At 35.5% G+C, this 57671-nt stretch carries 57 protein-coding genes, 1 tRNA gene and 1 pseudogene (1 of these 59 running past the window's edge); 27 read left to right on the top strand and 32 right to left on the bottom strand.

The window, feature by feature from the left end:
- From PSU83_RS03440 to PSU83_RS03425, 4 genes are all read left to right on the top strand, one after another.
- On the top strand, nt 1–1083 hold the 3' portion of the coding sequence (locus PSU83_RS03440; RefSeq protein WP_300586767.1) for a 1-acyl-sn-glycerol-3-phosphate acyltransferase. 54 nt of this gene lie to the left of the window's left edge; only the last 1083 of its 1137 coding nucleotides appear in the window; the start codon falls outside the window, past its left edge; it ends in the stop codon at nt 1081–1083.
- The gene (locus PSU83_RS03435) at nt 1073–2098 is read left to right on the top strand and encodes an asparaginase (RefSeq protein ID WP_300586746.1); all 1026 of its coding nucleotides are present in this window, start codon (nt 1073–1075) and stop codon (nt 2096–2098) included. Before PSU83_RS03440 ends, PSU83_RS03435 begins: the two co-directional genes overlap by 11 nt.
- 58 nt (nt 2099–2156) lie before the next feature.
- A tRNA-Ser gene (locus tag PSU83_RS03430) sits at nt 2157–2241 on the top strand.
- Nucleotides 2242–2264: 23 nt separating this feature from the next.
- The gene (locus PSU83_RS03425) at nt 2265–2957 is read left to right on the top strand and encodes a porin family protein (protein WP_300586744.1); all 693 of its coding nucleotides are present in this window, start codon (nt 2265–2267) and stop codon (nt 2955–2957) included.
- Here PSU83_RS03425 and PSU83_RS03420 read toward each other — a convergent pair.
- Nucleotides 2952–3557: a hypothetical protein gene (locus tag PSU83_RS03420; protein ID WP_300586742.1), complete on the bottom strand. Its 606-nt coding sequence runs from the start codon at nt 3555–3557 to the stop codon at nt 2952–2954. The two genes, PSU83_RS03425 and PSU83_RS03420, sit on opposite strands and share 6 nt — an antisense overlap.
- A 100-nt stretch (nt 3558–3657) precedes the next feature.
- On the opposite strand from PSU83_RS03420, the pseudogene PSU83_RS03415 reads away from it, so the two are divergent.
- Nucleotides 3658–4197 (top strand): annotated as a pseudogene (locus tag PSU83_RS03415) (ORF6N domain-containing protein).
- Nucleotides 4198–4199: 2 nt separating this feature from the next.
- On the opposite strand, the gene rpoN reads toward PSU83_RS03415, so the two are convergent.
- The 3 genes from rpoN to PSU83_RS03400 form a co-directional block, all read right to left on the bottom strand.
- Nucleotides 4200–5666, bottom strand: a complete 1467-nt coding sequence (gene rpoN, locus PSU83_RS03410) for an RNA polymerase factor sigma-54 (protein ID WP_300586740.1) — start codon at nt 5664–5666, stop codon at nt 4200–4202.
- A gap of 70 nt (nt 5667–5736) precedes the next feature.
- Nucleotides 5737–7170 carry an asparagine--tRNA ligase gene (asnS, locus tag PSU83_RS03405; protein ID WP_300586738.1) on the bottom strand — a complete coding sequence of 478 codons (1434 nt, stop codon included), beginning with the start codon at nt 7168–7170 and terminating at the stop codon, nt 5737–5739.
- Nucleotides 7171–7215: 45 nt separating this feature from the next.
- Entirely contained in the window at nt 7216–9621 is a 2406-nt protein-coding gene (locus PSU83_RS03400) for an efflux RND transporter permease subunit (RefSeq protein ID WP_300586736.1), read from the bottom strand.
- A 151-nt stretch (nt 9622–9772) separates the two neighbouring features.
- Here PSU83_RS03400 and PSU83_RS03395 point away from each other — a divergent pair, with 151 nt between their 5' ends.
- Complete coding sequence (locus PSU83_RS03395; protein ID WP_300586734.1) at nt 9773–10954, top strand: sodium:proton antiporter; 1182 nt, start codon at nt 9773–9775, stop codon at nt 10952–10954.
- Here the strand turns inward: PSU83_RS03395 and PSU83_RS03390 are convergent.
- The 3 genes from PSU83_RS03390 to pyrH form a co-directional block, all read right to left on the bottom strand.
- The gene (locus tag PSU83_RS03390) at nt 10951–13443 is read right to left on the bottom strand and encodes a DUF5686 family protein (RefSeq protein WP_300586731.1); all 2493 of its coding nucleotides are present in this window, start codon (nt 13441–13443) and stop codon (nt 10951–10953) included. The two genes, PSU83_RS03395 and PSU83_RS03390, sit on opposite strands and share 4 nt — an antisense overlap.
- A 92-nt stretch (nt 13444–13535) precedes the next feature.
- Nucleotides 13536–14096: a ribosome recycling factor gene (frr, locus tag PSU83_RS03385; protein ID WP_300586729.1), complete on the bottom strand. Its 561-nt coding sequence runs from the start codon at nt 14094–14096 to the stop codon at nt 13536–13538.
- Between the two features lie 84 nt (nt 14097–14180).
- Nucleotides 14181–14888: a UMP kinase gene (gene pyrH / locus PSU83_RS03380; RefSeq protein WP_300586728.1), complete on the bottom strand. Its 708-nt coding sequence runs from the start codon at nt 14886–14888 to the stop codon at nt 14181–14183.
- A 138-nt stretch (nt 14889–15026) separates the two neighbouring features.
- On the opposite strand from pyrH, the gene PSU83_RS03375 reads away from it, so the two are divergent.
- Nucleotides 15027–15629, top strand: coding sequence for a thioredoxin family protein (locus tag PSU83_RS03375; RefSeq protein ID WP_300586726.1), 603 nt, complete (start codon nt 15027–15029; stop codon nt 15627–15629).
- On the opposite strand, the gene truB is transcribed toward PSU83_RS03375, so the two are convergent.
- From truB to PSU83_RS03355, 4 genes are all read right to left on the bottom strand, one after another.
- A complete protein-coding gene (truB, locus tag PSU83_RS03370) occupies nt 15616–16311 on the bottom strand; it encodes a tRNA pseudouridine(55) synthase TruB (RefSeq protein ID WP_300586723.1) in 696 nt (231 codons plus the stop codon). The genes PSU83_RS03375 and truB overlap by 14 nt on opposite strands.
- Entirely contained in the window at nt 16311–17108 is a 798-nt protein-coding gene (locus tag PSU83_RS03365) for an undecaprenyl-diphosphate phosphatase (RefSeq protein ID WP_300586721.1), read from the bottom strand. The genes truB and PSU83_RS03365 overlap by 1 nt, the downstream gene beginning before the upstream one ends.
- 96 nt (nt 17109–17204) lie before the next feature.
- Nucleotides 17205–17441, bottom strand: coding sequence for a DUF3098 domain-containing protein (locus PSU83_RS03360; RefSeq protein WP_300586718.1), 237 nt, complete (start codon nt 17439–17441; stop codon nt 17205–17207).
- Nucleotides 17442–17488: 47 nt separating this feature from the next.
- A complete protein-coding gene (locus PSU83_RS03355) occupies nt 17489–18364 on the bottom strand; it encodes a permease-like cell division protein FtsX (protein WP_300586715.1) in 876 nt (291 codons plus the stop codon).
- Nucleotides 18365–18684: 320 nt separating this feature from the next.
- On the opposite strand from PSU83_RS03355, the gene PSU83_RS03350 reads away from it, so the two are divergent.
- The 4 genes from PSU83_RS03350 to PSU83_RS03335 all read left to right on the top strand — a co-directional run bounded on the left by PSU83_RS03350 (nt 18685) and on the right by PSU83_RS03335 (nt 23626).
- Nucleotides 18685–21675, top strand: coding sequence for a class I tRNA ligase family protein (locus PSU83_RS03350; protein ID WP_300586714.1), 2991 nt, complete (start codon nt 18685–18687; stop codon nt 21673–21675).
- 210 nt (nt 21676–21885) lie between these two features.
- Nucleotides 21886–22071 carry a hypothetical protein gene (locus PSU83_RS03345; RefSeq protein ID WP_300586712.1) on the top strand — a complete coding sequence of 62 codons (186 nt, stop codon included), beginning with the start codon at nt 21886–21888 and terminating at the stop codon, nt 22069–22071.
- Nucleotides 22072–22143: 72 nt separating this feature from the next.
- Nucleotides 22144–22839 carry a zinc metallopeptidase gene (locus PSU83_RS03340; protein WP_300586711.1) on the top strand — a complete coding sequence of 232 codons (696 nt, stop codon included), beginning with the start codon at nt 22144–22146 and terminating at the stop codon, nt 22837–22839.
- A 175-nt stretch (nt 22840–23014) separates the two neighbouring features.
- A complete protein-coding gene (locus PSU83_RS03335) occupies nt 23015–23626 on the top strand; it encodes an NUMOD4 domain-containing protein (protein ID WP_300586709.1) in 612 nt (203 codons plus the stop codon).
- 194 nt (nt 23627–23820) lie between these two features.
- Here PSU83_RS03335 and PSU83_RS03330 read toward each other — a convergent pair whose 3' ends face one another.
- The 5 genes from PSU83_RS03330 to PSU83_RS03310 all read right to left on the bottom strand — a co-directional run bounded on the left by PSU83_RS03330 (nt 23821) and on the right by PSU83_RS03310 (nt 27091).
- On the bottom strand, nt 23821–24291 hold the full coding sequence (locus tag PSU83_RS03330) for an Lrp/AsnC ligand binding domain-containing protein (RefSeq protein WP_300586707.1): 471 nt from the start codon (nt 24289–24291) through the stop codon (nt 23821–23823).
- A 107-nt stretch (nt 24292–24398) separates the two neighbouring features.
- Nucleotides 24399–24557: a hypothetical protein gene (locus tag PSU83_RS03325; protein WP_300586705.1), complete on the bottom strand. Its 159-nt coding sequence runs from the start codon at nt 24555–24557 to the stop codon at nt 24399–24401.
- A 7-nt stretch (nt 24558–24564) separates the two neighbouring features.
- Complete coding sequence (locus PSU83_RS03320; RefSeq protein WP_300586704.1) at nt 24565–25938, bottom strand: saccharopine dehydrogenase C-terminal domain-containing protein; 1374 nt, start codon at nt 25936–25938, stop codon at nt 24565–24567.
- A gap of 14 nt (nt 25939–25952) precedes the next feature.
- Nucleotides 25953–26279, bottom strand: coding sequence for a hypothetical protein (locus tag PSU83_RS03315; RefSeq protein WP_300586702.1), 327 nt, complete (start codon nt 26277–26279; stop codon nt 25953–25955).
- 2 nt (nt 26280–26281) lie between these two features.
- Complete coding sequence (locus PSU83_RS03310) at nt 26282–27091, bottom strand: DUF3108 domain-containing protein (protein ID WP_300586701.1); 810 nt, start codon at nt 27089–27091, stop codon at nt 26282–26284.
- A gap of 137 nt (nt 27092–27228) precedes the next feature.
- Here PSU83_RS03310 and PSU83_RS03305 point away from each other — a divergent pair, with 137 nt between their 5' ends.
- Both PSU83_RS03305 and pckA read left to right on the top strand, forming a co-directional pair.
- Complete coding sequence (locus PSU83_RS03305; RefSeq protein WP_300586699.1) at nt 27229–27615, top strand: DUF423 domain-containing protein; 387 nt, start codon at nt 27229–27231, stop codon at nt 27613–27615.
- Between the two features lie 80 nt (nt 27616–27695).
- Nucleotides 27696–29321 (top strand): phosphoenolpyruvate carboxykinase (ATP), encoded by a 1626-nt coding sequence (gene pckA, locus PSU83_RS03300; RefSeq protein WP_300586765.1) that lies wholly within the window; start codon nt 27696–27698, stop codon nt 29319–29321.
- A gap of 77 nt (nt 29322–29398) precedes the next feature.
- On the opposite strand, the gene PSU83_RS03295 is transcribed toward pckA, so the two are convergent.
- The gene (locus PSU83_RS03295; protein WP_300586763.1) at nt 29399–30148 is read right to left on the bottom strand and encodes a uroporphyrinogen-III synthase; all 750 of its coding nucleotides are present in this window, start codon (nt 30146–30148) and stop codon (nt 29399–29401) included.
- Nucleotides 30149–30158: 10 nt separating this feature from the next.
- The gene (locus tag PSU83_RS03290; protein WP_300586697.1) at nt 30159–30836 is read right to left on the bottom strand and encodes a DUF4271 domain-containing protein; all 678 of its coding nucleotides are present in this window, start codon (nt 30834–30836) and stop codon (nt 30159–30161) included.
- A 107-nt stretch (nt 30837–30943) separates the two neighbouring features.
- Between PSU83_RS03290 and PSU83_RS03285 the strand changes: the two genes are divergently transcribed.
- The 3 genes from PSU83_RS03285 to PSU83_RS03275 are packed head-to-tail and all read left to right on the top strand — an operon-like array spanning nt 30944 to nt 33435.
- Nucleotides 30944–31669, top strand: a complete 726-nt coding sequence (locus tag PSU83_RS03285; RefSeq protein ID WP_300586761.1) for a polyprenol monophosphomannose synthase — start codon at nt 30944–30946, stop codon at nt 31667–31669.
- 8 nt (nt 31670–31677) lie between these two features.
- Entirely contained in the window at nt 31678–33018 is a 1341-nt protein-coding gene (locus tag PSU83_RS03280; RefSeq protein ID WP_300586694.1) for a dihydroorotase, read from the top strand.
- Between the two features lie 9 nt (nt 33019–33027).
- On the top strand, nt 33028–33435 hold the full coding sequence (locus PSU83_RS03275; RefSeq protein ID WP_300586692.1) for a DUF4296 domain-containing protein: 408 nt from the start codon (nt 33028–33030) through the stop codon (nt 33433–33435).
- On the opposite strand, the gene PSU83_RS03270 is transcribed toward PSU83_RS03275, so the two are convergent.
- Entirely contained in the window at nt 33436–34431 is a 996-nt protein-coding gene (locus tag PSU83_RS03270; RefSeq protein WP_300586690.1) for an NAD-dependent epimerase/dehydratase family protein, read from the bottom strand.
- Nucleotides 34432–34631: 200 nt separating this feature from the next.
- Between PSU83_RS03270 and tyrS the strand changes: the two genes are divergently transcribed.
- On the top strand, nt 34632–35933 hold the full coding sequence (tyrS, locus tag PSU83_RS03265; RefSeq protein WP_300586688.1) for a tyrosine--tRNA ligase: 1302 nt from the start codon (nt 34632–34634) through the stop codon (nt 35931–35933).
- Between the two features lie 52 nt (nt 35934–35985).
- Here the strand turns inward: tyrS and PSU83_RS03260 are convergent, their stop codons facing one another.
- The 6 genes from PSU83_RS03260 to PSU83_RS03235 form a co-directional block, all read right to left on the bottom strand.
- Nucleotides 35986–36651 carry a hypothetical protein gene (locus PSU83_RS03260; protein WP_300586686.1) on the bottom strand — a complete coding sequence of 222 codons (666 nt, stop codon included), beginning with the start codon at nt 36649–36651 and terminating at the stop codon, nt 35986–35988.
- 39 nt (nt 36652–36690) lie between these two features.
- On the bottom strand, nt 36691–37671 hold the full coding sequence (locus tag PSU83_RS03255; RefSeq protein WP_300586684.1) for an acyl transferase: 981 nt from the start codon (nt 37669–37671) through the stop codon (nt 36691–36693).
- A 96-nt stretch (nt 37672–37767) separates the two neighbouring features.
- Nucleotides 37768–38667, bottom strand: coding sequence for a lamin tail domain-containing protein (locus tag PSU83_RS03250; protein WP_300586683.1), 900 nt, complete (start codon nt 38665–38667; stop codon nt 37768–37770).
- 104 nt (nt 38668–38771) lie between these two features.
- Nucleotides 38772–39083, bottom strand: a complete 312-nt coding sequence (locus PSU83_RS03245; RefSeq protein WP_300586681.1) for a T9SS type A sorting domain-containing protein — start codon at nt 39081–39083, stop codon at nt 38772–38774.
- A 118-nt stretch (nt 39084–39201) separates the two neighbouring features.
- Nucleotides 39202–40395 (bottom strand): hypothetical protein, encoded by a 1194-nt coding sequence (locus PSU83_RS03240; protein WP_300586678.1) that lies wholly within the window; start codon nt 40393–40395, stop codon nt 39202–39204.
- A gap of 201 nt (nt 40396–40596) precedes the next feature.
- Entirely contained in the window at nt 40597–43347 is a 2751-nt protein-coding gene (locus PSU83_RS03235; RefSeq protein ID WP_300586676.1) for a TonB-dependent receptor, read from the bottom strand.
- A 193-nt stretch (nt 43348–43540) separates the two neighbouring features.
- On the opposite strand from PSU83_RS03235, the gene PSU83_RS03230 reads away from it, so the two are divergent.
- Both PSU83_RS03230 and PSU83_RS03225 read left to right on the top strand, forming a co-directional pair.
- Nucleotides 43541–44224 carry a response regulator transcription factor gene (locus tag PSU83_RS03230; RefSeq protein ID WP_300586674.1) on the top strand — a complete coding sequence of 228 codons (684 nt, stop codon included), beginning with the start codon at nt 43541–43543 and terminating at the stop codon, nt 44222–44224.
- Nucleotides 44225–45268, top strand: coding sequence for an ATP-binding protein (locus PSU83_RS03225; protein ID WP_300586672.1), 1044 nt, complete (start codon nt 44225–44227; stop codon nt 45266–45268).
- Here PSU83_RS03225 and PSU83_RS03220 read toward each other — a convergent pair.
- Nucleotides 45242–46306, bottom strand: coding sequence for a glycosyltransferase (locus PSU83_RS03220; RefSeq protein ID WP_300586669.1), 1065 nt, complete (start codon nt 46304–46306; stop codon nt 45242–45244). The genes PSU83_RS03225 and PSU83_RS03220 overlap by 27 nt on opposite strands.
- A gap of 86 nt (nt 46307–46392) precedes the next feature.
- Here PSU83_RS03220 and trmB point away from each other — a divergent pair, with 86 nt between their 5' ends.
- From trmB to PSU83_RS03185, 7 genes are all read left to right on the top strand, one after another.
- On the top strand, nt 46393–47067 hold the full coding sequence (gene trmB, locus PSU83_RS03215; RefSeq protein ID WP_300586667.1) for a tRNA (guanosine(46)-N7)-methyltransferase TrmB: 675 nt from the start codon (nt 46393–46395) through the stop codon (nt 47065–47067).
- A 75-nt stretch (nt 47068–47142) separates the two neighbouring features.
- Nucleotides 47143–47694, top strand: a complete 552-nt coding sequence (locus PSU83_RS03210) for a lysine transporter LysE (protein ID WP_300586665.1) — start codon at nt 47143–47145, stop codon at nt 47692–47694.
- Nucleotides 47691–48014: an MGMT family protein gene (locus PSU83_RS03205; RefSeq protein ID WP_300586758.1), complete on the top strand. Its 324-nt coding sequence runs from the start codon at nt 47691–47693 to the stop codon at nt 48012–48014. The genes PSU83_RS03210 and PSU83_RS03205 overlap by 4 nt, the downstream gene beginning before the upstream one ends.
- Before the next feature lie 166 nt (nt 48015–48180).
- A complete protein-coding gene (locus tag PSU83_RS03200) occupies nt 48181–49314 on the top strand; it encodes an Mrp/NBP35 family ATP-binding protein (protein ID WP_300586663.1) in 1134 nt (377 codons plus the stop codon).
- Nucleotides 49315–49422: 108 nt separating this feature from the next.
- Nucleotides 49423–49662, top strand: a complete 240-nt coding sequence (locus PSU83_RS03195; RefSeq protein ID WP_300586661.1) for a NifU family protein — start codon at nt 49423–49425, stop codon at nt 49660–49662.
- A 199-nt stretch (nt 49663–49861) separates the two neighbouring features.
- Entirely contained in the window at nt 49862–50920 is a 1059-nt protein-coding gene (locus tag PSU83_RS03190; RefSeq protein ID WP_300586756.1) for an NAD(P)/FAD-dependent oxidoreductase, read from the top strand.
- Between the two features lies 1 nt (nt 50921).
- Nucleotides 50922–51254, top strand: coding sequence for a 2Fe-2S iron-sulfur cluster-binding protein (locus PSU83_RS03185; protein ID WP_300586659.1), 333 nt, complete (start codon nt 50922–50924; stop codon nt 51252–51254).
- A 390-nt stretch (nt 51255–51644) separates the two neighbouring features.
- Here PSU83_RS03185 and PSU83_RS03180 read toward each other — a convergent pair whose 3' ends face one another.
- The 3 genes from PSU83_RS03180 to PSU83_RS03170 form a co-directional block, all read right to left on the bottom strand.
- The gene (locus PSU83_RS03180) at nt 51645–52427 is read right to left on the bottom strand and encodes a DUF3050 domain-containing protein (RefSeq protein WP_300586657.1); all 783 of its coding nucleotides are present in this window, start codon (nt 52425–52427) and stop codon (nt 51645–51647) included.
- 114 nt (nt 52428–52541) lie between these two features.
- Nucleotides 52542–53720 carry an acyl-CoA dehydrogenase family protein gene (locus PSU83_RS03175; protein WP_300586655.1) on the bottom strand — a complete coding sequence of 393 codons (1179 nt, stop codon included), beginning with the start codon at nt 53718–53720 and terminating at the stop codon, nt 52542–52544.
- Nucleotides 53721–53948: 228 nt separating this feature from the next.
- Nucleotides 53949–54671, bottom strand: a complete 723-nt coding sequence (locus PSU83_RS03170) for a hypothetical protein (protein ID WP_300586653.1) — start codon at nt 54669–54671, stop codon at nt 53949–53951.
- A gap of 136 nt (nt 54672–54807) precedes the next feature.
- On the opposite strand from PSU83_RS03170, the gene PSU83_RS03165 reads away from it, so the two are divergent.
- The gene (locus PSU83_RS03165) at nt 54808–55626 is read left to right on the top strand and encodes a hypothetical protein (RefSeq protein WP_300586652.1); all 819 of its coding nucleotides are present in this window, start codon (nt 54808–54810) and stop codon (nt 55624–55626) included.
- A 5-nt stretch (nt 55627–55631) separates the two neighbouring features.
- On the opposite strand, the gene PSU83_RS03160 is transcribed toward PSU83_RS03165, so the two are convergent.
- The 3 genes from PSU83_RS03160 to PSU83_RS03150 all read right to left on the bottom strand — a co-directional run.
- Complete coding sequence (locus PSU83_RS03160) at nt 55632–56339, bottom strand: methyltransferase (RefSeq protein ID WP_300586650.1); 708 nt, start codon at nt 56337–56339, stop codon at nt 55632–55634.
- A gap of 162 nt (nt 56340–56501) precedes the next feature.
- On the bottom strand, nt 56502–57026 hold the full coding sequence (gene rimM / locus PSU83_RS03155) for a ribosome maturation factor RimM (RefSeq protein WP_300586647.1): 525 nt from the start codon (nt 57024–57026) through the stop codon (nt 56502–56504).
- 14 nt (nt 57027–57040) lie between these two features.
- A partial coding sequence (locus tag PSU83_RS03150; RefSeq protein ID WP_300586645.1) for a 30S ribosomal protein S16 occupies nt 57041–57671 on the bottom strand: 631 nt, incomplete at its 5' end.

Raw genomic sequence — 57671 nt, 5'->3', positions numbered from 1 at the left:
ATTTGTGCTTCGGTGAATCATCCGATGATGAAAGCAATAATGGATTTTACCTTTCCTGAGGTTGAAGATGAAATTTGGAAAGCACAATTAAAACGAACCCATTCTATTCGCGATTTTCAGTGTAATTTTATATACAAAGCTTTGAAAAAAGTGTTGGAAAAGAGTTCGGATGGCTTATCCACTTCGGGTTTTGAAAAATTACAAAAAAACACTGCTTACCTTTTTATTTCCAATCACAGAGATATTATTTTAGACACTTCTTTGCTAAATGCTTGTTTATTTGAACACGGATTGGTAATGACGGCTTCGGCAATTGGAGATAATTTGGTGAAGCGCGATTTTATGAATACACTAGCAAAACTTAATAGAAATTTTCTAGTACAACGCGGTTTATCCCCAAGAGAATTACTGGAAAGTTCTAAGTTAATGTCGGAATACATTGGGCAATTATTGCTGCGCGAAAATCGTTCAGTTTGGATTGCACAGCGTGAAGGAAGAACTAAAGATGGAAACGATGCCACACATTCTGGGGTATTAAAGATGCTCGCCATGGGTTCTGATGAAAAGAATTTGACGGAGTATTTCAAAAAGATAAAGATTGTTCCCGTTTCTATTTCATACGAATACGATCCAACGGATGCTTTGAAAATGCCACAGTTGATTGCTCAAGCAAACGATCAAATTTACATCAAAGAAAAAAATGAAGATTTCATCACATTACTTAGCGGAATCATTGGGCAAAAGAAACACATTCATATTCATATTGGAGATGTCTTAGACCAAGAATTAGATAAAATTGCTGTCGAATTTGACAATAATAATAAGCAAGTTCAGGCTGTAGCTCAGGCAATAGACGATTCTATTTTACAAAGTTATAAGTTGTGGCCCACTAATTATATTGCTTATGATTTATTGAATAAATCTGATAAATACAGCCATTGTTATACGGAAGATGAAAAATCTTTATTTGAACGCAGACTTGAAATGAGAATAGATGAAAATAATCCACAGATGGTGGAAAGCTTCCTAGCCATGTATGCCAATCCTGTGGTGAATAAATCAAAATACGAGAATGCAGTCTAAGTCCAACATACTTTTAATATATACCGGCGGAACCATTGGTATGATTAAAGATTTTGAAACGGGAGTACTTAAAGCATTCAACTTTAAAAAATTGTTGCAAAAAATTCCGGAGCTCAAACTTCTTGATTGTAATATTGAAACCATTTCTTTTAAAACGCCTATTGATTCCTCGAATATCAATCCGCAAAAATGGGTAGATATTGCAGAAATCATCGAAAAAAATTATGCTAATTTTGACGGATTTGTAGTGCTTCACGGCTCAGATACAATGTCCTATTCAGCATCAGCCTTAAGTTTTATGCTTGAAAATTTGAACAAGCCAGTGGTCTTCACAGGTTCTCAATTACCAATTGGAGATTTAAGAACTGATGCCAAAGAAAACTTGATTACTGCAATTCAAATTGCTTCATTACAGCAAAAAGGGAAATCTGTAATTCACGAAGTGTGTCTTTATTTTGAATATAAATTGTATCGTGGAAACCGCACAACCAAAATAAATGCCGAACATTTTAACGCTTTTGCTTCGCCAAATTATCCGCATTTAGTAGAATCTGGAGTACATCTGAATGTAAATTCGAATATGTTGCTGTCGAGACATTCTAAGAAACTACTTGTCCATAAAGAAATGGATGGCAATGTTATGATCGTGAAAATGTTTCCAGGAATAAACGAATCTGTTTTGTCCGCTATTATTGCTATTCCAAATCTGAAAGGTATACTTCTCGAAACCTATGGCTCTGGTAATGCACCAACCGAAGAATGGTTTATCACTATCTTGAAAAATGCCATCAAAGGTGGTTTACATATTATTAATGTTACTCAATGTTCGGGCGGAAGTGTCAATATGGGACAATACGAAACCAGTTCACAACTCAAAAAAATAGGCATAATTTCTGGAAAAGATATTACTACGGAAGCTGCAATTACCAAATTGATGTATCTGTTAGGACAAAATGTGGCGCCTTCAGTTTTCAAAACTATTTTTGAGACGTCTTTACGCGGTGAAATGCAGTAATAAATTGTCAAACTAACTTTTTTTACTGAAAAAAATTACGGTTATTTGCAACACTATTAGAGAGGTGGCCGAGTGGCTGAAGGCGCACGCTTGGAAAGCGTGTTTATGGTAACATAACGAGGGTTCGAATCCCTTCCTCTCTGCTTTTCTTTCTTAAAATAGCGGTATGCGAGTCTATCTTTTCATCATAACATTTTTTACAGCGCTTGGCACTTTTGCCCAGCAACAAGAAATTGATTTTGATGCTGTGGATTCGTTATATCGTGAAGACCAGTTTTACCTCAACATTACGTATAATGCGCTTCAAAAGCGTCCTTTTGGAATTAACCAGAACAAACTTTCGCCTGGAATAGCTTTTGGTTTTCTGAGAGATATGCCTATTAACAAGAAGAGAACTTTTGCTCTTGCTGCAGGTTTGGGATGTTCCGTATCGGTTTACAATCAAAATTTGAGAATTACAGAAGAAGCCGGAACGTATTCCTATCAAGTTCCAGACGAAAATACTTCATTTGTTAAGAACAAATTATCGCTTTATACGATTGATCTGCCTGTCGAATTTAGATGGCGCAATTCCACTCCGGAAAGTCATATTTTTTGGAGGGTTTATACGGGATTTAAATTCAGCTATGTTTTTTACGACCTATACAAATCAGAAGGTTCAGCGGGAACGGTTGCCATATCCAATAATAAGGATGTTAACCAGTTTCAATATGGAGCATATGTAGCAGCTGGTTGGAATACTTGGAACTTTTATATCTATTACGGACTCAATCCGTTGTTTAAATCTTCTGCGAAAATAGACAATCAGTCGATTGATATGAACACGGCCAACTTTGGTCTGATGTTTTATATATTATAACCAAAAGTAAAATAAAACACATTGTGGAATTGCTCCACAAAAAAAGCCAATTAGTAATTCTTTATTAGAATGGGCTTTCATCACCAGTCGAGAGGAAGCAACTACGCCATTTATGATTACGAAAAAAGCAACAGTATTTATGGTGTTGATTTCGTTATGAATGCTCAATCCAATTATGTAAACTGTAAGCGAACTGATTCCAATCATGTGAATACTCGCTTTGATTTTACCAAACAGAAACACGAAAGCCAATATTGAACTAATTATTCCACCAAAAAAGAACAAATATAAGCTGGGGAAACGTTCAAAAGTGATGCTTTTCTCGATCAGAACAGCAAATAGCATTATTTGTAAAATTAACGGAATTTTGCGTTGTGAAATGTCGGAAAGCATAACGGTTTCTACTTTTCCGAAAGTTCGTAGTAAGCAGAAAAATGCAATCGGCAATAGAATTGTAATGATGATAATTTGTAAAAATAGTATCAGGCACTGCGCCATCGTAAAATAATGCGAATCCCATAAAACGTAAAAAAAAGTTCCAAATAGTGGAATGAAAATCGGATGGAAAGCGTACGAAAAAAAAGGAAGTATTTTTTTCAAAGTGGTTTTTGTTGTTGTAACAAATATAGGAATTCAAGGAAGAAATAGTAAACTATATTTATTAGATTTGTTGTAAGTTTAATATTAAATTTTGTTATTTATGAATAATGAGAATAGTCTTCCTGATGAAATTATTAGCAGTAAAATTTATTTCATCAGACTACAAAAAGTAATGCTTGACGCTGATTTAGCCGAATTATACGGTGTAGAAACCAAGCAACTTAAGCGACAAGTGCGCAGAAATATTTAGAGATTTCCAGAAGATTTTATGTTTGAATTAACGCAACAAGAACATGAGATTTTAAGGAGCCAATTCGGCACCTTAAAGAGAGGTGAGCATTCCAAATATTTACCAATGGCATTTACTGAGCAAGGAGTTGCAATGCTTTCAAGTGTCCTAAATAGTTCAACATCTATAAAAGTGAACATTCAAATAATTAGAGTTTTCACAAAAATCAGAGAAGTCCTTACTGATACTTTGAGTATGAAATTAGAAATTAAAGAAATCAAAAAGAAACTTTCCAACAATACTAAAAACATAGAACTTGTTTTTAATTACCTCGATGAACTAATTGATAAAAAAGACACGACTGAACCAAGAAAGGAAATTGGCTTTAAGCAGAAAACAAATAAGTCGTAATACTAAATCTTCTTCCTCATTCGCGCGACAGGAATATCTAGTAAATCCCTGTATTTGGCAATAGTTCTTCTTGCGATTGGATAGCCTTTTTCTTTTAAAATATCGGCGAGTTGATCATCAGGCAACGGTTTGTGTTTGTCTTCTTCCTCAATAATCGTTTTCAGAATTTTTTTGATTTCCAAAGTAGAAACATCTTCTCCTTGATCATTTTTCATTGATTCTGAGAAGTATTCTTTAATCAATTTGGTACCATAAGGAGTATCTACATATTTGCTATTGGCCACACGCGAAACCGTTGAAATATCCAAACCAACCATGTCGGCTACGTCTTTTAAAATCATAGGTTTCAACTTAGTTTCCTCACCGTCAAGGAAATAGTCTTGCTGAAAGTGCATAATCGCATTCATCGTCACAAAAAGGGTTTCTTGACGTTGACGAATCGCGTCGATAAACCATTTTGCTGAATCCAATTTTTGTTTGATAAACTGTACCGCGTCTTTTTGCGAATTCGATTTATCACGTGAATCTTTATAGGTTTGGAGCATTTCCTGATAATCTTTGGAAACGTGCAATGTTGGCGCATTTCTACCGTTTAGAGTTAGTTCTAGCTCGCCATCCACAATACGGATTGCAAAATCGGGAACGATCTGCTCCACTGCGCGGCTTTGGCTATCGTAAACTCCACCTGGTTTTGGATTCAGTTTTTCTATTTCTTCAACGGCTTTTTTAAGTTGATCTTTCGAAATTTCATAATGAGCCAGAAGTTTTTCGTAATGTTTTTTGGTGAAGGCATCAAATTCATTCTGGATGATATCGATAGCCAAATCAACCGATTCAGTTGGTGTTTTATGTCGGAGTTGTAATAATAAACATTCGTGCAGATTTCGTGCTCCAACGCCAGCCGGATCTAAATCTTGTATTATATGCAGTATTTTTTCAACGGTTTTCTCTTTGGTATAAATCCCTTGAGTAAAGGCCATGTCATCAACAATATCCTGAACATCGCGGCGTAAATATCCATCATCATCAATACTTCCGACAAGGAATTCTGCAATTTCGCGTTCTTCGTCTGTTAAGATAAAAGTATTCAATTGATTGATTAAATCCTGGTGAAAGGTTGTTGGAGCTGCTAAGGGCGAAGAATACTGCTCATCATCGTCGCTGTAATTATTTGCCTGGAGCTTATACTCGGGTGTTTCATCGTTGCTTAAGTATTCGTCAATATTGATTTCGTCAGTATCAATATTCTCGCTGCCTTCGTAATCATCATATTCATCGTTATTGTCAAATTCATCTTTTTCGTAAAGCTCTTCCTCATCTTTGCCGGTTTCCAATGCCGGATTTTCTATCATTTCCTCCTTCAATCGTTGTTCAAATGCCTGCGTAGGCAATTGTATCAACTTCATCAACTGAATTTGCTGAGGTGATAGCTTTTGTGATAATTTTAGATTTAGAAACTGCTTTAACATTTTTGTTTATTTGATTATTCGGTTATTTGGTTATTCGAATCTACAAATAACCAAATCACCAAATTAACTTTTAAAATTCTGCGTTTTGCGGTGTTCGTGGAAAAGGAATTACGTCGCGAATATTAGTCATTCCCGTTACAAATAGTACCAATCTTTCAAATCCCAATCCGAAGCCGGAGTGCGTTGCCGAACCGAATCTTCGCGTGTCTAAATACCACCAAAGTTCTTCTTCGTCAATGCCTAAAACTCTCATTTTTTCAACCAAAACGTCGTAGCGCTCTTCTCTTTGAGATCCTCCAACAATTTCTCCAATTCCAGGGAATAAGATATCCATGGCACGAACTGTTTTTCCGTCTTCGTTCAGACGCATGTAAAATGCTTTAATGTTTGCTGGATAATCAAATAAAATTACGGGACATTTAAAGTGTTTTTCAACCAAATATCTTTCGTGTTCCGACTGTAAATCGGCACCCCATTCGTTGATAATGTATTGGAATTTCTTCTTTTTATTCGGAGTAGAATCTCTTAAAATATCAATAGCTTCAGTATACGAAACACGTTTAAAGTTGTTTTCTAACACAAAGTTTAATTTTTCTAATAAACTCATTTCGCTTCTGTCAGCTTGAGGTTTTGATTTTTCTTCCTCGGTCAAACGTCCTTCCAAAAACTTCAAATCATCCTGACATTTATCCATCGTATATTTAATTACATACTGAATAAAATCTTCGGCCAAATCCATATTATCATCCAAATCATTGAAAGCAACTTCAGGCTCAATCATCCAGAATTCTGCCAAATGACGCGAAGTATTTGAATTTTCAGCTCTAAATGTTGGTCCAAAAGTATAAATCTGACCTAATGCCATCGCAAACGTTTCACCTTCTAATTGCCCAGAAACGGTTAGATTGGTATGTTTCCCGAAAAAATCTTTTTTGTAGTCAATAGTACCTTCTTCATTTTTTGGCAAATTATCTAAGGGCAACGAAGTTACTTGGAACATTTCTCCAGCACCTTCAGCATCAGCACCAGTAACGATTGGCGTATTCACATATACAAAACCTTTTTCTTGAAAATACTGATGCACGGCAAAAGCCAAAACCGAACGCACTCTCATAATTGCTCCGAAAGCATTGGTTCTAACTCTCAAATGTGCATTTTCTCTAAGGAATTCCAAAGAATGTTTCTTTGGTTGCATTGGGAATTTCTCCGCATCTGAATCGCCAAGGATTTCCAATTTGGTAACCTGAATTTCATATTTCTGTCCAGCACCTTTGCTCTCTACCAAAGCGCCGGTTACTGAAATTGCGGCACCAGTAGTGATTCTTTTCAACGTTTCTTCCGCTGTGTTTTCAAAATCAACAACACATTGAATATTATTAATGGTCGAACCATCGTTCAACGCGATAAATTGATTGTTTCTAAAAGTTCTTACCCAACCTTTTGCATTTACTACTGAAATCGTTGTTTCGCTGTTTAGTAAGCTTTTAACTTTTGTATGTTTCATTTTAATTCTTTTTTTCTAGTGCAAATATAATTTAAAACGACAAGATTATAAATTTTCTTCGTTTTCCTGTTGACGATCTAAGATGTCTATTGTGGGTTCTTGAAATTCTTGCTCGTTAGCCAAACGTTTGTTTAAGGTTAAAACCAAACAAGGGAGCAACATTAAATTGGATAACATTCCGAATAATAACGTTATGGCGATTAAGCCTCCAAGCGCGACGGTTCCTCCAAAACTGGATAAAGTAAAGATAGAAAATCCTGAAAACAATACAACCGAAGTGTAAAACATACTCACGCCAGCTTCCTTCAAAGTAGCAAATACGGATTTCTTTATTTTCCAATTGTGATTTTTTAATTCCTGACGGTATTGTGCCAAAAAGTGAATGGTATCATCAACAGAAAGTCCGAAGGCAATACTAAAAATCAAAATAGTGGATGGTTTTAAAGGTATTCCAAAATAGCCCATTAATCCGGCAGTAATCATCAGCGGAAGCAAATTCGGAATCAGAGAAACTATGACCATTTTGAACGAACGGAACATAAAAACCATCAGCATCGAAATGATAAAAATGGCAAATAATAACGAAGTGACCAAATTGTCCAATAAGTATTTAGTTCCTTTTTCAAACACTAATGCCTTTCCTGTCATAGTAACTTTATAACGATCAGCAGGAAAAATTTTATTCGTTTTTTTTAACAATTCATTTTCGACTTTCTCCATGTTTCCCGTACCGATGTCTTTCATGAATGTTGTGATTCGCGCAATACTGCCATCAGTACTAACGTAACTTTTCATGATGTCTTTCTTGGTATTCTTGGTTGCATTTTTAGCATAACTCAAAATAAAAGCTTGCTCTTGTGATGTGGGTAAATCGTAATATTCGGGATTTCCATTATAGAAAGATTGCTTCGAATATTTCACCAAGTTTACAATTGAAATGGGTTTTGAAAGCTCTGGAATAGAATCAATGGTTTTTTGAAGTTCCTCCATTTTTCTCATGGTGGAAAGCTTCATCACGCCTTTTTTTCGCTTGGTATCAATGGTTATTTCCAAAGGCATAACGCCGCCAAATTCTTTTTCAAAGAAAACAATATCTTGAAAGAATCCAGTATTTTTCGGCATATCTTCAGTTAAACTACCTGAAGTTTTTATTTTTAAAGCTCCAAAAAAACTAATAACAAAAAGAGCAACGGCAACCACATATACCTTAGTTCGGTTGTGTTTTACCATCCTCTGAATCCAATTCATGAATTTTTGAGTGTAATTTCGGTTCAGGTGTTCCAAATGTTTGGCTTTAGGAACGGGCTGATAACTGTAGTAAATAGGGATAATGATCAGACACAAAAAGAACAGCGCAACGATGCTTACCGAAGCAACCAAACCAAATTCCTTCAGCAGTTCGCTATTGGTAATCATAAACGTGGCAAAACCTGCCGCGGTTGTTAAATTGGTCATCAACGTTGCCGTTCCAACTCGAGTAATTACACGTTGCAAAGCTTTGGCTTTATTTCCGTGACTCCTATATTCCTGCTGGTATTTATTGGTCAGGAAAATACAATTGGGTATTCCGATTACAATTACTAAAGACGGAATCAATCCGGTTAATATCGTGATCTCAAAACGGAAAAGCCCAATAAATCCGAAAGTCCACATTACGCCAAAAATCACAATCAGAACGGCAATTAATGTAGCTCTGTGGGATCGGAAAAAGAAGAAGAAAATAAAGGATGTAATGAAAAGCGCTGCGCCAATAAAAAGGCTTATTTCGCCCAAAATACTTTTGGCATTCAAGGTTCGAATGTACGGCATTCCCGAAACGTGCAAATCAATTCCGGTTGTCTTTTCAAAAGCTGCCACTTTTGGAATGAATGTATTTAAAATGAAGTCTTTACGTTGGGGCGTATTTACTATTTTTTTATCCAAATAAATCGCGGAGCGAATGGTTCCATCTTTTTTATTGTAGAGTAATCCTTCATAGAAAGGCGTTCTGGTAAAAAGTTCCGTTTTTGTTTTAGATAAATAAGTTGCATCCGTTACTTTTTGTTTGTCAAAAAACGGAATTAACTCAAAGGAATTCAGGCTGTCATTTTTTTGTAATTTGGTAATATTATCAACAGAAACGACCAATTCTACTTCGGGCTGTTGCTTTAAATCTTCCATCAAATGACTCCATTGACTGAAGACTTTTGGAGTGAATAAACGTGAATCTTTGGATCCAATAATAATAAGATTGCCTTCTTCTCCAAATTCTTTCAGAAAAGCATTGTATTCGAGATTTACTTCATGATCATCAGGCAGAAGATTGGCTTCAGTGTAGGTAAAATGGATGTATTTCCATTGGAAAGCCAAAAAAATTGTGATTAGTCCAATTAGACTAAGAATTAGTATTCTATTGCGGAGTACAATTCCGGCCACAAATTCCCAGAATCCTACCTTTATTTTCTTTTTCATTGTAGTTTAAAAACGGTTGCAAAGGTAGTTAAAACGATGCATAAACTTAAAGTTAGATTATAAAGATTTGTAGTAATTTGATAAAAACATTATGGTAAGAAAATAGGAGTTGTTGGAAATAAAATTATATTTGAAAACAAATTGAGAGATTATGTCGGGATCGATTATTATTGTTATTTGCGGATTATTACTTTTGGCTTACATCTTTGACATCACCTCGTCAAAAACGCGAATTCCATCCGTAATTTTGCTTTTGATTTTGGGATGGACCGTGAAACAAATTGCCGATTTATTTCAGATTTCATTTCCAGGTATTGAAGAGCAATTGCCTGCTATCGGTACCATTGGATTAATAATGATTGTTTTAGATGGCTCTTTGGAAATAGAAGTCCACAGATCAAATTTATCTATGATTGGAAAATCGGCGGTGGTAGCTTTACTTCCAATGATTTTGATAAGTTTCGGCTTGGCTCAGGCGATTTATTACTTTGATCCCAATAATACTTTTAAAGATAGTTTAATAAACGCGATTCCGTTTTCTATAATTAGTAGCGCTGTGGCGATTTCCGGATCAAAAAATTTGATTTCTTCTCAAAAGGAATTCATTGTGTATGAAAGTAGTTTATCCGATGTTTTTGGTGTCGTATTTTTCAACTTTGTCGCGCTTCACGAAGAAATTAATACCTCATCGTTCGTTGATTTTTTTATAGATATTTTCCTGATTCTGATTATTTCGTTCTTGGCAACAATCGCGTTGTCCTTTTTATTGAGTAAAATAAGGCACAAAGTAAAATTTGCACCCATTATCATTCTAATCATTATGATTTATCATATTTCTAAGATCTATCATTTACCGGCGTTGGTTTTCATATTATTATTTGGAATTTTTATGGGAAATCTAAATCAAATCAAAAAAATAAAATATTTGGATAAAATTCAATCTGAAACATTAAATAAGGAAGTTACTAAATTTAAGGAACTTACCATTGAGTTTACATTTCTGATAAGAACCTTATTTTTTATATTGTTTGGTTTTATGATAAAAACAAGTGAATTATTAAATGTAAAAGCACTTGTTTGGTCAGTCGGAATAGTTGTTTGTATTTTCATTATACGATTTATAACCTTAAAATTACTAAAGATAAAACTGCATCCCTTAGTGTTTATTTCGCCTCGAGGATTAATTACCGTGTTGTTGTTTTTATCCATTCCGATAGGTCATTCGTCTAAAATAATTAATAATTCTTTGCTGATTCAGGTGATAATCATAACGGCTTTGATCATGATGTTTGGACTGATGTTTACCAATACTAAAACAAAAGCTGAAAATTAAAATCCGAAATCAAAGACAAAGCTCAATTTAACCGCTAAATTATCTTCAAATCGTGGCAATTGGTTAGGGCCATATCGGTAAAATCCGGTGAGTCCAAAACCTCTGTAAATTTGGTTTAGTTCAATTCCCGATTCAAAAAATCCTCTGTCCAATGTCTTGTAGCCAATGCCTATATGACGCTCCGGATGTTGTAGATTTCCCCAAGCCATACGTGTAACTAAAACAAAGGTTGGCTTCACTTTTTTGAACAATTCTACTCTTTTCGAACCGTGCTTTAGCTGAAGCATTACGTATTCGCTCGAAAAGAATTCGTTGAAATACATGGTTTCAAAACTGTTTTTACCCGCAATGGTAATCCTTTGTAAAATGTTGTCTTTCGTCAAATTATTGGGCGAAGTATTGTACAAATGTGTCAATGGTAAAGCACCGAAAGTGTAACCAGACTGAAGTAAAAATGCTGATTTTTGTCCGTTCAAGTATTTTTTTTCATATTCGATTCGCAGGTCAATTTTACCAAAATCAAAATCATTGGCAAAGAAATTAGGTAACGATTTCGTAAATTGAAATGCGAACTTCGGAAATCGTTTTTCGAATTCAATTTTGCCATTTGGCGTTTGCATATAATCACTAAAAGGATTCCATTGCATAGAAACCATTGCTGTTGACATTGTAAAATCAGTATACAACTTGTTGTTGTAATTGAAAGCGTAATTAAATAACGGACTTATTTCACTGTGCGAAATTTGCCATATAGTCTCCGTTTTAGGAATAATTTTGGTCTCAATGTATCCGCGCCAAGTTTTATGATTATAAAATGTACTAATGTTTATCGGACGCGGATCATAAATTTTGAATACCCTTTTATCTGTTGCAAATGCCACACTCGCAATTTCGCGAACGTCATCGGTATACGAGCCACCAATCCATGTGTTTGAAAAATTACCCACTCGGATGGCTGTTCCAACATTGTATTTTAAAGTTTCGTCTTTTAAACCATAAGCCGTATAGCCTTCAAAACGAATTTTTTTAGAAAAACGATCGTTGGTAATACCGCCAATTCCTAAACGAAAACCCTCAAAATTATTATAACTCAAAAGATAACGCATATCAAAATCGAAAATACCAACAGGAACATAACCCGTAAATAGTTTTCTTCCAAGTTTTATTTTACGCTCAATATTCTGTTTGGTAACAACGCTATCCAAAACAAAATAGGTGCGTTCGCTTCTTATGTCTAAGCTGTCCGTTCTGTTTTGAACCCAAAATGCTTCATCTCTTTTAATTGCATTTTCTTTAACCTCAATGATTACCGAAGACTTTTTTATTTTTACATTGTTATTTACAGCCAAATCAAAAACCTGCATTTCTGAGGAAAGATAAGTGTAGTCAGAAGCGTCTTTTTTAGTGCTAGACTCATCTTCATCTTCTGCGGCAAATTCAATTCTTCCACCCAGCATTTTTGTTGGTTCCTTGCTTTTTCCTTTTACGATTTTAAAATTTTTCTTTATTGGAAACCACAGCTTTTCATTATGTAAATAAGTGAATTCGTGAATTCCGGTAATGTCTAAAACACCTCGAATACGCATCACGGCCTTAGCGATTGCATAGTTTTCGTTGTCAATATAGAGCAATCCTTCCAATCCTTTTTTATTCTGATTTTTAAAATAAATCACAACCACTTCCCGATTGCCAATTAATGTTGTGTCGAGGATTTTATACCGGTATTCCTTTAATGCATTATTAGAAATAGGACTTTTGTATTTGGTTTCAAACAATTCGTATTTGTCATTGTACACTGAAAACGACTGCAATCCAAACCCTAAAAGTTCATAGATCGGTTCTTTAAAACCTGCCATTTTCGTACCGAGAATTGTTTCTTTTAATATGGGTTTTTCGAATTGAAATTGTGAAACTTTTTCGGTTAGGAACAAATGTTGTTTATCAATAATCTTCTTGAATTTGTAATCAGAAGAATCAATTTTAGCTATTTTATCTTTCGTAACCGCATTGACAAATAGCGTATCAATTTTTCCAACTATAGAATCAGGATTGGCTGTAACCAATAATTTGTTGTACGACTTAAATTGAAAATAATTCAGTTTTTTTTGTGGATTATTGTCATCTCTTTTCTGAATAACCTTGGTGATTATTGCGTTTGCCGGATTTACATTCGAAATAGTAACTTCGTTCAATTCGTCAACTTTTGGTAAAAGATAAACCGTTAAAAAAGCGTTTACTCCGGATAATGTAATGGTTTTCGCCACATAGCCAACATACGAAATCGTCAAAGTTTGTGGTTCCGATATCAGAATAAAATTGAATTTTCCATCAACATCTGCGATAGTAGAAAAGCCGTTTTCGGTCCTGATGGTGGCAAAAGGAAGTGCTTTTTTATTTTCAGAATCTTTGATAATTCCATTGATTTGAAATTGTGCTTGAAGCGACAGCGTAAAAAAGAATAAGAATAAGAATAATAATAGTCGCTTCATCAGAAAGTAGTTGCACAAAATTTTTAACAAAAATAGGCATAAAAAAATCCGTCCCGAAACATCGAAACGGATTTAATATTGAATTAACAAAGTTACACTTTCATAATTTCGGCTTCTTTCGTTGCCAAATGTTCGTCCACTTTTCGAATAAAACCATCCGTCAGTTTTTGAATATCGTCTTCTGCCGTTTTGCAAACATCTTCTGAAGTTCCATCTTTTTCCAATTTCTTAATATCAGTATTGGCATCTTTACGGGCATTTCGGATTCCGATTTTGGCATCTTCCGCTTCTACTTTCGCTTGCTTAACCAAATCGCGTCTTCTTTCTTCCGTCAAAGCAGGAACACTGATGATAATTACATCACCATTATTCATCGGGTTAAACCCAATATTAGCAATCATTATGGCTTTTTCAATCGGATGAAGCATCGCTTTTTCGTAGGGCTGAATGGTAATTGTTCTCGCATCGGGAACACTCACATTTGAAACTTGCGAAAGCGGTGTTTGCGATCCGTAATAATCAACAAAAACACTTCCCAACATTTGTGGTGTTGCTTTTCCTGCACGAATGTTTAAAAATTCTTTTTCTAAATGCGCAATTGAACCAATCATTGATTCTTTTGTACTGTCTAAAATAAATTCTATTTCTTCCATTTTTATCAGATTTCTAGAGTAGTTAGATATTTAGATTAGTTAGACAATCTAAGAAGTCTACTAATCTAAGTCAGTCTAAAATGTCTATATTTTAACAACGGTTCCAATATTCTCGCCGCTGCATATTTTTAATAAATTTCCTTTGGTATTCATATCAAAAACTACAATCGGTAGTTCATTCTCTTGACTTAAGGTAAATGCTGTAGAATCCATTACGTTCAATCCTTTTTTGATAACATCTTCAAAACTAATACTGTCAAATTTAACCGCATTTGGATTTTTCTCTGGATCCGAATCATAAATTCCATCCACGCGTGTTCCTTTCAAAATGACGTCAGCATGCACTTCAACACCACGAAGTACTGCAGCAGTATCTGTTGTGAAATACGGATTTCCGGTTCCGGCACCAAAAATAACAATTCTTCCTTTTTCCAAGTGACGCACCGCTCTTCTTTTAATATAAGGTTCAGCAATCGCTTCAATTTTTAAAGCCGTTTGCAAACGCGTCAACATTCCTTTATCTTCCAACGCTCCCTGTAAAGCCATGCCGTTAATAATCGTTGCCAACATTCCCATGTAATCGCCTTGAACTCGGTCCATGCCATTACTTGCACCAGCAATTCCTCTAAAAATATTTCCACCACCAATTACGATGGCAATTTCTACACCTTTGTCGTGAATTTCTTTAATTTCATCAGCGTATTCGGCTAGCCGTTTTGGGTCAATTCCATATTGTCTGTCGCCCATTAAAGCTTCGCCGCTTAATTTTAGAAGAATTCTTTTGTATTTCATTTCAATTTTTGATTTGTGATGCAAATATAAACATATTCTGTTTTTGAAACCTAAAGGTTAAAAAAGAAAATTACGTAACTTATATCACGTTATAGCGCAATGCCATTTTGTAACTTTACGCCATCAAAATTAAAATTTATGACACCTATTGTTGAAACAAGCTTAGCGAATAGTCACTCTTATACTGAATATAAAAATGTAGTTTCGGCTTTGCTAAAAGAAGGAAAGGCAACAGGAAATGAACAATCTGAAGATTTAACGCATTATAGCGAATTGAACGAAACCAGAATGAATCGCTTGGATAAGACGATTTTAATTCCTGATGAAAATATTCAAATAGTAAAGCAATTAAAGCGCGACTATATTTGGTTAGTCATTTCTGAAGGTTGGTGTGGCGATGCGGCGCAAATTCTTCCTGTCATTAATAAGATGGCGCAGTATTCAGAAAAAATAGAGTTGAAACTAGTTTTTCGTGACGAAAATGAAGACCTGATCAATCTGTTTTTAACCCATGGAACGAAATCCATTCCGAAATTGATTATTCTCGATAAAAATACGTTGGAAGTTTTAGGTGATTTTGGACCAAGACCAACCCAAGCGCGACAATTAATAATTGATTACAAAGCAAAACACGGAATAGTGGATGAACAAGCGAAAACCGATTTGCAACTATGGTATTTGCACGATAAAGGATTGAGTACGCAAAAAGAGATTTTAGATCTGATGGTTAATTTGGAGTAAGAGCACTTTCAAAATCTTCAGGAGAAACGCCATCGTTTACCGAATAATGCCCAATTTTAGTCCGGCGTAAAACCGATAAATAAGCGCCTGAATGCAGTGCTTTTCCAAAGTCAAAAGCGAGTGAACGAATATACGTTCCTTTACTACAAACCACTCTAAAGTCGATTTCTGGCAACTGAATTCGTGTGATTTCAAATTCGTGAATCGTTGTTTTTCTAAACGCTATTTCTACTTCTTCGCCAGCACGAGCATGTTCATACAACCGTTTTCCGTCTTTTTTGATAGCGGAGAAAACAGGCGGTTTCTGGTCGATTTCACCAAGAAACTGTTTGATAGTTTCCTGAATTAACTCGGAAGAAATATGCTCTGTTGGAAAAGTAGCGTCGATTTCTGTTTCTAAATCGTAAGAAGGCGTAGTGGCTCCAATTGTAAAAGTTCCAGTATATTCTTTGGCTTGAGCCTGAATTTCCGTAATGCGTTTGGTGAATTTTCCAGTACAAACAATAAGTAAACCTGTTGCTAATGGATCTAAAGTTCCGGCATGACCAATTTTGAATTTCTTCGGAAGATCATACTGACGTTTCAAAATGTATTTCAACTTGTTGACCGCCTGAAACGAAGACCATTTCAACGGCTTGTCAATCAAAAGAATTTGACCTTCTAAATAATCTTCCGCAGTCATTAAATGCTTGTTAATTTGAAGATGAAAAAATGAATAATTAGAATGGCCAAACCAGCACCGATTCTGTAATATCCAAACATTTTGAATCCGTGTTTTGATAAGTATCCGATGAACGATTTAATGGCCAGCATCGCTACAATAAAACCCACAACATTCCCAATAATCAACAGGTTAATTTGGTCGTCTGACAATATAAATCCATCTTTATAATAATCATAGCATTTCTTAACCGTCGCGCCAAGCATAGTCGGTACCGCTAAGAAAAATGAAAATTCTGCCGCTGTAGTTCTTGATAATTTTTGTGACATTCCGCCAATTATACTCGCGCCACTACGGGAAACTCCCGGAATCATTGCCAAACATTGGAACAATCCAATTTTTAAGGCGGTTGGATAGGTTATATGCTCTATCGTATCCGTTTCTTCGTTTGCTGTAAACCAATCGTCGACCTTTAGTAAAATGATTCCGCCTAGAACCAATGAAACTGCAACAGTTACAGGATTTTCTAATAAAGCATCAATTTTTTTGCTGAAAAGCAATCCAAAAACAACCGCCGGAATAAAGGCAACCAATAGTTTAAAGTAAAAATCAAACGTCTGAAAAAAGCGTTTGAAATACAAAACTACGACTGAAAGTATTGCGCCAAGCTGAATAACAACCGTGAATAATTTGGTAAAATCGTCATGTGCTATCCCAAAAAAAGAAGAAGCAATAATCATGTGACCAGTCGAAGAAACAGGAAGAAATTCGGTTATTCCTTCAATAATAGCCAATACAATGGCTTGTAAATAATCCATTAATTTAGATTTTTAGATTAGTTAGACCTTTTAGACTTCATAGATTTAAACTTATTTTCTAAAATGTCTAATTGATTCTAAGATGTCTAAGCAAATTTATTTGCTCTTTTTAAAGATGGAATAAATCGTAATTCCGAAACCAATCAAAACTACCGTTGGTGCCAAACGGATTCTTCTCCAACTGAATACATCTTCACTAAAAACTTTCGGATCATCACTTCCACCGCCACTCATTAAGATAAATCCTAAAGCAATAACCGCAATTCCAATAAATAGGATGGTATAGTTTGCTCTTTCAAAAAGAAAATCGGGTTGTTGCTCGTTATTTTTCATAATTATATATTTTCTGTAAGTCTATTATCTATCAGTCTATTATCTTTCTAATAAAGATCATCCGTTCTCAAGTTCAAGAAACGTTGTGTCGCGAAATACGTGCTGATGTAAGTAATCACCACTCCAAGAACCAAAACGCCGCCAAGAACCGCTGCAATCGCAATTTTATCTCCAAGAATTCCAAGATTTGGAAAGTTCACTTCAATATAAGCCAACACACCGATCAACGCCACTATCGCTAAAGCAGAACCAATCAATCCTAAATAAACACTTCGTTCAATAAATGGTTTTCTGATAAACGATTTTGTCGCACCAACCATCTGCATCGTTTTAATGATAAATCGGTTCGCAAAAATGGACAATCGCAATGAACTATTGATAAGTAATACCGAAACAAATGCAAAAACACAGCTGATAATCAAAATCCACATACTAATGTTTTTGATGTTGTCATTCACCAATGTCACCAATTGTTTGTCGTAAACAATATCGGCAATCATTTCGTTCTTACGCAAACGACTTTCTATTTTAGCAATGCCTTCATTCGTAACATAATCGGCTTTCAAGTGAATGTCAAACGAATTTTGTAACGGATTCACGCCTAAAAACTGCATAAAATCTTCGCCAATGACCTTCATGTGTTTCTTCGCTGCATCTTCTTTCGAAACATATTCAAAAGATCGCGCAAAAGCAGCTGTTTTCAATTCGTTGGTAAAAGCGGTAATTGTGGAATCCGCAGCTTCTGTTTTGAAGAAAACAGTCATGGCAATTTCTTCTTTAAAATTATCCGATAATCGCTTGGAATTGATGACAAAAAGACCCAAAATCCCCAATAAAAACAGCACTAAAAAGATGCTAAGTACTACCGAAAAATAAGAGGTAAGAACCCTGCGTTTTTGAAACTTTTCAAATGATGATGACATAATTAGTATTTTGATGTGGTAAAAATAATAAAGAAAATTGTTTTTCTTCTTTATAACGTACAAACTTTTAATTTTATTATATTAAATGTAAATTTGCCGCTTAATTTTTATGACAGCGAATGGCTTGCGCAGTTTCAGTAAACCATTTTCCCGCTTTCCGTTGCAATCTTTTTATTGTTTTGTCCTACTGAGCTTGTCAAAGTACAAAACATTAAAAAGGATTTCCACTACAATCGGGGCTAGAAAAGTAAACGAATTGAATTTTTATAATCATCGGCAACTTTGTAACTCTGCAACTTTGCAACTTTGTAACTTATCAAATGAAGTATTTCCACGAAAAAATAGAAGAAAAATGGCAAAAATATTGGGCTCAAAACCAAACTTTTGCGGCATCAAATACTAGTGACAAACCAAAATATTATGTGCTCGACATGTTTCCGTATCCATCCGGAGCAGGCTTGCACGTGGGACATCCGTTAGGCTATATTGCTTCTGATATTGTTGCGCGTTTCAAACGGCATAAAGGATTTAATGTACTGCATCCGCAAGGCTATGATTCATTTGGACTTCCGGCAGAGCAATACGCCATCCAAACCGGACAACATCCCGAAAAAACAACCCGTGAGAATATTGCGCGCTACCGGGAACAACTAGACAAAATTGGATTTTCATTCGATTGGAGTAGAGAAGTGCGCACTTCAAATCCCGATTATTACAAACACACGCAGTGGATTTTTATCCAATTATTCAATTCGTGGTACAATAAAGATACTGACAAAGCCGAAGACATTTCGACCCTTATTTCAAATTTTGAAATGGGTGGAAATACCAACGTCAACGCGGTTTGTGATGATAATGTTGCGGTTTTCTTTCCGTCCGAATGGCGTGGATTTTCGGAAGAAGAAAAACAAAAAATCCTTTTGCAATACCGATTAACCTATTTGGCAGAAACCGAAGTAAACTGGTGTCCAGCATTGGGAACCGTTTTAGCCAACGATGAGATTGTAAATGGAGTTTCCGAACGTGGCGGACATCCTGTTATTCGTAAAAAAATGACGCAATGGTCGATGCGAATTTCTGCTTATGCCGAAAGATTATTACAAGGTTTAGAAACTATTGATTGGAGCGAATCCATCAAAGAATCACAGCGAAACTGGATTGGAAAGTCAGTAGGCGCTACAGTAGATTTTAATGTTGAGCATTCAAGAGAGCGTATTTCAGTATTTACAACCCGTCCTGACACCATCTTTGGCGTGACGTTTATGACCTTGGCTCCTGAACACGAATTAGTAGATAAAATCACTAGCTCTGAACAAAAAGCAGCGGTTGAAGCTTATGTTGAAGCTACAGCCAAACGTTCAGAACGAGAAAGAATGGCAGATGTAAAAACCATTTCTGGAGTTTTCACTGGCGCTTATGTAGAACATCCATTTACCAAAGAATCAATTCCAGTTTGGATTGGCGATTACGTTTTAGCAGGGTACGGGACAGGCGCTGTAATGGCGGTTCCGTGTGGCGACGAAAGAGATTATGCATTTGCCAATCATTTCAAAGGCAATCCCGAAGTATCGGGAGGAATGCCCGAAATCAAAAATATTTTCAATCAGGATATTTCAAAAGAGGCTTTTGGAAGCAAAGATGGATTTGAATTGATAAACTCTGATTTCTTAAACGGTTTAGGATACAAAGCTGGAACCAAAAAAATCATCGAAGAATTGGAAGCCATCCGTCAAGGTAAAGGCAAAACCAATTACCGTTTGCGTGATGCGGTATTTTCTCGCCAAAGGTATTGGGGTGAACCGTTCCCAGTGTATTATGTAAACGGAATGCCGCAAATGATTGACTCAAAATACCTTCCAATTGTATTGCCAGAAGTTGAAAAGTATCTGCCAACCGAAGACGGTCAGCCGCCTTTAGGAAACGCTACGAATTGGGCTTGGGATAGCGTAAATAATGTTATTGTAAACAATGATTTTGTTGATAATGAAAAAGTATTTCTATTAGAATTAAACACCATGCCAGGTTGGGCAGGAAGTTCGTGGTATTGGATGCGCTATATGGATGCGCACAATGAAAACGAAATAGCTTCAGCAGATGCCATCAAATATTGGGAAAACGTAGATTTATACATCGGCGGAAGCGAACACGCCACCGGACATTTATTATACTCACGTTTTTGGAATAAATTCCTAAAAGACAGAGGCTACGCACCAACCGAAGAACCATTCAAAAAACTGATTAATCAGGGAATGATTTTGGGGATGAGTGCGTTTGTTTATAGATGGGAGTATGGTATTGATTCAAAATCTGAAGTTCAAAATCGCAAAGTTATTTTTATTAGCAAAGGATTAATTGAAAAATCCATTAAAGAAAATGGATTCATTTCTGAAGTTAATGACCAAGCAAAAGAAGTATTAGAAAAATTAGTTTCTTATCACAAAAACATAAGAAGTTCAGCAGCAGATTGGAAACATTTTACTCCAATCCATGTTGACTTAGCTGTAATCAATGACATTACGAATGAATTAGATATTGAAGCTTTCAAAAAGCATCCGTTATATTCTGATTATGCTAATGCTGAATTCATTACAGAAAACGGCAAATACATCGTTGGTCGCGAAGTCGAAAAAATGTCCAAATCAAAATACAATGTGGTCAATCCTGATGACATTTGTAATGATTACGGTGCCGATACGTTGCGATTATACGAAATGTTTCTTGGCCCGTTAGAACAAGCAAAACCATGGAATACTGCCGGAATTACAGGAGTTTCAGGCTTCCTGAAAAAACTATGGCGTTTGTATTTTGATGACAACACGGGTTTGAATATCACTGAGGAAGAACCAACAGCAGACATGTACAAATCGCTTCACAAAACCATCAAAAAAGTTACGGAAGACATCGAGAATTTCTCGTTCAATACTTCGGTTTCCCAATTTATGATTTGCGTAAACGAATTGGCGGCACTAAAATGCCATCATCGAAAAATCTTAGAACCACTAGCAATCACCATTTCGCCGTATGCACCCCATATCGCCGAAGAATTATGGAGTCAATTGGGTCACGAAGGTTCAATTTCAACCGTTGCTTTTCCAATCTGTGAAGAGAAGTACTTAGTAGAATCTGAAAAAGAATATCCAGTTTCGTTTAACGGAAAAATGCGTTTCACGATTAAATTACCGTTAGATTTAACCGTTGCTCAAATTCAGGAAATTGTAATGGCTGACGAAAGAACCATCAAGCAACTAGACGGTAAAACACCAAATAAAGTAATAATAGTTCCAGGTAAAGTAATTAATCTGGTAGGATAACACAGTAGTTTCCCTAATTTTCAAGGAAGAGTATTTTTCTTAAGTCAATCATCGTCCCTAGTAATTAAGCTTATCGAATACAACAAGTGTCACACTGAGCCTGTCGAAGTGCTATCTCAAATTCAATCCCAAATTCAGCAATGAGTTTGGGGTTTTTTGTAACCTTTTTTAAAATCTCCGTCTAAGATTTAAATTTAATTCAAAAGTATCATGAAAAAATTTGAAGTACATACTATTACAGAGAGCGCTGGTTTCGGAAGCATGAAGGAAAAACTTACCGAGAAAGTAGAACAATTTCTAAATGCTAAAGCGAATGCAGGTTACGAAATCATAAACGTTTCCTTCACCTATTATGAAGGCGCCGAGTTAATTGCCTTCATAACCTACTGCCGATAAATGCCAAGTTGTCATTGTTTTGCTACTGGCGTGCAATTTGATGAATCGTTGTAACATTTAAAACAACAAATTATGTTAGGATATTATATATTGCTAGGAATTATAGCTTTGGTAAGTTTTGCCGTAAGCTCCAAACTAAAAAGTAAATTCGAATATTATTCGCGCGTGCAATTGCGCAACGGCATGAGTGGTGCTGAAATCGCGACTCAAATGCTAAACGATAACGGAATATATGATGTAAAAGTCATTTCTACTCCAGGTCAATTAACGGATCATTACAATCCCACAGATAAAACCGTAAACCTAAGCGAAGGAGTGTACAATCAACGAAACGCCTCCGCTGCTGCCGTGGCTGCTCATGAATGCGGACACGCCGTGCAACATGCAAAAAGCTATGCGATGTTGCAACTCCGTTCGCAATTGGTGCCCATTGTGAATGTTTCATCAACCTTATCCCAATGGCTTATTTTTGGGGGATTAATTTTAGGTGCAGCCGCTGGTTTAGGCTTTGGATTTTATGTCGCTGTGGCAGGATTACTTTTGATGGCTGTTGCGACGGCATTCAGTTTTATCACGCTTCCTGTCGAATATGACGCAAGTAATAGAGCGTTAGCTTGGTTGAAAAATAAGAATATGCTAACCCAACAAGAATATGCTGGTGCCGAAGATGCATTAAAATGGGCAGCAAGAACTTATGTAGTGGCGGCTATCGGAGCATTAGCTTCTTTACTCTACTGGGCACTGCAGGTTTTTGGCGATAGAAGATAAATAGAACAATCCGTCTTGATAGAAAAGTAAGACGGATTTTTTATTTAGAATTCAATTAAAGGCATTATAGTAATCTCTTTCTTTCATCCCTTAGCCTGCATGAGATTGAAGGATATTTTAAGAATGTGTATTGATTTTTTTTTTGTAATTTCGAACATTATCAAAATACCACAACATGATAAGATTTTATCCAAACGAAGTATTTCGAGAAATCGAAGTAAAAGAAGCTATGAAATACAAATATGCTGTTTCAAACAGAGGTAGGTTGATTAGCTTTACAACGACTGTACAGAAAGGTAATTTACTTAAAGGATCTCTCGCAGATGGCTACAGAGTATTTCGGTACACTAAAGTTATAAACGGTAAAAAAACCTATTTTAATACGTTTATCTATAAACTTGTAGCCGAATTATTCATTCCCAAAACGTCAGAAGATCAAGTGCATATGATCCATTTAGATTATGTTCGCGATAATGATTTGGTGAGCAATTTAAAATGGGTCACCCCCGAAGAATTTAAAGAGCACGTAAGAAGAAGTCCGCACATAATTAACTCGAAGAAGAAGCTAATCGAGCACAACATAAAGGCTGACGGTAAAAAGCTGACCACAACCCGAGTTATTTATTTGAAAAAATTATTACAAGATCCCAATCGTAAAACGCGTATTAAAATGTTGGCCAAGCAATTTGGCATCAGCGAAATGCAAGTACATCGCATCAAAAGCGGTGAAAATTGGAGTCACATTATTGTGGAACCTAAGGAGAGTGCAAATACTAAAAACTCATAATATATAAAATCCGTTACAACAGTAGCGGATTTTTTTTAGTTAGGAGCGAATGGTTCGGGCAGTTTCAGTAAGGGTAATTCCCGCCATCCGTTCTATCCCGAAAAAAATCGGGATGCCACTGCTGTCGGGGCTAGTCAGCAATCCATTTCGAATCCGGTCTAAGAAGTCTAAAAATCTAAATTGTCTAAGCTAGTCTAAAGCTGAATCTGCCGCTCTATCTGCTGGTCTAAAGAAATAAACGTCTCCGTTCTCGAAACGCCATCAATCGGTTGAATCTTCTTGTTGAGTAATTGCATCAAATGTTCGTTATCGCGGCAAATCATCTTAATCAAAATGCTCCAGTTTCCCGTGGTGTAATGGCATTCCAATACTTCTGGAATCTTTTTCAGTTCTTTCACGGCTTCCGAGTTACTCGACGCTTTATCCAAGTAAATGCCAATAAACGCCATCGTTTTATAACCCAGCACTTTGTTGTCTACAATCAATTTAGAACTTGCAATGACACCAGCATCTTCCAGTTTTCTGAGACGTTGGTGAATCGCCGCACCCGATATTCCGATCTTATTAGCAATTTGTAATATCGGTTTTCGAGCATCTTCCATCAAGTCACGAAGGATTTCCTTATCGATGCCGTCAATTTCTATTTGTAGTTGATTTATCTTCATTTAGTAGAATTTAGAAATTAAAATTAAGCATTAAGTTTTAATTCTAAACAAAAAAACCAAAATCAGTTAAGATCTTGGTTAGTAAATAGCTGAATTCATCGTACTCTTTATTTATCACGAAAGTATTTGACAATCCCTAATATAACAAATACGAATCCTAAAGCAGAAAGTGTATAATGAATTGCTGGAGTATCTTTAAAAGAACCACCAATTAAAATTAGCATACTACCAAAAATGTAGATGTAAACCGGTTGTATATTCTTCATAATACTATTAATTTCCAATCAACTTATCAGGATTGTATCCGATATACGGCATTTCAGTTTCATTGAAAATTACTCCAAATTCTTCAAGTTCTTTTAGAATAGGTTCATAAACTTCTCTGGTAATTGGCAATTGAACCCCAGGAGTTGTTATCTTTCCGTTCAGTATTTGAATGGCAGCCATCGCAACAGGTAATCCAACAGTTTTAGCCATCGCAGTATACGTTTGGTCATCGCCAATGCAAACCATTTTGGCATCTATTTGTTTGTGTTCACCATTGATTTCGTATCCAAACTTGTGGTACATCACAATCATGTCTTTATCGTTTTCTTGTAATGTCCAGCTGGCGTTTAAAATATGTTCTAAAATTTGTGCCGGAGTAGCATTGGGTAAACCCACTTTTTTATTTGGGTTGAATAAATCCAATTCCAATAACTTGTCCCACATGATATCATCTTGCTCAATACCGAGTTGCAAACGGGCTTTAATTTCCACAGAATCCGTTGGGGAATAAGGTAAAAATAAATTGATAAAGTCGCGGTAAGTTAAGTTTTCAGAATCATCTAAAACATAAGTATCATCGGTCATCCCCAATTGCACAAACATGTTCCATGCTTTCGAAAATCCAACACGACGAATCGTTCCGCGATACACTGTCAACGCATCATCCAAACCATAAACACTTCGGTATTTCAACGAATCACGATTGGCATAGCCTTCAAATTTTCCGAAACCTTCTACAAATAAAAACTCAGTTCTTCTAAACAATTTGTGATACGGAATGTATTTGTATTTTCCTTCTTGAATGAATTTTGCAGCGCCACCTTGTCCGGCCAAAACTACATTTCTCGGTGCCCAAGTGAACTTATAATTCCATAGATTAGTATCCGATTCGGGAGCGACTAATCCGCCACAGAACGATTCGAATAAAACCATTTTTCCACCTTTGGCTTCAATTTCATGAATCACTTTCATGGCACTCATGTGATCAATTCCAGGGTCGAGCCCAATTTCGTTCATGAAAATCAGATTGTTTGCTTTCGCATCCGCATCCAGACTTTGCATCGCATCTGAAATGTAAGAAGCCGTAACCATATTTTTCTTAAAAGTCACACAATCTCTGGCTACGTCAATGTGCATGTGCGCCGGAAGCATCGAAATTACGATAGCTGCTTTCTGAATTTCGGCCTGACGTTGTTCCACATTATGAATGTCTAAAGCAATAGCAGTAGCATTCGGATGATTATTGGTTTTGCGCTGCGCCAATTCCAATGACAAATCGCCAATAGTCAGATGCAATTGCTCAGAAGTAGATTTATTTAATAAGTATTGTATTAACGATGATGCAGAACGTCCGGCTCCAATGATTAAAATGTTTCTCATGCGGTTTTTTATTGTTATTCTAAATCCTTTTCAAGCGTTTCAAGTTCTTGTTTGGCTTCTTGTTTGGTTTCAATTTTTTGTTGCTCGAATTTAGTGTCTTGTATCACTTCGTCTTTTATTAAAAGCGTTTTTCCTAATACAAATGCAGAGGCAATAACGGTTACTAATAATAAAATTTTAGGAAGTTGCTTTTGCTTATCCGCTGACTTTTTAAGTAATAATAAGGAAAACAATACGGCGAGTCCAATTGGTAAAAAAGCGATTGTGTCCAATGGTAATAGTGCAAAAACGATAGCTAAAAGGGTAAATAGAATTGCTACGACTAAGAGTGTTTTTCTCATGATTAGATTCCGCTAGCTGAGGTTAAAACCAATTGTCCCGTTCCTACAGGAATGCTGAATTTAAGTAAAGCCGGAACTTTCTTGTCATCGGCAGTAAGCCAAATAAGATTTTTGTCTTTTCCTTTTAACGCATCAGTTTTGGCTCCAATTGATAATTTGTAACATTCTTTTTTGCCTAAATTTCCAGCAGAAATGGTTTCTTTTCCCATGTATTTCAAAGTAACTGGAATTTGCTTTTCATCGAAAACAATCATTAAGTTTTGTGTTTGTCCGACTTTGAATTTCGATAAATCCATCGTTCTTACTTTGTATAATAACGAAATCACATCTTGTGTTGTTGCGCCGATTGTGAAAGTTTTTTGGGTTTCTGGCCTGTTCTTTTTTTTCATTGTACTAGAAACAGTAGTGCCTTTAAAAACGTATTTTTCTTTTTTGGTGTAACCGCCTTCATCAATGCTTCTTTTGTATAAACTAGGTTTCAAGTTGATAGGATTTACATAGGATTCATATAAGTCGCGAATTTTGAAAAAGGAATCCCACTTACTATAAGTTGACAGTTCACAACTTAAATGGAGATAAGTATTTTTAGCTGTAGTAACATTTTCAGTCGACATAGTAACTTGTGCCAATTGCGTCATCAATCCACTCATATTATAAGAGCCTACAAAAACTAGTTTTTCACCAGCTTTAATCGTTTGACTATTCATCGTTGTTAAAGAACATAAAATGAAAAAAGAACAAAGAAAAAAGAATGTTTTTTTATTCATGCTTTGATTAGTGGTGGGTATGTATTCCTGACTCTTTGATTTCATGTTTTAAATTTAATGGTGCAAATATAAAATTTTTAAAATGGTTCATCCCGAAAACTTTATAGTAAAAAGAATTGTAAATTTTCTTTATAGTTAATCAGATAACGAATAAATTTGTCTTTTAGTATAGACTTATAAAAATGGAAAGAAAAATAACTTCTGTCGCAGCTTTGATGGGAATAACCGCAATTATTTTGGGAGCATTTGGTGCACATGCTCTAAAAAAACACTTATCAATCGAGCAGCTTGCTTCTTTTGAAACCGGTGTAAAATATCAAATGTATCATGCCTTGTTTTTACTGTTTTTGGGAATGAATACTTTATTAAATGAGAAAGCCAAACAAACCATTCTGCGATTAGTAATTTTTGGAGTAATTTTCTTCTCAGGTTCGATTTATCTTTTAGCTACAAGACCTATAAGTGGAGTTGATTTCAAATTTGTTGGACCAATCACTCCAATAGGTGGAGCCTTATTAATAGTGGCTTGGGGTATTTTATTTTATAATAGTGTAAAAGCAAAACGATAATATTTTAATAAAAAAATAGTTTCTACAATATAATTTTTACCTTTGTACTCTAATTTATAATGCAACACAAACTAATTTCTATGGAGAATTACGCTCAAACAACGAAATCGATTTCGTTAGAGAAATATGGGATTACAAATGTTCACGAAATCATTTATAATCCGTCCTTTGAAAAATTATATAATGATGAATTGAATCCGGATTTAGTCGGATATGAAAAAGGTCAGCTAACCGAACTTGGAGCTGTAAATGTTATGACTGGGGTTTTTACTGGTCGTTCACCAAAAGATAAATATATTGTTAAAGATAGCATTACTGAAAACACAATTTGGTGGAATTCAGATAAAGCGGTCAATGACAATAAACCGATTACGCAAAACACATGGAATGCGTTAAAAGAAACTACGACAACGCAATTATCGAATAAGAAATTATACGTTGTTGATGCTTTTTGTGGTGCCAATGAAAATACGCGATTAAAAGTTCGCTTCATTATGGAGGTAGCATGGCAAGCGCATTTCGTGCTTAATATGTTTATACGCCCATCTGAAGCTGAATTAGAGAAGTTTGGTGAGCCTGATTTCATTGTGATGAATGCTTCTAAAACTTCTTTCAAAGATTTTGCGGAATACAAATTAAATTCTGATGTATATGTTGCTTTTAATTTGACGGAGAAAATCCAAATCATTGGAGGAACTTGGTATGGTGGCGAAATGAAAAAGGGAATGTTCTCTATGATGAACTACTATTTGCCATTACAAGGAATTGCTTCAATGCACTGTTCAGCAAATAAAGGTGAGAACGGTGATGTTGCTGTTTTCTTTGGTCTTTCGGGAACAGGGAAAACGACATTATCGACTGATCCAAAACGTCAATTAATAGGCGATGATGAGCACGGATGGGATGATGAGGGCGTTTTTAATTTTGAAGGCGGATGTTATGCTAAAACAATTGATTTAAGTAAAGCAAACGAACCAGATATTTACGGAGCTATTAAAAGAGATGCGTTATTAGAAAATGTAACTGTTGATGCTGATGGTAAAATCGATTTTGCAGATACTTCGGTAACTCAAAACACCAGAGTTTCATATCCAATTTATCATATCCATAATATTGTAAAGCCAATTTCTAAGGCGGGTCATGCTAATAAGGTGATTTTCTTAACAGCTGATGCTTTTGGAGTAATGCCACCAGTTTCTAAATTAACTCCGGAGCAGACTAAGTATTATTTCCTTTCTGGATTTACAGCAAAACTAGCTGGGACAGAACGCGGAATTACAGAACCAACTCCAACATTTTCTGCTTGTTTCGGAAAAGCATTTTTATCATTACATCCAACAAAGTATGGAGAAGAATTGGTTAAAAAAATGGAACAAAATGAAGCGAAAGCATATATGGTCAATACCGGTTGGAACGGAACAGGAAAACGTATTTCTATAAAAGATACACGTGCTATTATTGACGCAATCCTTGATGGTTCTATCGAAAAAGCGGAAACTAAAACGGTTCCCGTATTCAATCTTGAAGTTCCAACATCTTTGCATGATGTAAATGCAACAATATTAGATCCGAGAGATACTTATGAAAATGCTTCCGATTGGGATTCAAAGGCCAATAACTTAGCCTCGCTTTTTATTAAGAATTTCGAGCAATACACCGATAACAATGAAGGTCAGAGCTTGGTTAAAGCAGGACCACAGCTATAAAAAAAACAAACCTAACCAAAAGGAAAAAGCCATTCACTTAATTGAGAATGGCTTTTTTTATGTTGTATACTAATGTATTATTTTCCTTTGTTGGCTTCAATTATATAGCGCTCTAGAGCCATTGTCATTGAGGGTGTGTCTGGTGTTGGAGCTAAAATATCAACTCGCAATCCACTGTCCAAAGCTTCTTTTTGAGTAGTGCTTCCAAAAACAGCAATACGGGTGTTGTTTTGTTTAAAATCAGGAAAATTTTTGAACAATGACTTAATTCCAGTTGGACTAAAGAAAGCCAAAATATCATAATAAACATCTGCCAAATCAGACAAATCACTCATTACGGTTTTATAAAAAACAGCTTGTGTCCATTCAACCTTCAGATTATTTAACGTTTGAGGAATGTCAAAATTCAATTGGTCTGAAGCAGGCAAAAGAAACTTTTCTTCTTTGTATTTTTTAATCAACGGCGACATATCCACAAAGTCTTTTTGGCCAACATAGATTTTACGTTTTCTATAAACCACATATTTCTGCAGGTAATAAGCAATTGCTTCCGACTGACAAAAATACTTTAAATCTTCAGGAACTTTATAACGCATTTCTTCTGCGACTCTAAAAAAATGATCGACAGAATTTCTACTTGTTAAAATTATGGCTGTAAAGTTATTAAGGTCTATTTTTTGAGCCCTTACATCTTTGGCATTTACACCTTCAACATGTATAAATGAGCGGAAATCTATTTTTACCTTATGCTTTTGCTGTAAATCAAAATAAGGTGAATTCTCTACTTTTGGCTCTGGTTGTGACACCAAAATTGTTTTCACTTTCAAATTTGACATTTTAATGGACTAGATTTTTTTTCATCAAATAATATATGAAATAGTAGGGGGCTATTTCAAGTGCGCAAAGATACAAAATAAAATAAAAGATTTTACCAATAAGTATATTTTGATAAATTTTTAGAGAAATGAGATAAGAATATAAATTTATTACCAAAATCATAATAATAACGCAATAAATCAAAATATTTGATATGTAATTGTTATAAAACAAATAGATGTTTACCGGAAGCAAGATCATACCGATAAATGTTCGATAGCTAACTTTCTGCAAATTGAATTGTTCTGTGAATTCTTCAATATTAAAAACAGCTGCTACGATTTTTTCGATTAGGAATTTTGATACTACAAATACTCCTAAAAAGGTGAATATGCGGAGAAAAGTTACCCAATCTGTCTTAGAGGTTATGTAATCAAAATGATAGAGCAGCAACTGGATAAAAAAGGAAAATGAAATCACTTGAACAATAAATAGTAAGATAGTGAAACCACTCATCAAATGGGAACTGTCTTTGTAGATTTTGATGTACTTATCAGAAACTAAAATCCTCAAAAATTCGCTAAATCTTCCTTCAAAAGCAGTCTTGGTGATAGCAATTAAAACAAAAGAAAAAATGAAAAGATAAGTTGCCCAATCTTTCGTTTCTAGTATTCGGGGCTGTAAAACAAGTTCTATCATAGTCTCCGCAAAATTACTAATTTTTAATTGTTAAATTATTATAAAATTATTAAGATAGTACTCTAATAAAAAGTTTATTTTTGCAACGAAGTTTGACGACACTTAGCATGAGCGACGGCATTGTAATTATTCCCACTTATAACGAAATTGAGAACATTGAAAGTATTATTCGTGCAGTTTTTTCATTACGAAAAAGCTTTCACGTTCTTATAGTTGACGATAATTCTCCAGATAAAACGGCAGAAAAAGTTATGGAACTGCAAAAAGAGTTTCCTCACAAATTGTTTTTGTCCGTCAGAATGAAAAAGTCGGGTTTAGGAACCGCTTATGTACACGGATTTAAGTGGGCACTTGAGCGTCACTATGAGTATGTTTTTGAAATGGACGCGGATTTTTCGCATAATCCAAATGACTTAGAGAGATTATATGAGACCTGCCATTTTAATGGTGCAGATTTAGTAATTGGTTCGCGTTATGTTACAGGTGTAAATGTCGTAAATTGGCCTTTGAGCCGAGTGTTGCTTTCCTATTTCGCGTCCGTTTATGTTCGAATGATTACCGGAATGAAAATCATGGATGCCACAGCAGGATTCATTTGCTACAAAAGAAAAGTTCTAGAAACAATAAATTTAGACAGAATAAAATTCATAGGGTACGCGTTTCAGATCGAGATGAAATATAGGGCTTACGCCAAGAATTTTAATATACAAGAAGTGCCAGTCATTTTTACGGACAGGACAAAGGGACAATCCAAAATGAGCGGCTCCATTATTAAAGAAGCCATTTTTGGAGTTATTTCTCTTAGATTTAGAAAGTTTTTTAATAAATTATGATACCAAAAATGAACACCGTTTTAATTAAGAATGCCAAGATTGTAAACGAAGGAACCATTTTTGAAGGCGATGTTTTGATTGAAAACGAATTCATCGTTGAGATTGCCGAAAGCATCAGTCCAAAATCTTCCAATTGTAAAATCATTGATGCCGAAGGGAGTTATCTAATTCCGGGCGCTATTGATGACCAGGTCCATTTTCGCGAACCAGGATTAACGTACAAAGGCGATATTGCTTCGGAAAGTGCTGCTGCAGTTGCTGGCGGAATCACCTCTTTTATTGAACAGCCCAACACGATTCCGAATGCGGTTACTCAGGAGATCCTAGAAGAAAAATATAAGATTGCTGCGCAAACTTCATATGCTAACTATTCATTTATGATGGGTGGAACAAATGATAATCTTGAGGAAATCTTAAAAACAAATCCAAAAAATGTTGCTGGATTAAAACTATTTTTGGGTTCTTCTACAGGCGATATGCTCGTGGATAGCACGGAATCGTTAGAAAAAATATTTTCTAACACTAAACTATTAATTGCTGTACATAGTGAAGACGAGCAGACGGTAAAAGCCAATCTTGAAAAATTTAAATTGGCATACGGTGAAGATATCCCAGTTGAGTTGCATCCGCAAATTAGAAGTGAAGAAGCCTGCTATAAATCGACGGAGCGAATTGTTGCATTAGCCAAAAAAACTGGGGCAAGATTACATATTTTCCATATTTCAACCGCAAAAGAATTGGAGTTTTTTACCAATAAAATTCCGCTAGAGGAGAAACAAATTACAGCTGAAGTTTGTATTCATCATTTGTGGTTTTCAGATGAAGATTATAAAACTAAAGGCAATTTGATTAAATGGAATCCGGCAATAAAAACTACTCAAGACAGAGCTGCTCTATGGGAAGCTTTATTGGATGACCGAATAGATGTTATTGCTACGGATCATGCACCACATACTTTAGAAGAGAAAAAACAATCTTATTTAAAAGCTCCATCCGGAGGCCCATTAGTTCAGCATGCGGTCGTAGCGATGTTTGAGGCCAATCATCAAGGGAAAATTTCGGTAGAGAAAATTGTGGAAAAGATGTGCCATAATCCAGCAAAGATTTTTAAAATCGAAAAACGCGGATTCATAAAAGTAGGTTTCTATGCCGATTTGGTGCTAGTAAATCCAAGTTTGCCGTGGAACGTAAAGAAAGAAAATATTCTCGCAAAATGCGGTTGGTCGCCTTTTGAGGGATTCAATTTTAAATCAAGAATTACACATACTTTTGTAAACGGCGAATTAGTATATCAAAATTTTAAAGTTAAAGATATTCGCGTTGGAAAGCGTTTGCTCTTCGATAGATAACACTTAGATATGAAAAAGTTTATACTTATAATTTGTGTAGTTTTTGTACTTAGCAGTTGCAATGAAAATTCTGTTGCGAAGCCAGATAACTTGATTACTAAGGACAAAATGATTGACATTTTATATGATATTTCACTATTGGAAGCCATTAAAGTGCAAAATCTTAAAGGTGGAATAAACAGAAAAAAAGCCAACGAATTTATTTATAAAAAATACAAAATTGACAGTATTCAATTTGCAAAAAGCAATAAGTATTATGCCTCAGATTTGGTAGATTATAAAAAGATGTTTGAAAAAGTTAAAGATAGACTCAATAAAGAAAATGCCAAAGTTGAAGCAGAAATGAAGAAAAAAGGTATTGCAATTCCACAAAATCCAAACAGTACTAGAAATTCGGATACGCCGCAGGTTCAGTAATTATTTCTGTAAAGCAACTACTTCTATAATCACATCATTAATGCTCTGAAATTCAAAATTCAGGGCAATTTTTATTTTTTCATTGGAAATAGCGTCGGACGAATACAGTGAATTCGCATTGTATTTCGACATTTTTCTTTTGGTTCTGAAAAATGTAGCACTAATCCAATCCAAACGCCAAGCAATTGCCGTCATCCAAGGTTTTGCTTCTGTACTTGGTTTTCTGACATTTAGGTTTTCTGCAATTTTAAAAATAACCTCTTTGAACGTTAAATTCTCGGCTACCACAGCAAAGCGTTCACCTACTATTTCGCTTTTCATCAACTGAATCATAATCTTTACGACATCGGTAATACCAACATAGCCCGTTGTGCCGTTGGTGTAAAATGGAAGCCCTTTTTTGATTTCGGAAAAAAATAAGCCGCTTCCTTGATTCCAGAATCCTGCACCAAAAATTACGCCCGGATTAACAATTACGGCATTCAAGCCTTCTTGTTGTGCACGCCATATTTCCATCTCGGCGCCATATTTTGAAATTGCATAATCGCTGTGCAGCACTTCAGGATTCCATTCAGCTTCTTCATTGATGCTGGTTTTGTTGGAAATAACATCGCCTAAAGCGGCAATTGAACTTACATGACAAAGTTTTTTGATGTTATAGGCAAGACAGAAATTTACAATATTTGCGGTTCCTTCAATGTTTATTTTGCGGAGTTTGTCTTCGTGTTTTGGGTCAAATGATATGCATCCTGCACAATGGTAAACGTAATCGACATTATTGAAAACCATTTCCAAAGATGGAACATCAGTGATATCTGCCTGAATCCATTCAATTTTTGAAAACAAATGCTCTTTTTGGTACAGTTGAAATAAAGCTTTTGTTTTTTCAATTCCAGCATTTTTTCTATAAATAGCGCGAATAGCAACTTCATTTTCTGCTAAATTCAGCAGTAAATGTGCTCCAACCAATCCAGTTCCGCCTGTGACTACTATCATGCGGCTAATTTACGAAATACGAACTTGGATTTACGAATTTTTTAAGTTTACAAGTAAGCCAAAAGATTTTATATTAGCCCTGATTGCAGCAATCCACCTTGTGGTGCGGAAAGCAGGAAAATGGATTCCTGATAAATCACTTGCCATTCGCTTCAAAAAACTCTTATGAATTGTTATATTTGCGCCAAATTGATACTACCATGAAGAATCTTGTAACAGAATTAAAATGGCGTGGCTTGTACCATGACAGCATGCCCGGCACCGAAGAGCAATTGTTGAAAGAAGCTACGACGGCCTATATCGGATTTGATCCAACGGCAGATTCGTTGCATATTGGAAGTATGGTACAGATTATTTTACTACTGCATTTAAAAAACTTTGGGCATAAGCCTATTGCTTTGGTTGGAGGTGCAACAGGGATGATTGGAGATCCATCTGGTAAATCGGACGAACGTAATTTGCTTAACGAAGAACAATTGGCTAAGAATGTAGCCGGAATCAAAAGCGTTTTATCTCGATTTTTAGATTTCAACTCGACCGAAGCCAATGCGCCTATTATGGTAAACAATTACGATTGGATGAAGACCTTTTCGTTTATTGATTTTGCTCGTGAAGTTGGGAAACGAATTACCGTGAATTATATGATGGCGAAAGATTCGGTTAAGAAACGTTTGACTGGTGAAGCTGGAGACGGAATGTCGTTTACTGAGTTTACTTATCAATTAATTCAGGGATACGATTTTTATCATTTGCACAAGCAGTACCATTGCCTTTTGCAAATGGGCGGTTCAGACCAATGGGGAAATATTACAACCGGAACGGAATTGGTTCGCAGAATGAATCCGCATACCGAAGCTAAGGCTTTTGCATTGACTACGCCTTTGATTACTAAAGCGGACGGTTCTAAATTCGGAAAGTCGGAAGGCGGTAATATTTGGTTGGATGCTGATAAGACTTCGGTTTACAAATTTTACCAGTTTTGGGTGAATACTTCAGATGAGGATTCGGAGAAATACATAAAGATTTTTACCTTTTTGGATAAAGATGTTTTAGATAATATGATCTCTGAGCATAAAGAAGCACCGCATTTGAGAGTGTTGCAAAGAAGGCTGGCAGAAGAAGTTACGACGTTGGTTCATGGAAAGGCGGAATTGGATAAAGCAATTCAGGCATCGAATATCTTGTTCGGAAATGCAACAGCTGCTGATTTGAAGAACTTGGAGGATGCTACTTTTCTAGAAGTTTTTGATGGCGTTCCTCAAGCTGAAATTTCAACAAATGACATTGAGGTTGGGATCAACATTGTTGATGTGCTAAATGAAAAATCAGGATTTTTAAAATCAAATGGTGAAGCGAGACGTGCTTTAAGCGCCAATTCAATTTCGGTAAACAAAGAAAAAGTGACTGAAGAATTTCAGCTAACTAAAAAAGATTTGATTAATAATCGGTTTGTTTTGTTGCAGAGCGGAAAGAAAAATTATTTTGTGTTGCGAATTGTTTAATCGCAAAGTTCACAAAGGTTTACGCAAAGTCCGCAAGAAATTGTGGGCTTTTTTATTCTGTAAAATCAATCTCGACTTTAGGTGAGGTAAACCAGCCTTTTACAATATTTTTTTCTTTTAGTAATTCTGTCTTTTCCTCTGGTGTAAATTTCGATAAAAGTTCATCTTGCATTAGATTTATGTGAAGTTCAAAATAATGTTTTGCTGTTTCGTTGATGTAATATTCGATAACATCATTTCTGAAATATCTTGTTTTGTCCCAATTTAAAACAGCTTCATATTGTCTTTCTTCCTTGGGTTTCAATTCTTGAATGTTGTTGGTTATTCTTTCTTTTCTTTCTTTTTCAAGTATTTCAAGAGTCTTGCTTTTAAATGTATTGAAGAGTGAATCACTATATTTTTGCATTTCTTTGTCATCTTTAAAGCTTTTACTTTTACCTTGTTGGGTAAAAACACCACTGACATCTATTGAAGAGTTATTTTCATAAAGTTTGTAATAGACACTTGGATTTAATGAACCGGCACCAATTGGAATAATTGAATTTGGATTCAATACGAAATTTATTGTTTTATCTGAAAGGTTTGAAATCGTATAGATTAAGTTATAGCTTCTCGTATTTGCCTCATTGGTTGCTTGAAGCGAAATTATTTTTATTTCTACAGTTTGCGATTGCACAAAAAGGGTAGCGCAAAAAAGTAATAGATAAAAATATTTCACAGCTTTTATTTAGTATATAACGAAGAACTGCCATGTTTATTATAGCACCATCAAATTACAACCTCGAATGTCTGAATTGTCAAAACGGCCAAGAACTTCGAAAGAATTGTTGGGGTATTTTTTGCCCAGATCTTGTGTGGCAATAAATGAACACGAATTGATATTTGCCAAATCTATTACGTTTATGCCACCTGTTTTTCCATAATCGACGTAAGTCAAAGCATCTTCGGTATCGCGAGTTAGGATTTGCATCCACGCTGGACATTCGAAAACTCCGTTGCCCAAAGAGTAGGCTTGAGATAACAATTCGGTCATGCCATATTCTGAATGGATGTTTTGAACGCCAAATCCATCACATAGAATTTCGTGTAATTCTTCGCGAATCATTTCCTTGCGTTTGCCTTTCATGCCACCCGTTTCCATGATTATGGTGTTTTTGAGCTGAAACTTTTGTTTTTCGACTAAATCTAATAAAGCATAAGTAACGCCAATTAGGATTACATTTTGACCTGCATTATCCAATTCGACAAGTTTGGTAATCAATTCGTCATAATTATGAAGGTAAAAACCGCTGTTTTCATTATTGGAAAGCTCAATTAAATCCTTAACCATATAAATTAATGAAGAACCTGAACGTTCTAGATAAGATGGAAGTAAAGCAAGTACAACATAGTCTTGTATGTTTCCGTAAAAATCAGAAAATGCAATTCGATAGCTTTCTTCATATAATGAAACATCGGTAACCAAGTGTTTACTGGTAATCATTCCGGTTGTTCCGCTGCTGGTGAAAGTTTCCTGAACAGCATCCGAGTTGGAAACCACATCGCGGCTTTTAAAAAATTGAATGGGCAGAAACGGAATCTGATTTAAAGATTTTACGGCTTGTTTATCCACATTTAAATAATCGCAAAATTCTCTGTATACTAAATTATTTTCGTGTTGAAAACGAAAAACTTTAAGCGCTATTTTTTCAAATTGCTTTTGCGATGAAATGGTGAATATGTCTTGTGAATTTATCAAGGCGAATTATAAAGTGCAAATATAAGAACCAGTAAAGTTTTAAAATAAAAAAGCTCCAACTTTCGTTAGAGCTTTTTAAAATTATGTTGAAACTAATTATCTGATAACTAATTTTCTTGAAGCTGTTTTTCCTTCTTCTGTGATGTTAACAATGTAAACACCAGTGTGTAAAGAACTAATGTTAATAGCAGTATCAATTGTTTTAGTATTTAAAACTTTTTTACCTAAAACGTCATAAACAGTTACTGTTTTTTCAGCATTAGCAGCAGTTTCGATAAATAAAGTTCCGTTAGATACTGGGTTTGGATAAATTCTTAACCCTGAAATACTATTTTGACTAACGGCTAATGGTGCGCATGTTCCTGCAGCAGAAGCACTATTTCTTGGAGCTGGAGTTAATGCAGCGAAATCTGCAGCATTATCATTAGTATCAGTACATCCATTAGCTTTTCTGAATGCAGCTAAAGTAGCAGATATAGCTGGAGCTCCAGCGGTACCTTCAAAATCGTTAGCAGTTCCGTAACCTACTTTGTCGATGATTTGTGGTCCTGTTGGCGCGATTACAGTTTGTGCAGTAATTGTGTTTACAAGAATAATTTTTCCGTTAGAAGCTGCCATTGCAGTACCTGGTTGTACAGTTGGTGTTGCTCCTCCAGAATAACTACAAGCACAAGTAACTGCGTCTAAATCTGGTGTTGGCAATGCTGTAGATGGAGTTGTTCCTGCAGCTTGTTGTATTAGATAATATTTTCCAGGTTGAATAGATACATTTGGAAGTTGAGTTACTGCCCATGAAGTACCTGTAGCCGAAGCGTATTGTACTGACCATCCGTTTAAACTTTGTGCTACTGTACCTCTATTGTATAATTCAATAAAGTCATTAGAGAAAGTTGCGTTTGCATTTCCACCACCACCATAAACTTGGCTGATTACTACCTGTCCAGAAACAGAAGCAGTTGTTAATGCAATAAATAATAAAGAGTAAATTTTTTTCATTTTTTTAAATTTAATTAGCCCACAAATATAAGCACAAATTTTATTTGTGGAAAGTAATGACTGTAAAAAAATGATTAATTAAAAGTTAAAAAACCAAAAATCAACTATCTGATAATTAGTTTTCTAGTAGCAGTTATGTCTGCTTCGGTTATTTTTATGATATATACTCCAGGAGGAATAGCGGCAATATTTAATTCTCGCGATGAAATTGTAGTTTGCAATACTTTTTTACCCAAAACATCAAAGATTAAAACTTCTTTGTCTAAGCTAGTTTTTGAGGTGATGTAAATCTTGCCATTGCTAACTGGGTTAGGATAAAACCCTAAAGATTCGCCTTGTGGTTTCACTTCCTGGGAAAATCCGATGAAAGAGAAAGCAAGAAAAAAGAGTATAATATAAAAGTAGTTTTTACGCATGTCAACAATTTGGTTATTACAAATATACACAAAAATTTATTTCAAATACTGTACCAAAAAAAAATATCCCAAAAAATTAATTTTGGGATATTTCTAATTTTTAATTTATCAAATACTATTACAATCCAATAGCCCAGTTAGCAGCCCATGTTGGTGCAGTAACACCATTTCCGGCTCCAGTTGCTGTTGTAGTTTCAGCTGCTACTGCAGTAACATCTGCGCTAACTCCTGAAGTTGCTGGTGGAACAGCAGTTGCTTTTCCTTTAGTTTTGTTAGTAATGTCATTAAAAGTAACATTTGTTCCTTTTAGTGCAGTTCCAACACCAGCTATAGTTTCATCATGCTCCACGTCAAAGCCTGTTGCGAAACCACTTAAATATACATTTGTAAAAATACCTTTAGTTCCTCTTCTTAATTTTAGTCCCTGATTTTCTGTGTAGATAGCTGAACTTGCAGTACTTCCAGGACCTACTAAAGTTAAGTTTGTAATTGTAGGATTAGCTATTGGAGTATTAGCAAATCCAAATTCGTAGTTGTCTGCCTCGATACCTCTATTTCCTTTTCCGAAAGAAATTTTACCGTACCAATTTGTGTTTGTTCCGTTCCAACCTTCTGTCCAGTCAAATTGGTCATCTTCGTTACCAAAAGAAACTAAATTAGAGGTGTTTACAGTTCCACCGAAGAATTCGAAACCATCATCTGATCCGTGGTAACATTGAACATATTCAAATGTTGTTCCAGAACCTACTCCAAATAATGAAGCTCCATTGAATTCTTTAACTGAACTAAAGTTCGCACCAGTATATTCTAATCTTAAATATCTAATAGATCCTGAGTTGTCATTAGAAATTGTGCCTCCATAGGTCAAATCAGCCACTTCAGATTGAGCAGTAGAAGTTCCGCCTGAAACTGTATTAATTGGTGCTTTTCCACAAATTACTAATCCACCCCAGTCTCCAGGAGCTTGTGTAGCATTCCCACTTGTGAACACCACTGGATTAGATGCTGTTCCGTTAACAAATATTTTTCCGCCTTGAGCAACAGCAATGTAAGCACCAGTACCACCAGTGGCCTCTATAACAGTTCCAGCTGGGATAGTTAGACTAGCACCATTACCTACAATAAGTGCTCCAGTCAAGTTGTAAACTATGTTGTCATCTAGAATAATTTCACCGTCAGCAATAGTTCCTTTAAAGTCTGCTGGATTTACAATGAATGTTGAGGATGGTGCATTATCTGATGTTGAACAACCAGTGAATAAGCTAGCAGTTACAGCTAATAGTCCAAATAATTTTACGATTGAATTTTTCATTTTTTTTTAATATGATTTGTAGTTATTTTGTTGGTACAAATTTGCATTTTTTAAATTTGTAAGGTGTTAAGTAATTGTGATTGTTTGATTAATAAAATCCTATCTAACTATTAATTTAATGTTTCGTGTGTTAATAAAATGGGACCAAATATAAAAGAGTAACCACCGGCGACTCTTTTAGAGCAAACGTATTTTAAAATTTTAAAACTGATAGTTTACACCTAAACTTAGTGCAACGCCTCTTTTGTATGACAGTACATTTACATCACCACTATTGTTTTCCTGAACTCTATTAATAGTTGGGTTTAGAAGATTTTTGGCTACTAATCCAAATCCAAGATTCTTATTTAGTTTTACTTTTGTAATAAAATCTAATGTTCCAAACGCTTTGTCTACCTGATTCCCTCTATTGTTTGTACCAATAGAATATACTCTATCTGAAAATTGGCTAAAGGCTATGGTACTTGTTAAGTTGCTTTCTTTATTATTCCATTCTGAAAGGAATGAAATGTCAGCATTTAATAATAAATCAGATGCGCCAGTTAATTTACTTTCCTTGTTGGTAAAGGCAACATTGTAATCTGTTTCTTTAATTACTTTTGCTGAATTTAATTCCTGATTACTATAGAGATAAGAGGCATTTATACCTGCGGAAAGTTTTTTAGCATTTCCTTCACTAAAGTTAAATAGTAATTTTCTGTACTCCACTTCTGCTCCAGCAACATAGCCATAATCACCAGTGTTTACATAAGAAACGTCATTAGTTGAGGAAACGATAGTTACTTCGTTTATTGGATTTAAAATGTATTTTCCAAATGCTGTAATCGAAACAAGTTCTTCGCTTTTTGGGAACAATTCCCATTTGATGTCCACATTATAATCGTCGGACTCATATAAATTTGGATTACCAATTTTAGACTCATTTACTTCTTCATAAATAAATAAAGCTCTTTCTTTAAACTGTGGTAAGGTATAGGTTTTACTGAACCCAAAACGTAAATTTTGCTTTTCGTTCAATTCATATTTTAAAATCAAACTTGGTAAAAAAGCTATTTTATCCAATTCATCACTACCGCCATCAGGATCCAATGAAGTGTTCCATTGCACCTTTTGCAATAAATACTCTCCTCTTAAACCAATTACAGCAGTTACTTTGTTGAACTTGTATTCAGTATTTAAATATCCGCCATTTACAAACAAATCACCTTTGTAAAATTGAGGATTAGTTGCTCCTGCCGCATTTGAATTGCCTCTGAAAGTAGAAATTTCGAAGAAATCATTAGTGTAATTTTGTTGATTGAAAAACAAATCTAAATTATTAATGTCAACTATATCTCCAGAATTGGCATTGCTTGGTTTGAAATTGAATTGTGTTGCTTCAAAATTTCTTTTCTTGATTTTTGCTGAATAGCCTACAGTGAATTTACCTTTAAAATCACCATCTGCATTTTTGTTGAATTTGTAGTCAACAGATAAATTAGTTGCCACTTCTGTTTCATCTAGTTTTTGGAAATACCGGTGATTGTTTGCCGCTGATTGTCCTAAAAGAATATAACCGCCAGCGGGTTGTAAGTTTAAGGTGTTTTGGGTTCTGTCTGGCTGATCTCCTGTAATGGTATTATAGGAAACGCCCCAATTGAATTTTGAACGTGATGATAGTTTGTGATCTCCTAATAATTGGTTAATCCACAAAGTGTTTTTGTCGTATTTGTTTCTGCGGATGAAGCCATTTCCGTCGTCGCCACCATCCACAAAATAACCTGTATATTCTTCTTTGGAAAGTGCTGCTGTATTGATGAATATAGAATTAAAATTGATTTTATTATTGCTATTCATTTTGTAGCCAATATTGACCATTCCTGTAAAATTGGTTGAATAACTCATTGAAGTAAAATCATTAAAATCTTTGTTGGCAACTCCACTTCCGTTGATACTTTTCACGCTGCCATCAGTAATAGAATTGTATTCATTGCTATAACTGGCAGTAGCAAAAAGATTTAATTTTCCTTCCGATCCAATATTGAAATTTTTTCCTCCTGACAATCCGATTGTACCAGCAAACGGATTTTTACTTTCTAGTTGTAAGGTGTTAAATCCGTAGGAAGTTAATGGGTTGTTCGGAATAGTAGTTGTGCTAAATCCAAAGCTATTGTACCCTTTTTGTAGTTTGAAATTATCTTCCGTAACGGAATTCGTGTTGATTTTAGAACCAATGTCGAACTTTAAAAATCCTTTACCTTTATAATCTTTAGAAATAATATCCACGTTTCCTCCAGCAAAATCTCCAAATAATCTAGTAGAATATACTTTGTCAATAGAAACCGATTCTACAATATCTGTTGAGAAAATTTCCAAATTTAAATTTTTCTTCTCAGGATCTTGCGATGGGATAGGCAATCCATTCATTGTAGTAGAGTTGTATCGGTCGCCCAATCCCCTTACAAATATATTCCCAGTACCTTCTTGTTTTGTTATACCAGTTGTTTTTGTTACAGCTGTTGCAACATCACTAACTCCTTTTCTAGACATTTCTTGAGCGCCAATACTTTGTTTGATTTCAACTGCTTTTTTCTGATCTAATAACAACACAGATTCTTTTTCCCTGCTTACGGTGTTTTGAATAACGACATCTTGCAATTGATAATTACCAGATCCAAGCGCCTTGTTTAAAGTGATAGTTTCTCCTGCTTTTACTTCCACTTTTTCCTCGATATTTTCATAACCTAAAAAACTGAATTGAATGGTATAGGTTCCAGCTTCGATACTAATAGAATACTTTCCCATTTCATCAGTTGTTACACCGATGGTTGTTCCCTTAAGTACCACATTGGCAAACGGAAGTGTTTCGTTATTTAAATCTTTATCTGTTAAAGTCCCTGTGATAGTTCCTTTGTTTTGTGCGAAACCAAGAACACTTATAAATAAGAAGGTAATAACTAATTTAATTTTCATTTTTAGGTGTGTTTAAATTTTGGTGCAAAGAAACCACCACAATGTAAAGGCCGTGTTACTCAAAGATTACCTTTTTGTTGGTTAACCATTACCAAATTGTTAACAGATTAAATTACGGTTAACTCCAGTCTCTTTTATCAAATCATTTTGTATTATCTTTACATTTACAGCGACAAATACAATTATGTTCATTATGAAAAAAAAAGACATTAAGATTTTATTAGTAGATGATGAGCAAGATATTCTAGAGATTGTAGGCTATAACCTTTCGCAAGAAGGATATCAAATTGTAACAGCAACCAACGGTAAAGAAGCGATTATCAAAGCTAAAAAAGAATTGCCGCAACTCATTATTATGGATGTAATGATGCCTGAAATGGACGGAATGGAAGCCTGCGAAAACATCAGGAAAATGCCTGAATTGAGTAATGTTATTATCACGTTTTTAACAGCAAGAAGCGAAGACTATTCGCAAGTAGCAGGATTTGATGCTGGCGCCGATGATTATATTACAAAACCAATTAAGCCAAAATTGTTAGTGAGTAAAGTGAAAGCTTTGTTACGCCGTTTAAAAAATGACGAACAAGCATCTGAAACGCTAAATGTGGGCGGAATCGAAATCAATAGAGAAGAATACAAGATTATTAAAGAAGGTAAAGAAATCATCCTGCCTCGTAAAGAATTTGAACTGTTTTACCTTTTGGCATCTAAGCCAGGAAAAGTCTTCAAACGCGAAGAAATTCTTGATAAAGTTTGGGGTAACGAAGTCATCGTTGGTGGAAGAACAATAGATGTTCACATTAGAAAGCTTCGTGAAAAAATTGGAGAAGAATTGTTCAAAACCATTAAAGGAGTTGGCTATAAATTAGAAGTGTAAATGAAAATAAAATTCAAGAAAACCTATACGTTTGCTTTAGTTTCAACAGCATACATCACTCTTTTTTCTACAGGTTTTCTTTCCATTTTATTATGGTTTTTTCACGAATTTTCATTGCTTGTTATACTGCTGTTTGCAGTGTCTATGGCTACATTTTCTTTTTTTGTTATCCAATATCGTGTCGAACGGTTTATTTACCGAAGGGTGAAAAAAATCTACGATGATGTTTCGCTTTTGGAATCTACGTCCTTTAGAAATCAGCCCATAACAACTGATATGGAAACCTTGACCAAACAAGTAAAAAAATTCGCTACCGATAAAAAACTCGAAATTGAAACTTTAAAAGTCCGCGAAGAATACCGAAGAGAATTTCTTGGAAATGTTTCTCACGAACTAAAAACACCATTATTTACCGTCCAAGGCTATCTTTCTACGCTGATTGATGGTGCAATAAACGATAAGAGTGTCCGAAAAAAATACCTTGATAGAGCCGAAAAAGGTGTCGAACGACTAATTTATATCGTCGAAGATTTGGATATGATTTCCAAACTCGAAATGGGTGATGTGAACTTGGAATTGTCCCGATTTGATATTGTAGAATTGGTGCAAAGTGTTTTCGATTTACTCGAAATGACTGCCGACAAAAAGAATATTATCCTGATGTTTGACAGACGCTACAGCCGAGCAGTTAACGTTTTCGCAGATCAACAAAAAATACAGCAGGTACTTTCCAATTTGATAATGAATTCGATAAAATACGGAAAAGAAAACGGCACAACCGAAGTAACCGTAGAAGATTTAGTAGATGATAAAATTATTGTCAGAGTTAGAGATAATGGCGAGGGAATTGAAAAACAAAATATTTCGCGCTTGTTTGAACGCTTTTTCAGAGTGGATAAAAGTGGCGCAAGAAGTCAAGGTGGCTCTGGTCTCGGACTCTCAATCGTAAAGCATATTATTGAAGCACATGGTGAAAAAATCTACATCGAAAGCGAATTCGGTAAAGGCTCAGAGTTTTCATTCACCCTCGAAAAGGATCAATAACTGCTTCCAATGAAGGTCTTTTTTGACTTGCGGCAATCCTTGATATAATTTAACATCTTTCAAATCTTCAATTTTGAAATCTTCTTGCCTCGCATAAGGTGCAAAGCCATTTCTTTTTAATCGTTTAGCCAAATATTCTTGCTCAAATTGCCCCGGTGTGGGAATGAAAAAAGCTTTCTTTTTAAGTTTTGCCAAGTCCATTACCGTGGTATATCCTGAACGGCATAGCACCATTTCACTTTCGTTAAATGCTATCTCTAGCTCTCCAGAAGTCATAAAATTGTAAAAGGTCACATTTTCCGCGATTTCTATTTTTTGTTCTGGTTCGATTACACCCTTTATAAAAATTACTTTCCCGTCAAACAAGCGAATTTCATTTTTAAGTTTTTGTTCCAAATAAGAACGCTGTGGTTCCGGTCCAGAGAGAATGACCATCAAGTCCTGTTTGATGGGTAGTGTCTCTTTTTCTAGTCGGCTGATCGGACCAAGATATCTTAAATTCAACTTGCTTTTTTTTAAATGTCCCAGTTTCCCAGTTAAATTAGGGTGTCCTTCGGCATCTGGAATCCAGCATTCGGTAAATTTTTTGATAAAATGCTGGTGCAGTTTACTTGAAATCCAGGTTGTTTTCCCGGATAAAACAGTCAGCTGGTGTGTGATAAATACACTTGGAATCTTTTTGCTGTAAACTCCTAGTCGATTGTCCGAAATGATTCCATGTAAATTATGTGCTGTAATCCATTTTTTGACGATTTTTTTTTCAGTAAAAATAGCTTCAATCATATTTGGACTATTTTTAATTAGCTTCCATTTAAAATCACCACCATTTTTGGCATATTCAATTTGGTAAGAAGGCAATGTTAAGGCTTGCAAATGCGGAAATTCTTTCTGAAGTATCTGTAACGCCATGCCATCAGAAGCCAAAATAGGCGTAAAGCCATTTTTTTCTAATTCACGAATAATTGGAATACACCGGGTGGCGTGACCTAAACCCCAATTTAAAGGGGCAACCAAAATGTTTCTTGTTGAATTTTTCACTTGGGGAAATTACGGTTTTAACATTGCAAAGTAAAAAAGATTTTCAATAGTTTATATTTCCTTAATTTTACCAAAAAATTAAATTTGTGGGAAGTAAGAATAAATTAAAGCGGTTTAAAGAAAACGAAACATTTGAAAACGTTTTTCAGCCAACAAGGGAAGAAGTTGTAGGCGGTGATTTTCCAGTGAAAGGAAAATGGAATACAGAATTTTTCAAAAATAACAATCCAATTATAGTCGAACTAGGCTGCGGAAAAGGGGAGTATTCAGTTGGCTTGGCCGAACGATATCCTGACAAGAATTTTGTAGGTATTGATATTAAAGGGGCGCGTTTCTGGCGTGGTGCCAAGACTGCAGTTGATGGCGGCATGTTCAATGTTGCTTTTGTTCGAACACAGATCGAATTAATCAATTTTATTTTTGCCGAAAACGAAGTCGACGAAATCTGGATTACTTTCCCAGATCCACAAATCAAATATAAACGCACCAAACACCGAATGACTAATTCAGAATTTCTGCAGTTATATAAAAAAATCCTGAAACCAGACGGCGTTGTCAACCTAAAAACTGACAGCGAATTCATGCACGGATACACTTTAGGATTGTTACATGGCGAAGGACACGACGTTTTATATGCCAATCACAATGTTTACAAAAATGAAGGTGCACCTGAAGTGGTAACAGCCATCCAGACCTTCTACGAAAATCAATATTTGGAAATCAACAAAGCAATTACGTATATTCGTTTTAAAATCAAATAGATGCTTTATTTTTTACCACTTGTTCTTGGTTTTTTTATTGCCTTTCTGGCAGTTATGCCTCCTGGGTTAATAAACATGTCAGCAGCAAGAATAAGTACGCAAGATGGTAAAAATGTAGCCTTAAGTTTTGCAATTGGCGCTGCGGTAATTATTTTTTTCCAGACATTCGTAGCCGTACTTTTCGCTCGTTTTATCAACAACCACCAAGAAATTGTTGCCACGCTTCAAGAAATTGGTATTTTGGTTTTTTCGCTACTCAGTGTTTATTTTTTCTGGATAGCCAAAAAACCAAAGAAAATTAAAACGGGTAAAACCGTAAAAGGTAAATCAAAGCGTTTCTTTATGGGCATGTTATTGTCTACACTAAACTTACTTCCAATCCCGTTTTATGTGTTTGCTAGTATGAGTTTATCCGCAGCGGGTTACTTTAGTTTTGATAGACTTCCCGTTTCTTGTTTTGTAGTTGGAGTGGTTATAGGTTCATTTACCGTTTTTTACATCTACATTGTTGCCTTTAAAAAGATTGAAAAGAAAACTAACTTCCTGATGAAAAATTTTAATACCATCATGGGCTCGGTAACAACTTTTATGGCGGTCGTGACACTTTTTAAACTGCTTTATAAATAATGGAACCCAATTTTTTCGAAAGAGTTTACGCCATTGCACGCCAAATTCCAGAAGGGAAAGTGACTTCTTATGGAGCTATTGCCAAAGCATTGGGAACAGCTCGGTCAGCCCGAATGGTGGGTTGGGCAATGAATGCATCTCACAATATAGAAGATATTCCGGCGCATAGAGTGGTAAACAGAACTGGTTTGTTGTCGGGCAAACATCATTTTGAAGGAACTAATTTAATGCAGCAGTTATTGGAAAGCGAAGGAATTAAAGTAATAGATAACCAGATTGTCGATTTTGAAAAGCATTTTTGGACTCCTGAAGTCGAATAAGCCCCGTTTCAAAAAAAGAAAAAACCGGATAGACTTTAATTATCAAACCATCAAAAACTTTTGCCTTTTCTCTTTTCCCTATTAACTATTTTCAAGTTATCTTTGCAATCTGTATTAAGTCTTAATAAAAGACTGTAAACCGTTAACTGTAAACAGTAAACTCAAAATGAAATTAGATAAGAAAGAAATTCTTTTGGCTTTGGAAACTATTACCATTGCTGGCGAGGGAAAAAATATGGTGGAAAGTGGTGCCGTTAAAAACGTGCTGACTTTTGGTAACGAAGTAATCGTAGATTTATTAATTTCAACACCAGCAATGCACATTAAAAAACGTGCAGAAGACGACATCCGAAAGTTAATTCACGAAAAATTTTCTCCTGATGCTGTTGTCAAAGTGAATATCAAAGTAGAGGCGACTGCAAATCCAAACCAAATCAAAGGAAAAGCCATTCCGGGAATCAGTAATATTATTGCGGTAGCTTCTGGAAAAGGCGGTGTTGGAAAATCAACTGTAACGGCAAATTTAGCTGTGACGTTGGCTAAAATGGGTTTCAAAGTCGGAATCCTTGATGCCGATATTTACGGACCAAGTATGCCAATCATGTTTGATGTTGAAAACGAGAAACCAATTTCGGTTGAGGTGAATGGTAAATCAAAAATGAAACCCGTTGAAAGTTATGAAATCAAAATTCTCTCTATCGGATTCTTCACTTCTCCAAGTCAAGCCGTTATTTGGCGTGGACCAATGGCTTCTAAAGCGTTAAACCAAATGATTTTTGACGCCGATTGGGGATCATTAGACTTTATGTTAATCGATTTACCTCCAGGAACCGGTGATATTCACTTGTCTATTATGCAGTCACTTCCAATAACGGGCGCAGTTGTCGTAAGTACGCCGCAAGCGGTTGCTTTAGCTGATGCCAAAAAAGGAGTTTCAATGTTCATGTCAGACAGTATTAACGTTCCAGTTTTGGGAATTATCGAAAATATGGCGTATTTCACACCAGATGAATTGCCCAATAATAAATATTATATCTTCGGACAAGGTGGAGCCCGAAATCTTGCAGAAGATTTACAAGTGCCCTTTCTCGGAGAAGTTCCTTTAGTTCAAAGCATTCGCGAAGCTGGAGATTACGGTCGTCCTGCAGCTCTGCAAACCGCTTCGGTAATCGAAAAAGTATTTGAAGAAATCACAAGGAATGTAGTACAGGAGACGGTAAGCAGAAATGAAAGTCTCCCGCCTACCGACGCTATCAAAATAACAACAATGGCTGGTTGCTCCGCCGTAAATAAAAAATAGAGGCTAACGCTTTAGACCACTTAGAAGCTTAGACGACATAGAAAAAAACCTAATAATCTGATAATCTAAAATGGCTAAGGAGTCTATAAATCTAAAATATCTAAAATAATGAACATAGAAGAATTGACTTTAAATGTTGAAAAAGCATTGAGTGAAATCAGACCTTTTCTGAATTCAGATGGTGGTGATATCAGCCTAGTTTCTATTGAGGATGAAAAACACGTAAAAGTACGTTTGCAAGGTGCATGTACTTCATGCAGTTTGAGCATCAGCACTATGAAAGCCGGCGTTGAAACTACCATTAAAAAGTATGCTCCACAAATAGAAACCGTAGAGAATATTGCCTAATGTTTTGGGCGTTCCCCCTCGATTAGCAAAATCTACGTTTTACAAACTTGATTTTCTCTATCGGGGTCGGGCTTTCCGCAGTACATGGTACTTGCTGCAATCCCTAACGCAGTGTTTAAATGATAAAAATCATAGAATTTGATAGAAAGTTTCCCAAACTTTGCAGCAAAGAAATTGCTACATTATGCCACACAAAAAAATGATTGAAACAGACATACTAATAATCGGAGCCGGACCAACCGGACTTTTCGCTGTTTTTGAAGCAGGATTATTAAAATTAAAATGCCACTTAATAGATGCTCTTCCACAAATTGGCGGGCAATTATCCGAATTATATCCCAAAAAACCCATTTACGATATTCCGGGCTATCCCGAAGTTTTAGCAGGCGATTTGGTGAACAATTTGATGGAACAAATCAAACAATTTCAACCCGGATTTACCTTAGCAGAAACAGCTGAAACTATCGAAAAACTTGAAGATGGAACTTTCATTGTCACAACAAATAAAGGAACAAAACACCATGCGAAAGCCGTTGCGATTGCCGGTGGTTTAGGAACTTTTGAGCCAAGAAAACCCATTTTAAAAGATTTAGATTTTTACGAGCAACACGACAGAGGTATTGATTATTTTATTAAAGATCCTGAAAAGTATAGAGGAAAAAATGTAGTCATTTCTGGTGGTGGTGATTCGGCTTTGGATTGGAGTATTTTCCTTTCAGAGGTTGCTGCATCAGTTACTTTGGTGCACCGTAGAAATGAATTTCGTGGCGCTTTAGATTCTGTTGAAAAAGTACAGGAATTAAAAAATTCCGGAAAAATAAAATTGATAACTCCAGCTGAAGTAGTTGGTTTCAAAGGGTCAGAACGTATTGAATCGGTTGATATTCAGATTAATGCTGCTCGAATGAATGTGCAGACAGACTATTTCATTCCACTTTTCGGATTGACACCTAAGTTAGGAGCTATTGCCAATTGGGGATTGGAAATTGAAAAAAACGCGATCAAAGTGAACAATGCTTTGGATTACCAAACCAACATTGATGGCATTTACGCCATTGGCGATGTAAATAGTTATCCAGGAAAATTAAAACTGATTTTGTGTGGTTTTCACGAAGCTACTTTAATGTGTCAAAGTGTTTACAATCGAATTAATCCGGGAAAAAAGTATGTCCTGAAATATACAACGGTTTCAGGTGTTGACGGATTTGACGGAACAAGAAAAGAGGCTGAAAAAGCCGTAGTAAAATCGATAGACTAAAATGCCACAAGACATCACTATAAAAATTACAGACCGAATGGGTATAACTCATGAAGTCCAGGCACCAACGGATATGAACATGAACATTATGGAATTAATTCGTGCTTATGAATTAGCTCCAGAAGGAACCGTTGGTATTTGTGGCGGAATGGCCATGTGTGCATCTTGCCAATGCTATGTTTTAAATGATGTTTTAAAATCAGAGCGTAATCCGGACGAGGAAGCCATGCTTTGTGAAGCCTACCATGTAAAAGAAAATAGCCGGTTGGGTTGTCAAATTCCAATTACAGAAGCTATTGACGGACTGGAAATAGAGATTGCACCAGAGCAATAACTAGGAAATTGAGGATTAAGTCTTTTTGATTAATCTACCATTTTAACTCTAGCTTCAGGCTAGATTCTCTGAACAAATTTCAATTTAGTGCTTCTCCAACCCGTTTGTGCGATAATTTTAATCTGAAACGTATCATTTGAATTAAAAAATACTTCCCAATACGGTCTTTCAGCTGAACCGGAAAACGACAGATTTCACAAACGCTTTGGCTTTTAGTATAACTATTACCAAGTGCAAAATACTTTTTTTTTTTTGGGAAGTAATTATGATACTATCACTACTTCAGCGCAGTAAAAAAATAAAACAAATGAAAAATAGTAACCGTTTTATGGTTTTGATTTTATTTTATTATAGGTAGCTTAAATCAATAAGGTTTCAGATTAAATCTCTTTACGCTAATTCTAATTTATTTTCAATTTTTTCTTCAATAGCGTCCCAAAGTCCAATTCGTTTTTCGAGTGCCAAAATTGAAACTTCTTCAACTTCTTTCCATTTGTGTTCGTCCTCCTGACAAAGTTCTGAAATCATCTGCATGGCCATTGGTCCGTGTTCATCAGCATCTAACTCGATGTGTCTTTCGAAGTAATAAATCAGTTTCGACAAATCGGTTTCTGGAAAGTTTTGCTCAAAGTTTTTGAGGATTTCGGTAAACATGTTCGGAATTAAATCTTCTCGTCCAAAAGTAAAAGCCGCTGCAATTTTATGGGACTTTCCTTCTTCGATAACATGGAAAGTGAAGTCTAAAAACGCTTTAATTTTGTAATGTAAATCACTTTGTTTAATCGCAATAAAAATATTTTTAGTATCACTTACCTTTTGCAAAAAGGCTTCTAACGCCGTTGTTTGTGCTCCGCAACTTTGCATCGCTTCTAAATACATTTCAAAATGGCTCAAGCGTTTTCCGTCCAAAGTTAAATCGCTTTCTTCGGCTAAAACAATTTCGTTAATTAAATAACGCGTTTCCGGATTTTGTGTGGCAAACCAAGGCGTAGTAGTGCAAGTCAATCTGCTTTGCAAGGCTTTTAATAGCGACATAAAATCCCAGACGGCATAGACATGATTTTCTAAAAACTGATGCAAATCCTCAATCGTCTTAACTTTTTCATAAAGCGGATGTTGCAATAAGAGTTGTTTGTGTGATTCTATTTTAGTGTTGATCGTAGAAATGTTCATAGCGTTTTTAAAATATACGGTTACTAAATCCAAAAGGATTTTAATTTATGTAAAAGTAAAAATGCTTTTCATTTCTGAAAAGCATTTTGTATCAATTTTATCTATTGTCTAATCTTATTTAAAAGCTGGAATTCCAGTAATATCTGCACCTGTAATTAACAAGTGAATGTCGTGTGTACCTTCATAAGTAATCACCGATTCTAAGTTCATCATATGACGCATAATCGAATATTCGCCAGTAATTCCCATTCCACCGAGCATTTGACGAGCTTCACGAGCAATGTGAATCGCCATGTCAACATTATTTCTCTTCGCCATTGAAATCTGAGCAGTGGTTGCTTTTCCTTCATTTCTTAAAACACCTAAACGCCATGTTAACAATTGCGCTTTGGTAATTTCGGTTATCATTTCTGCCAATTTTTTTTGTTGCAACTGGAAGGAAGCAATCGGTTTGTCGAACTGAATTCTTTCTTTCGCATAACGCAAAGCGGTGTCGTAACAATCCATGGCAGCACCAATAGCGCCCCAAGCGATTCCGTACCGAGCCGAATCTAAACATTGCATCGGTGCGCCTAACCCAGATTTTCCTGGCATCAAGTTTTCTTTTGGGACTTTTACATTGTCAAAAATCAATTCCCCGGTTGATGAAGCACGAAGAGACCATTTGTTGTGCGTTTCTGGAGTTGTAAAACCTTCCATTCCGCGCTCTACAATTAATCCATGAATTCTTCCTGATTCATCTTTTGCCCAAACTACAGCGATGTCTGCAAATGGTGCATTCGAAATCCACATCTTTGCACCATTCAACAAATAATGGTCGCCCATGTCTTTGAAGTTGGTTGTCATTCCGCTTGGATTGGAACCGTGATCTGGCTCCGTTAAACCGAAACAACCCATAAATTCTCCTGTAGATAATTTTGGTAAATATTTTTTACGTTGGTCTTCTGTTCCGAATTTCCAAATAGGATACATTACTAACGAAGATTGAACAGATGAAGTTGAACGAACACCTGAGTCGCCTCTTTCAATTTCCTGCATGATTAAACCATATGAAATTTGATCTAAACCAGCACCCCCATATTCCTCTGGAATGTAAGGTCCAAAACCACCAATTTCACCCAAACCTTTAATGATTTGTTTCGGAAATTCAGCGCGTTGAGCATATTCTTCTATAATTGGAGATACTTCGCGTTTAACCCACGCACGAGCAGAATCACGAACTAATTTGTGTTCTTCGGTAAGCAAATCATCTAATAAATAGTAATCTGGAGCTTGAAATAAGTCTGGTTTCATACTTTTGTCATTGCGAGTTTGCCGAGCAATCTCATTATTTTTTTATTTTACGAAAACGTTTGCAAAGCTAAAGAATCTTAATCAAAATTCCGATGAACAATTGTTATAATTTTTTGAAGCTTAATCCAGCTGTCCACTATATCTTTCACACGCTCAGGTTTTTTTAAAACCTGAGCGTGTGAAAGGATGCCGTTCCCATCTGGGCTAGGGCCGTTGTTGAAAAGGATACTATTTTAGTTTGTCGAATTCTGTTTTCTTTTCCATCAGAAATTCTAAGATAGTGAGCTCATCGTTGCTTTTCATTGCGATTTTGGATTTAGAATCTGCTTCACAATAGTCGATAAATCTGGCAGTTTCTGAGGGTTTTAACTTTAGCGTTTTGGTGTAAAACGATTGATTGAAATTCGCTTTTGAATATTCGCTAAAAGTCACTTCTGTGGTTGAAGTTTTTGGTTTTTTGCTTTTAAATAATTTTCCAATCATCTTTCCAATTTGAACAAAGTCCATTCCGTTAACCATTTCACCCGTGTAAACATCAGTATTCTTTGGACGCGCTTGTTCTTTTTCGATTTTGGTCATTTTAAGATCATTATAGGATACAGTCGCCAATTTTAAGTCTTTAACAAGTTTTATTTCAACTTCATCCAATGCAATGGGTTTTTCAATCAATTTTATAAGAACTGAACCTTTGGCAAAGTCTTCTTTAGTCAAGATGTATTTTTGATCCGCAAAGTTTTCAGACATCAAAATAAGCGCATCACCAACTTTGGCAGTAATATCAAATTCGCCATAAACATTGGTATTGGTAATTTTCTTTGTAATAAAATTTATGACATCAACGTTTTTCTGATAACTGTCTTGATAGGAAACTTTTCCGTGAATCAGTTTTTCTGTTTGGGAATAAGAAATGCAGGAAATCAATAAAAATAAAAGGGAAGTAATTTTAGACATGTGCTTTTAGATAAGTTGTGTTTAGTTATTAAAATTAGACAAAACAACTCACTTAATTGCGAAGGCTTTGTTAAATTTTAATATCATTAGTTATACTATAAAAACTATCTTAGTATTGTTTTTTAAATAAGTATACATGAAGAAGGTTTTCTTTGTTTTTCTTTTTATTTGTTCGCTATCACAAGCGCAGTCTCCTATTTACTTAAAAGATAGAAGTTCGAATATCCCGGTTTCTTATGCCAATATCTGGAAGGAAGATAAAATGTATGCAACCTCAGATTCACTCGGTGTTTTTAAGGTCGATGAGAAACACTTAAATTCCGATTTTAAAATTTCTGCAATTGGCTATAAGACCACTTATTTTAGAATTAAGAATACAGATAAAACAATTTACTTAGAACCGGAAGTTATTCAATTATACGAGGTAAGGGTTGTAAAAAGAACGAATAAGGACATTGTCAAATTAGGAAAAGCAAAAAGAGGCACTAGTTCTTATGCAGTTCAATTTGATGACAAAACGGGAATGTGTGCGAAATATTTCCCAAACCAATCCAATAAAGGGTTTATAAATAAGGTTAAATTTTGCGCTACATCGAGTGCCAAAAATAGAACTGTAAACTTGATTTTTTATTCTGTTAGGGATAATGGAGAGCCTGATAAAATTTTAAATACAGAAAATAATATTATTAGATTAAAAAAAGGAACTCATGTTCTAGAAGTTGATGTTAGTGATTTAGATTTTCCTAAAGAAGGGCTATTTGTAGTCGTACAGCATTTACTTTTAGAACAAAATAAAAATTACGCTAAACCCTATTATTCCAATGCATTTTTCTACGAACCTAGTATTGCTGTTGATTACAGTGATAGATACAGAGATACTTGGTATTTTAAAGAAGGAAAATGGCAAAAAAACAATCGTTTTTCCATTAATGTGGAAATCAGTATTTCTGACTAATTTGATTACATCTTCAAATAAAAATCTTTGGTAAGATTAATATAGTCGTCCGTATATTCATGACGATTGATTTCAATAACCAATTCATCGGCGGTCAAAACAGAAAGTTCATAACGCTTAAAAGCCAACAAACTTCTAACAATTGGAGTCTTATGGGAACCTTTTACGCGCGTAACTTTTACCAGAAAAAGTTCCGCTTCAGCACATAAATCAATAAAGCGTTCTTCTTCTTTAAACGGAATGATTACGGCAAAAATTCCGTTTTCAGACAATAATAAATCAGCAGCTTCAACCAAATCCTCAAAAGGCATTGCGTCAGCAAACCGAGCTAAATCGCGTTGTTCGTTTTCGGTTTTGTAATCTTCGGTGTAAAAGGGAGGATTGGAAATGATAATGTCGTATTCGTCTTCGGGTTCCTCCATAAATTCATCTAATCCTGCATGAAAACAAAATAAGCGATCGCTCCAGGGCGAAATCTCAAAATTATCTACACATTGTTCGTATGCGTTCTCGTCAATTTCAACCGCGTCAATTTGGTCCGCATTCGTTCGTTGTGCCAACATTAGCGCTAAAATTCCAGTTCCGGCGCCAATATCCAACACAGAAAACGGATGATTGTCTATCGGGCACCATGCGCCCAGCAAAACGCCGTCGGTGCCAATTTTCATGGCGCATTGGTCTTGATTAACGGAAAATTGTTTGAATTGAAACATTTTTAATTGATAATTGACAATGGATAATTAATAATGTAAAGAAATAAGGCCATAGCCCTGATAGGAGCGGCATCCTTTTGTGGAGCAGAGCGGAGCAAAAGATATAGCGGAGAGCAGGAAATAGCTCCTAATAATTATCAATTGTTAACTGTTAATTATCAATTAAAGGTACATTTCGACTAAACCTTCCGGCAAATCCATGATGACTTTTTTGTTTTCTCTGTCGATTTTTACTAGGAATTGATCAATCATCGGAATAAGAATTTCGACTTCCCCATTTAAAACTTCAAATAAAGGTTGAGCTGAAGAATCATTTATAGATACAATTTTCCCAAAAATCCCAACGCGTTGGTCTTCTATTTCAAATCCGATCACTTCGTGAAAATAAAATTTGTTACCTGAAAGTTTTGGCAACATATTTAGCGGAAGATAAACATCGCAGTTTAAGATGCTATCGGCTTCTTCTTCGGAATCCACATCTTCGAATTGCACCCGAAGAAAGTCATTTTTGTGTAAGGAACTGTTTTCAATAAAAAATGGAACCAGGTTTTTGTTGAATTCAACAAAAACTGATTCCATATTCTCATATAACTCGGGTTCGTCTGTGTCTAAATAGAGTAAAACTTCCCCTTTGAAACTAAATTTTTTTGCAATCTTACCTAAATAGAAACAATCCTCTTTACGCATAATTGCTCGAAGTATTAAGCTTCTTTTTCTTCGTTAGTTTCTTCAGCAGCCGGAGCTTCTTCAGCAACAACTTCAGCAGCAGGAGCTTCTTCTGTAGCAACTTCAGCAGCAGGAGCTTCTTCTGTAGCAACTTCAGCAACCTCGGGAGTTTCAGTTTCTTCAACTGCAACTTCTTCAGCAACATCTTCTACTTTTGCAGCTTCAACAGCGGCAGCAGCACGTTTTTCATTAGCCACTTTTTCAGCTTTTAAAGCGTTCACTTTAGCAGCTTCCTGTGCTTTTGATAAACCTTCTTTTTTATTGTCTACTTTTCCAGCTTTTTCGTCCAACCATGAAGCTAACTTAGCATCTGCTTGTTCTTGAGTTAAAGCTCCTTTACGAATTCCACCATCAAGGTGGTGTTTCAATAAAGCACCTTTATAAGAAAGAATTGCTTTTGCAGTATCCGTTGGTTGTGCTCCATTGTGTAACCATTGTACCGCTTGGTCAAGGTTTAATTCAATGGTTGCAGGATTGGTATTTGGATTGTAAGTCCCTAATTTTTCAAGGTATCTACCATCTCTTTTTGATCTAGCATCTGCTGCTACGATCCAGTAAAAAGGTTTTTGTTTTTTACCGTGTCTTTGTAATCTAATTTTTACTGAC

Source organism: Flavobacterium sp. (genome assembly GCF_029945805.1).
GTDB lineage: Bacteria > Bacteroidota > Bacteroidia > Flavobacteriales > Flavobacteriaceae > Flavobacterium.
The sequence above is the reverse complement of the archived record's forward strand: the minus strand, read 5'-3'. Positions and strand labels throughout refer to the sequence as shown.

Bases quoted from the DNA above. Each gene is read 5' to 3' on its own strand.
- PSU83_RS03270 (WP_300586690.1), bottom strand. From the start codon at position 34,431: ATGATAGTAGTCACAGGCGGAACTGGATTGGTTGGAGCACATTTACTG.
- PSU83_RS03400 (WP_300586736.1), bottom strand. From the start codon at position 9,621: ATGAAAAAGAAAATAAAGGTAGGATTCTGGGAATTTGTGGCCGGAATT.
- PSU83_RS03245 (WP_300586681.1), bottom strand. From the start codon at position 39,083: ATGCGTAAAAACTACTTTTATATTATACTCTTTTTTCTTGCTTTCTCT.
- pckA (WP_300586765.1), top strand. From the start codon at position 27,696: ATGGAGAATTACGCTCAAACAACGAAATCGATTTCGTTAGAGAAATAT.
- PSU83_RS03250 (WP_300586683.1), bottom strand. From the start codon at position 38,667: ATGAAAAAAATTTACTCTTTATTATTTATTGCATTAACAACTGCTTCT.
- PSU83_RS03210 (WP_300586665.1), top strand. From the start codon at position 47,143: ATGTCAGCAGCAAGAATAAGTACGCAAGATGGTAAAAATGTAGCCTTA.
- PSU83_RS03330 (WP_300586707.1), bottom strand. From the start codon at position 24,291: ATGAAGATAAATCAACTACAAATAGAAATTGACGGCATCGATAAGGAA.
- PSU83_RS03375 (WP_300586726.1), top strand. From the start codon at position 15,027: ATGACACCTATTGTTGAAACAAGCTTAGCGAATAGTCACTCTTATACT.
- PSU83_RS03365 (WP_300586721.1), bottom strand. From the start codon at position 17,108: ATGGATTATTTACAAGCCATTGTATTGGCTATTATTGAAGGAATAACC.
- PSU83_RS03160 (WP_300586650.1), bottom strand. From the start codon at position 56,339: ATGTTTCAATTCAAACAATTTTCCGTTAATCAAGACCAATGCGCCATG.
- PSU83_RS03435 (WP_300586746.1), top strand. From the start codon at position 1,073: ATGCAGTCTAAGTCCAACATACTTTTAATATATACCGGCGGAACCATT.
- PSU83_RS03395 (WP_300586734.1), top strand. From the start codon at position 9,773: ATGTCGGGATCGATTATTATTGTTATTTGCGGATTATTACTTTTGGCT.
- PSU83_RS03340 (WP_300586711.1), top strand. From the start codon at position 22,144: ATGTTAGGATATTATATATTGCTAGGAATTATAGCTTTGGTAAGTTTT.
- PSU83_RS03225 (WP_300586672.1), top strand. From the start codon at position 44,225: ATGAAAATAAAATTCAAGAAAACCTATACGTTTGCTTTAGTTTCAACA.
- frr (WP_300586729.1), bottom strand. From the start codon at position 14,096: ATGGAAGAAATAGAATTTATTTTAGACAGTACAAAAGAATCAATGATT.
- truB (WP_300586723.1), bottom strand. From the start codon at position 16,311: ATGACTGCGGAAGATTATTTAGAAGGTCAAATTCTTTTGATTGACAAG.
- PSU83_RS03425 (WP_300586744.1), top strand. From the start codon at position 2,265: ATGCGAGTCTATCTTTTCATCATAACATTTTTTACAGCGCTTGGCACT.
- PSU83_RS03310 (WP_300586701.1), bottom strand. From the start codon at position 27,091: ATGAAATCAAAGAGTCAGGAATACATACCCACCACTAATCAAAGCATG.
- asnS (WP_300586738.1), bottom strand. From the start codon at position 7,170: ATGAAACATACAAAAGTTAAAAGCTTACTAAACAGCGAAACAACGATT.
- PSU83_RS03275 (WP_300586692.1), top strand. From the start codon at position 33,028: ATGAAAAAGTTTATACTTATAATTTGTGTAGTTTTTGTACTTAGCAGT.
- PSU83_RS03345 (WP_300586712.1), top strand. From the start codon at position 21,886: ATGAAAAAATTTGAAGTACATACTATTACAGAGAGCGCTGGTTTCGGA.
- PSU83_RS03325 (WP_300586705.1), bottom strand. From the start codon at position 24,557: ATGAAGAATATACAACCGGTTTACATCTACATTTTTGGTAGTATGCTA.
- PSU83_RS03180 (WP_300586657.1), bottom strand. From the start codon at position 52,427: ATGAACATTTCTACGATCAACACTAAAATAGAATCACACAAACAACTC.
- PSU83_RS03175 (WP_300586655.1), bottom strand. From the start codon at position 53,720: ATGAAACCAGACTTATTTCAAGCTCCAGATTACTATTTATTAGATGAT.
- PSU83_RS03355 (WP_300586715.1), bottom strand. From the start codon at position 18,364: ATGTCATCATCATTTGAAAAGTTTCAAAAACGCAGGGTTCTTACCTCT.
- PSU83_RS03235 (WP_300586676.1), bottom strand. From the start codon at position 43,347: ATGAAAATTAAATTAGTTATTACCTTCTTATTTATAAGTGTTCTTGGT.
- PSU83_RS03290 (WP_300586697.1), bottom strand. From the start codon at position 30,836: ATGATAGAACTTGTTTTACAGCCCCGAATACTAGAAACGAAAGATTGG.
- PSU83_RS03350 (WP_300586714.1), top strand. From the start codon at position 18,685: ATGAAGTATTTCCACGAAAAAATAGAAGAAAAATGGCAAAAATATTGG.
- PSU83_RS03360 (WP_300586718.1), bottom strand. From the start codon at position 17,441: ATGAAAAATAACGAGCAACAACCCGATTTTCTTTTTGAAAGAGCAAAC.
- PSU83_RS03285 (WP_300586761.1), top strand. From the start codon at position 30,944: ATGAGCGACGGCATTGTAATTATTCCCACTTATAACGAAATTGAGAAC.
- pyrH (WP_300586728.1), bottom strand. From the start codon at position 14,888: ATGAAATACAAAAGAATTCTTCTAAAATTAAGCGGCGAAGCTTTAATG.
- PSU83_RS03195 (WP_300586661.1), top strand. From the start codon at position 49,423: ATGAACATAGAAGAATTGACTTTAAATGTTGAAAAAGCATTGAGTGAA.
- rpoN (WP_300586740.1), bottom strand. From the start codon at position 5,666: ATGTTAAAGCAGTTTCTAAATCTAAAATTATCACAAAAGCTATCACCT.
- PSU83_RS03335 (WP_300586709.1), top strand. From the start codon at position 23,015: ATGATAAGATTTTATCCAAACGAAGTATTTCGAGAAATCGAAGTAAAA.
- tyrS (WP_300586688.1), top strand. From the start codon at position 34,632: ATGAAGAATCTTGTAACAGAATTAAAATGGCGTGGCTTGTACCATGAC.
- PSU83_RS03185 (WP_300586659.1), top strand. From the start codon at position 50,922: ATGCCACAAGACATCACTATAAAAATTACAGACCGAATGGGTATAACT.
- rimM (WP_300586647.1), bottom strand. From the start codon at position 57,026: ATGCGTAAAGAGGATTGTTTCTATTTAGGTAAGATTGCAAAAAAATTT.
- PSU83_RS03240 (WP_300586678.1), bottom strand. From the start codon at position 40,395: ATGAAAAATTCAATCGTAAAATTATTTGGACTATTAGCTGTAACTGCT.
- PSU83_RS03200 (WP_300586663.1), top strand. From the start codon at position 48,181: ATGAAATTAGATAAGAAAGAAATTCTTTTGGCTTTGGAAACTATTACC.
- PSU83_RS03390 (WP_300586731.1), bottom strand. From the start codon at position 13,443: ATGAAGCGACTATTATTATTCTTATTCTTATTCTTTTTTACGCTGTCG.
- PSU83_RS03320 (WP_300586704.1), bottom strand. From the start codon at position 25,938: ATGAGAAACATTTTAATCATTGGAGCCGGACGTTCTGCATCATCGTTA.
- PSU83_RS03230 (WP_300586674.1), top strand. From the start codon at position 43,541: ATGAAAAAAAAAGACATTAAGATTTTATTAGTAGATGATGAGCAAGAT.
- PSU83_RS03190 (WP_300586756.1), top strand. From the start codon at position 49,862: ATGATTGAAACAGACATACTAATAATCGGAGCCGGACCAACCGGACTT.
- PSU83_RS03280 (WP_300586694.1), top strand. From the start codon at position 31,678: ATGAACACCGTTTTAATTAAGAATGCCAAGATTGTAAACGAAGGAACC.
- PSU83_RS03315 (WP_300586702.1), bottom strand. From the start codon at position 26,279: ATGAGAAAAACACTCTTAGTCGTAGCAATTCTATTTACCCTTTTAGCT.
- PSU83_RS03170 (WP_300586653.1), bottom strand. From the start codon at position 54,671: ATGTCTAAAATTACTTCCCTTTTATTTTTATTGATTTCCTGCATTTCT.
- PSU83_RS03305 (WP_300586699.1), top strand. From the start codon at position 27,229: ATGGAAAGAAAAATAACTTCTGTCGCAGCTTTGATGGGAATAACCGCA.
- PSU83_RS03165 (WP_300586652.1), top strand. From the start codon at position 54,808: ATGAAGAAGGTTTTCTTTGTTTTTCTTTTTATTTGTTCGCTATCACAA.